This window comes from Treponema denticola, from assembly GCF_024181405.1.
GTDB classification, from domain to species: Bacteria; Spirochaetota; Spirochaetia; order Treponematales; family Treponemataceae; genus Treponema_B; species Treponema_B denticola_D.
The window spans coordinates 1,267,521-1,324,794 of sequence record NZ_CP051302.1 but is presented as its reverse complement, the minus strand read 5'-3'; the positions used below and the strand labels follow the sequence as shown (position 1 = coordinate 1,324,794).

Sequence of the window (57,274 nt, the reverse complement as noted above, 5' to 3'; positions counted from 1 at the left end):
GAAAACGGTAAATTATACGATGTAGAAATGCAGGTAAGCAATGAACTCAATATCCCTAAACGTATGCGGTTTTACCAAGCTGCCATAGATATTTCTTTTTTGGACAAAGGCAATTCCTATAATAGCTTAAACGACAGCTTTATAATTTTTATCTGTACCTTTGATGCCATAGGCAAAAATAGGCCTGTTTATACCTTTGAAAATCTTTGTATAGAGGACAAAAACACCCCTTTACAAGACGGCACACGAAAGGTTATAATAAATGCAGAGGCCTTTAATAACACTGAGGAGAAAGAATTAAAAGAATTTTTAGAATACCTTAAAACAGGTAAGCCGAATAATGAATTTACAATGGAGATTGAAAAAATGATACAAGCAATAAAACAAAATGAACAGGCAAGGCAAGAATACAGATTATTATCTACTTTTGAAATGGATATTAAAGACAAAGCGGAGTACAGAGTAAAAAGAGAAACGGCTAAACTTATGAAAAAGCGAGGCTACCCAATTTCTGAAATTTTATTAATGACAGGCCTACCTGAATCCGAAATTGAAAAGCTGTAATTTTCTATATTTAAAAAGTAAATCTCCGTATATCTAATGAAATTGGTTTATGCTTCTATAAATTACAAATTTGATTACCGTGTCAAAGTCAAGGGCTTCTTACCCCTTGATTTTTTATATAAAATGACTTAAACTTAATCTAATGCAGTTATTGCAGGATTCAACAATGTACCGGAGGACAAAATGTTACCTTTTTATTTTCTTTCAATCACAACAAATTTGATTATGGGGCTTATTCTTGTATTTTTTGACAAGACTGTTAGAGGTGATGAGCCTGCTGACCGTGAAAATAGATATCCCGTTTTAAGGGATCCAACTTTTTTGCTGTTGCTTACAATATTTTCCGGTTTTACGGCAATTTCAAAAATGCTGAGTCCTGTCGGAACCAATATAGTGATATTGGGAGATTTTTTACCCGTAGTTGCAGGACTTGCAGGTTCGATAGTATTTTTGGGAAGATATTTGGAGTCTAATTCAAATATTACCTTACCGGATTTTTTCGGCTTAGTAAAAAATTATGACGAAATAATCGGTTATGTATGTTTGGCTTCTTCCGTCTTACACCTATTATTTTCAAAGGCTATCTTTCTTTAATATTGCCGTATTTGGATTTACAGGTAATAGAGTTTTAATTTATGAAGCGGTTTGCTCTTTTTTTCTTATTTCTTATTTCTTTAAGTCTTTTGGCTTGTTCAAAAGAAGATCCTTTACAAACATTGGATTTGCCGTCGGATTCGGCTATGAACGATGCGAACCGCTTTGCCTTAATAATCGAAACCTATGTTTCTCTTTTAGATAAGCCGGGAGATGACGGCATAACTGTCTCGCATGCCAGAAAATTTGATGTCTTTTCCGTTGAAGGACTTGAGATCGTAAAAGAAGATGGAGAACAGATTCTTTGGGTAAACCTAGGAAAAGGCTGGATTCAAAGATCAAGTGTTCAGCTTTACTCTTCTAAAGAAAAAGTATTGACTGCAGCTAAAAAATTAAAATAAAGGCCTTTTTTTGCCGATATAGGAGCTATGAAGTCTTTTGCTGTTTTATCCGCCTATGATATTTCGGAATATTCGTTTAAAAAACTCGAAAGCGGCATCATCCCATTTGAAGCCTCTTTCCGTGCGGCTGCGGCCTTTCCTGATTGTAAAAAAATTATTATTTTAACCTCCGCTTCTTGTGAAGCCCCTATCGTTTCCATATTAAAAAATATAAAATCGGACGAGCTAAAAATAGAGTGGAAGGTTAAGGTTTTGGAAAAAATAAGTCCTCAAGCCATATTTTCGGAGGCTGCAAAAGAAGCCGAAACGGAATCTTCCGGTTTTGAAAATGTTTTCTTTTTGCATGGAGATGAGCCTTTTATCGATTTAAATGCAACGGAAAAACTTTTTAAGCAGCATTTGGAATACAGAGCAGAATATAGCTTTGCCGACGGATACCCTGAGGGGCTTATCCCTGAAATTCTTACCTCCGGCCTCTGTCCTATTCTTGCAAAGCTTTCCGAAAATGAAACTTCCTTTGAGCGTTCTTTTATTTTCGATACGATAAAAAAAGAAATAAACAGCTATGATATCGAAACTATGATAGCCCCCTTCGATTTAAGGCATCTAAGGCTCCGCTTTGCAGCCGACTCAAAACGGAACGCTCTTTTGTGCAGCCGCTTTACAGGCATAAATGCGGAAAACTATGCAAAACTGATTGAAGAAAAAAAGGCAGAACTTTTTACTCTTCCTGCATATTACGGTATCGAGATAAATTCTTCCTATCCTTTAAAGTCGATATATAAGCCTAATGAGGTTTTAGGACTTGAAGAAAAAAAAGAAATGGATAAGGCTGCTCTTTTTTCTCTTATCGAAAAAATTGCAGAATATTCCGATGATGCCGTAATTTCTCTTTCGGTTTTTGGTGAGCCTTCAATGTATCAGGATTGCCTTTCGGTAATCGAAAAAATTTTATCGTTTCCTAAGTTATCCGTTTTGATTGAAACTTGCGGTTTATACTGGCCTTCATCATTTATAGAGCGAGTTGAAAAAGTTATTGACGTCTCTCCCAAAAGAAAAAACAAGATGCTTCCGGTTTATTGGATTGTATGTATTGATGCGGTCAGTTCAGGAATGTATGCTAAGGTGCACGGTCTTTCCGAAGATGAGGCAAATATTAAATTAAAACAAGCTCTTACTTTTACCGACAGTTTAAAAAAAGTTTTTCCCGATGCCGTATGGGCTCAAATTATGCGGATGAAAGAAAACGAGATAGAGGTTGAACCCTTTTACCGTTTTTGGAAAAACCTGGGCGTTAATGTAATTATTCAAAAATACGATACCTTTTGTAAATTACTTGAAGATAGACGAGTTGCAGACTTATCGCCTTTTAATAGACATCCATGCTGGCATTTAAAAAGGGATATGTATATTTTGGCTGACGGCTCGGTGCCTCTTTGCAAAGAAGATGTTAAAAGAAATAATATTTTAGGAAATGCTTTTTCGGACAGCTTAGACTCAATCCGTAAAAAAGCATTCGAGGCATATAAGAAGCATTTGGAATGCAGATACGGAGATTTGTGCGGAGCCTGCGATGAATACTATACCTACAATTTTTAATGAACGGAAAATTCCTTATACGGTTTTAGGAAAAAGCTCCGGCGATTTTAAAGCTCCTGTTTCCGTTTTGGTATTAAACCGAGGTGCCCGATATTATCTTTCTTCTCTTTTTCAAAACCTGATAGATTTAGGTTTTAACTCAATAGTTTTTGTGGACAGCTCAAAGCGGGGCTTTGAGGTAGAGGCTTTGTCTTCTCAATTCCCGGAAGTAAAATTTTTACTTCCGCTTGAAAAAGTTACTGCAGGGGAGATGATTAATCTCGGTATTTCGGAAGTATCTTCGGATTATGTTATGGTTCTGTGGAACGATATGGCCTTATCATCTTCGGCCTTTCCTGAAACCGTGATAGATACCCTTACCCAATCGGATGTAATCTGTGTAGCTCCGGTTTTAATCGATGAAAAAAATGCCCTTATTCCCGTGCAAATTGTTCCTTCTCTTACTCGCAGAGATTTTTCGACGGAACAATTTTTGTGCAGAAAAGATTTAACTCATACTATTTATATGTATGATTTTGCAGGTATTTATAATCGGGAAAAATTTATCGAGATGGGAGGCTTTGATTATACTATAGAAAATCCTTATTGGCAAAATTTGGATTTTGGATTTAGAGCTCATCTATGGGGTATGGAGATTCTTATTTCAAATTTATATAAAATGAAATATGCCGGAGCTTGTCCCCTTGAAGATATTTCCGCAGATGATTCTTATATAAAATTTTACTTAAAAAATTTAGCGCCTATTGTAGGTAAAAAAGGAGGGAGCCTGCCTTGGTATTTGTTTTTTTCTTATGCGATAAGGTCAGGCTTAAATCCTTTTAAGGCCTATAAATATTTTAAGGCTGTACAAGACTGGGTGCATATAAATAAATACCGTTTTGTAAAATCACCTCAAGACTTAATTTGTAAATGGGAGCCCAGCATATGATTGGTTTATACGAAGGAACGGCCGTAATTGTTCAAGCTCGATTAAGTTCCAAGCGTTTGGTTAGAAAGGCTTTGTTGGACTTGGGCGGTATGCCTATATTATACAGGGTCTTGGATTCGGTCAGAGAATTACCTGCCGAACATTTTATTTTGGCCTGCGATACAAATTCAAAAAAAGAATTTCAGCCCATAGCCGAATCCTTGGGTTATCTCTGTATTGACGGTTCTGAAGAAGATGTTTTAAGGCGTTTTTGTGATGCCGTTGAGTTTATAAATTCCAATTTTCCGAATAGACCTTTAAAGGCCGTCATCAGGGTTACGGCCGATAATCCCTTTCTCTTTGTGCAAGCTGCCGAAGCTTCAATCCGCCGTTATTTTGAATTGGGAGAGCCCGATTATTTTACTTACACAGGTCTTCCTCACGGATCGGGAATAGAAATTATCAAGGCTTCTTCTCTTTTAAAAGCCGCTTCCGAAACCGATGACGAATATGCTCATGAGCATGTGTCTCCTGCAATTTACGGACATTCCGATAAATATAGGTGTGTCAGAGAGACGGCTCCGCCTGTGTGGTATTATCCTGAACTGCGGACTACCGTTGATACCGCCGAAGACTATGAAAAAGCAAAAGAAATTTATAAACACTTAATTTCAAATAAAAAGACGGCTCCGTTTACGCCTGCCGACATAGTTGAGGCTGTAAGTTATGCCGATAGATTAGTTGTATTTTGTCCCTCGGTTACTCCGGGTAGGGGAAGCGGACACTTGCACAGGGTTTGCGATTTAGCGAGATCTCTTTTGGGAAAGTTAAGATGTTTGATTTATATATCCGAGTCGGATTATCCTAATTTTTCAAAATCTCTTTTAAATTCCATTCCTTCCGAAATAGTCGTAAACGAGTTTCCAAAAAAAGCGGCACTAATCGTATTGGACAGATTTAGAACATCTGAAGATGAGATGGCTTTTTTTAAGAATAGGGGGCCTGTTATCGCAATTGACGATGGCGGCACCGGCCGAAGATTTGCCGATTTTATTTTGGATATACTACCTTCACTTAAAAATGTAAGCTCGTCTGACGATGATTCCGGCTCCGAATGGTTTTCTAATCTTTTTTCGCCTGAGTTGATATCCCTTCCGTTAAATAGGCGAAAGCTCCTTTCAACTCAGAGATTGGCAAAAAATAAAAAGATACACTTAACTCCTAAACAAACAAAGGTTCTTGTAGTTTGCGGAGGGGAAAATTCTTATAGGATGACCCTTCCAATTGCACAAATTCTAGCCTCCTTAAAATTCGATGTTTCTGCAATAGATATAAATTTAGGTTTTGAAGATATAAAACGGCTTGAAGGAAAGGTTAAAGCTTTTTCAAGAATCGATAACTTAAAAGAGAGACTTTATGAATGGGATTTGGTTGTAACTCATTATGGGTTCATTGCCTTTGAAGCCTTGGCTGCAGGCTGTTATGTGCTTTTGGTTTCTCCTACCGACTATCATTATAAGTTAGGTTTAGCCGCCGGTTTTACATCTCTTCCTGCCGGGATACCTTCTACTACCGACTTTGCTAATGTCTTTTCTCATGGAATTAAGATACCTAAAATTATTACACCTTATTCTGAATCCAAGGATTTATCTTCTTTGATAAAAAATTTGTCTTTCGGTTCACGGTATCTCTGTCCTATTTGCGGGGAAGCCGGTACCTCCGAAGTTACGGCCAGAACTCCCGATAGGACTATGGCACATTGTTTAAAGTGCGGAATGTATCATATTTCTTTTATAATAAGTCCTCCAAAACAATATACCAAAACTTATTTTTTTGATGAGTATAAGGCCCAATACGGTAAAACCTACTTAGAGGATTTTGAATCTATAAGAAAGCAGGGTATGCGCCGAATAGAAATTATCAATAAACTTTATATAGATATTTTTTATAAAAAAAGGGAATACAGTATTTTTGACGGTGAAAAGAAAATATTGGATATAGGCTGTGCTTACGGCCCCTTTGTTCTTGCTGCAAAGTATTCGGGTTGGTATGCCGTCGGAACCGATATTTCGGAAGCCGCCGTAAAATATGTAACGGACGAGTTAAAACTGCCGGCCTTTGTTTCGGCTTTTCCGGTTCTCCCGAAATCCTATGAGTATATTTACCAAAAACGAATGACGGGAAACGGGTTTGAATCGGTTTCAAGACCTATTGAAGACGGAGGTTTTGCTGCCGTTAGTATGTGGTTTGTTATCGAGCATTTTAGGGACTTGGATTCGGTTTTAAAAAAAGTAAACGATCTTTTAATGCCGGGCGGTATTTTTGCTTTTTCAACTCCAAACTTTTCCGGTGTTACGGGAACTTTTTCGCCTTATAAATTTTTTGCAGAAAGTCCTACCGACCATTATTCCATATGGGATTCAAGAACTGTAAGGTCTCAGCTCAGTATGTACGGCTTTAAAGTTTTAAAGATTGTTTCGATAGGTCATCATCCTGAAAGATTTAAGTGGTGTAAAAATCTTAAAAAGAACGGAATACTTTGGAACATAGTTATGGCCATAGGCATGGCTATAAGTAAACTTTTTAAACTCGGAGACAGTATGGAAGTTTATGCAATGAAGCAGGGAAGACTGGAGGATATAAAATGAAAAAATATGTTTTAGCCTTTGATCAGGGAACTACGAGCTGCAGGGCAATCTTGTTCGATAAAGACGGAAAAAAAATTGAAACTGCCCAGCAGGAGTTTTCTCAAATTTTTCCTAAGCAGGGCTGGGTCGAGCATGATGCCATGGAAATATGGGGAAAGCAAAGCGGGGTAGCCCGCGAGGTTTTGGAAAGAAGCGGAGTTTCCACCCAAGAGATTGCTGCAATCGGAATTACCAACCAGCGGGAAACAACCGTTGTCTGGAACAAAAAGACCGGCCGTCCCGTTTATAATGCCATAGTTTGGCAGTGCCGCAGAACCGCCGATATCTGCGATGCTCTTAAAGAAAAAGGCCTATCCGATTCTATCAGAAAAAAAACCGGCTTGATAATAGACGCTTATTTTTCGGGAACCAAGATAAAGTGGATTTTGGATAATGTTCCCGAAGCAAGAACTCTGGCCGAAAAAGGCGAGCTTCTTTTCGGCAACATCGACACTTGGCTTATCTGGAATTTGACCAGAGGCAAGGTACATGTAACCGATTATACAAACGCATCCCGCACCTTGCTTTTTAATATTCACACTCTGCAATGGGATAAGGAGCTTTTAAAGGCTATGGATATTCCCGAATCTATGCTGCCCGAAGTCAAACCTTCAAGTTATGTTTACGGCTATACCGAAGAGCATACATTCGGGGGAGCTAAGATTCCGATTGCCGGAGCTGCAGGTGATCAGCAGGCAGCCCTCTTCGGGCAAGCCTGTTTCGAAGAAGGTTCTGCAAAAAACACTTATGGAACCGGCTGCTTTATGTTAATGAATACCGGAGATAAGATAATAGAATCAGAAAACGGGCTTCTTACGACTATTGCCTTCGGTATAGATAATAGTGTAAAATATGCCTTGGAGGGAAGCAGTTTTATAGCGGGTGCTGCAGTTCAATGGCTGAGAGATGAGTTAAAACTTATCTATACTGCTCACGAAACGGAGTACTATGCAGGGCTTGTAAACGACACAAACGGTGTTTATTTTGTTCCCGCCTTTTCAGGTCTGGGAGCTCCCTACTGGGATATGTATGCCCGCGGTGCTCTTTTGGGCTTGACAAGGGGGGCAAAAAGAGAGCATATTGTACGTGCGGTCTTGGAAGCCATCGCCTATCAAACAAAGGATGTCCTTTATGCTATGGAAAAGGATTCCAAGATAAACTTAAAATCGCTTAAAGTAGACGGCGGAGCTTGTGCCAATAATTTTTTAATGCAGTTTCAGTCGGATATTTTAAATGTACCCGTTTTGCGCCCCTACGAAAAAGAAACGACGGCCTTGGGAGCTGCCTATCTTGCAGGTCTTGCCGTTGGCTTCTGGAAAGAACAGGGCGAAATAAAACGGATACAGGATATCGAAAGGAAATTTAGGCCGGACATGGAAGAAGAAAAAAGAAAGACTCTCTATGCCGGATGGAAAAAGGCTGTAGAACGCTCAATGAAATGGGGGTAGGTTATGTATAATTTTGAATTTGAAGTGCCGGTTAAAATTTTATTCGGTAAGGGTAGTATTGAGAACCTCGTACCTGAGATTCTTAAATACGGAAAAAGAGTTCTTCTATGTTACGGCGGCGGAAGTATTAAAAGAATGGGGCTTTATGATACAATCATTAAAAAACTGGATCAAGCCGGAATCTTTTATAAAGAGCTTTCCGGTATTTCGCCCAATCCCCGCATTGAAGAAGTTGAAGAGGGAATAAAAATAGTCCGTGAACACAAGCTGGATTTTATTCTACCTGTCGGAGGTGGAAGTACCATCGATTGCTCGAAGGCTGTTTCTGCCGGTGTAAATTATGTAGGAAGCGCATGGGATTTGATTACGGGCAAGGCCGAAATTAAAGATGTACTCCCGATAGGAACGGTACTGACCCTTTCTGCTACCGGTTCCGAGATGAACTGCGGAGCCGTTATTTCAAACCTTAAAACGAAGGAAAAGCTGGGTTTTGGAGCTCCGCCCCTTCTTCCGAAATTTTCGGTTCTTGATCCCGAATACACCTATTCCGTTCCTAAAAATCAGACAGCCGCAGGTACGGCCGATATTATGAGCCACACATTCGAGTGCTATTTTAGCCTAAATGACGGGGCCTATCTTCAAGACAGGTTTGCAGAAAGCATCTTAAAAACCTGTATCGAATACGGACCATTGGCTATTAAAAATCCCGAAAGCTATGAAGCCCGCTCCAACCTAATGTGGGCAGGTACATGGGCTATAAACGGTCTTTTAAGCGACGGTAAAAAAACGGCTTGGTCTGTTCATCCTATGGAGCATGAGCTGAGTGCTTTTTATGACATCACTCACGGAGTAGGGCTTGCTATTTTAACTCCTCATTGGCTGAGGCATTGCTTAAACGATAAAACCGTTAAAAAGATTGCAGATTACGGTATAAATGTTTGGGGCCTTTCAAAAGGAGAAGAAGTTTATAAAACTGCCGAAAAGGCAATCGAGTGTACTTCGGACTTTTTTAAATCTCTAGGTATTCCGATGACTCTGAAGGAAGCGGGAATAGGCGAGGAGCACTTAAAAGAAATGGCTGAAGCCGCTGTTGCTCACAGAGGTAAAAACGGAGTTATCTACGGCTTTCAAGAACTTCGAGCCGATGATGTTTATGCAATATATAAGGCTGCTCTTTAAGTAAACTATGAGCGATGATTTTGAGGTAGTGCGTCCCGAAGAACAGGCAGGGGACGAAAAGGACAGAGCTCTTCGTCCCCGCTCTCTTGTAGACTTTCAGGGGCAGACAAAGGCAAAAGAAAATCTTTCCGTTTTTATAAAGGCTGCCCGCGAAAGAGGAGAAAGCTTAGATCATCTTTTTTTGATAGGCCCGCCGGGCTTGGGAAAAACAACCCTTGCCCAAATTACGGCCAATGAACTCGGTGTCGATTTTAAGGTTACGGGAGCTCCCGCCCTCGATAAACCCAAGGATCTGGCCGGTATTCTTACTACCTTGACTGAACGCTCCGTCTTTTTTATAGACGAGATTCACCGTTTAAAGCCGGCCATCGAAGAGATGCTTTATATAGCAATGGAAGACTATGAACTTGACTGGATAATAGGGCAGGGGCCGGGAGCCAGAACTGTGCGTATTCCAATTCCGCCTTTTACCCTCGTCGGAGCGACCACAAGAGCCGGCATGGTTTCAAGCCCCCTTATAAGCCGCTTCGGTATTGTGCAGCGTTTTGAATTTTACAGCCATGAGGAGCTTGCCTCAATTATAAGCCGCTCCGCTTCAATCCTCGAAATCGAAATAGAAAAAAAGGCCGCCTTTGCCTTAGCCCGCTGTTCCCGCGGAACTCCAAGGGTTGCAAACCGTTTATTGCGGCGCATGAGGGACTTTGCCCAAGTTGCAGGCAAAAGCTCGATTGACGAGATGACGGTTGCCGCAGGCCTAAAGCAGCTAAACATCGACGGCCTAGGCCTTGAAACCTATGACAGGCAGATACTCCGCTCCATTATCGAAAATTATTCTGGCGGCCCCGTCGGTGCCGAAACCCTGGCAATTTCTATAGGAGAGTCTCAGGATACATTAGAGGACTATTATGAGCCCTACCTTATTCAGTCCGGCCTCCTTCAGCGCACCCCCCGCGGCCGCATGGTTACCCTTAAAGCATACGAACACCTCGGCCTAAATCCGCCTAAACTAGGGGATGGGCAAGACGGCCTCTTCGATTAGGGGAGATAACCCGCCTCAATCATCCACATCTTATGTATTTTTTGATTTCTAAAGTCTTCGGGGATTGATGCCTTTGTTATGTCTTTTACCCTTATCTTTTGTTTGGAAGAATTGATAAGCTCTGCCTTATCGAATTTTATCTTTTGGGAATTGGTAGAAAAATAAAGCTTTCCGTTTTTTGACAGCACTTTTAGGCAGAGAAGGCAGAGTTTTAGCCAATCTCTGTTTACATCAAAAATATCCGCACTTTTTGAATTTGAAAAGGTAGGAGGATCGCAGATAATTAAATCCCATTTTTTTTGTTCTTCGATTGCTTTTTTTAAAAAAACGATTACATCGCTTTTTATAAGCCGGGTTTTTTCTTCATCGAAGAGCTTATTTAATTTTAAATTTTCTTTTGCCCAATTTAGATAGGTATTTGAAAGGTCTACCGAATCAACGGAAGCGGCTCCGCCCTTTGCCGCATGAACCGAAAAACTTCCCGTGTATGAAAACAGGTTTAAAACTTTTTTATTTTTTGCTTCTTTAAAAACCATGGAACGGGCAGGGCGGTGATCCAAAAAGAGACCGGAATCAAGATAGTCTTCTATGTTTATGTAAAAAAAACATTCTCCTTCTTTTACTCTTATAAGATTTTTACTTGAGCCTGCCTTTTCGTATTGGCTTTTTCCTTTTTGCTTTTCACGCAATTTTATAAAAATTCTTTCTTTAGGTATTAAAAGGCTTGAGGATGCCGCTTCTTCAATTTCTAAAAGCCATTCTCTTTCTTCTTCCTGGGATTTTTCGTAAGGCCTCTTGTAAAGATAGATAAGCAAAAAGGCTGTGTTTTCCGGTCCGTCTGTTTCGGCAAAATAGATGTCTACTGCAAGAGGAATTTCAGGTATATCCTTGTCATACAATCTGTAAGCAAAAACGCCCTCCCGTTTTGCCCACTTTGACAAATGTTTAAATCTTTTTTGAAGGCGGTTTTTAAAAAGCTCCGCCTGATATTGATTTTTTTGCATCTTATTTTTTGATATTCATCATAACGCCGAGCATTGCATAACCTGAGCTTAAATCTTCTTTTTGGACTATAACCTTATCGGGCACGGTGATTTTGATATTTGTAAAATTCCAAATTGCCTTGATTCCGGCTTTTACAATGGCGTTTGCGGCCTCTTGAGCATATTTTGAAGGAACCGTCAAAATAGCGATTTCGGGCTTATATTCTTTAACTTTTGTTTCCAATTCATCCATTCCAAACACAGGAAGTTCATGAATTTCTTTTCCAATTTTTCTTTTGTCTGAATCAAAGGCGGCACAAATGTCCAGCCCATGTTCTTTAAAACCTTGGTAGCCTGAGAGAGCTGTACCTAAACTTCCTGCCCCTATTACAAAAGCCTTTTTTTCTTTATTCCAGCCTAAAAATTTTTCGATGGCCGTTATCAGTAATTTGACGGGATAGCCTTTTTTGGGCTTACCTACAATTCCCGTAATTGTCAGGTCCTTTCTAACCTGAATGGGTTCAAGTTCCAATTCTTCGGCAATGACCGTTCCCGATATGTATTCCAACTTATCGGCCTCTGCTTTTTTTACAAGGTGAAGATAAGAAGGCAGCCTCCGCACAGATGGGGCCGCCGGTACTTTTTGTTTTGCCATAGCATCCTTCTTAAAATAAAAGTATTTATACTATCAATATTACATTCAAATACTTGTAATGTCAAGGAAGCTAGCAGGGATGTCCCGCAGGGACTTGCAGATGATTTTAAATTATCCGGTAAAAAATTGGGCATTAGTCCTTGACAAGCTCTCTATTTTGTAATATTATTGATTCTATACTATTTTATTTAAGGAGAGCCGGAATGCCTTGCGGAAAAAAACGAAAACGAAAGAAGATGTCGACGCATAAACGAAAGAAGAAGCTTAGAAAGAATCGACATAAGAACAAGAAATAAATTAGGAGGGTATACCCCTAATTGTTCAAATATCTATAGCTTTCGGTTAAACGGAAGGGGGGCTCAGCTTTGAAGCCCCTTTTTTTTAGATTTTAGCGGAATATAATGACAAAAAACAGCTTATTAAGTAAAATAAAAGGCCCCGAGGATATAAAGCTCCTTTCCCATGATGAACTTAAAGACCTCGCTGTAGAAATACGAAAAGAAATTCTCACTGTAGTAGGCCATAACGGCGGTCATCTTGCAAGCAATTTGGGCGTAATAGAGCTTACGCTTGCGATTCACAGGGTTTTTTCAAGTCCCCATGATGCTATTGTCTGGGATGTCGGTCATCAATCCTATACGCATAAAATGATAACAGGCCGACAATCCCGCTTTTCTACCTTACGCCTTTGGGAAGGTCTTTCCGGTTTTCCAAAAAGAGAAGAAAGTGTTCACGATGCCTTTAATACCGGCCATGCTTCAACTTCAATTTCTGCAGCTCTGGGTATTCTTGAAGGAAAAAGATTAAACAAGGATTCCGGAAAGGTTATAGCCGTTATAGGTGACGGTGCTATGACAGGCGGAATGGCCTTTGAAGCTCTTTCAAATGCCGGAGAATTAAAAAAAGATTTAATCGTTATAATAAACGACAATAAAATGTCCATAAGCAAAAATACGGGGGCTTTTTCCGAGTACTTGAGCCGCCTTACAGTTCATGAAGGCTACCAGCGTTTTAAGTACCTCTTTGACAAGGCTGTGGGCTCAATACCCCTTGTAGGAAACAAACTTAATTCCATAATTTGGCGTTTAAAAAGAGGAATGAAGGGGATATTCTACAAGAATAATATCTTTGTTGATTTTGGTTTTGAATATGTCGGCCCCATAAACGGCCACAATATGAGAGAACTTGAAAAGGTTTTAAAAAACGTAAAAAAATTAAACAGCCCCGTTGTAATGCTTGTAGAAACTATCAAGGGCAAGGGCTATCCCTTGGCAGAAATAAATCCTGCTGCATTTCATGGGATCGGGCCCTTTAACATTGCAGACGGCAAGGTAGAAAAAAATGATGCGATTACCTTTACGCAAGCCTTTGGAAAGGCTTTGGTAAAAGCCGCCGAAAAAAATTCGAAAATCGCAGCCATAACGGCAGCAATGGAATCTGGGACAGGCCTTTCTCTATTTCATAATAGATTTCCTGAAAGATTTTTTGACGCAGGTATTGCCGAGGGCCATGCCGTTACCTTTGCAGCAGGACTCGCCTCAGCCGGAATTAAGCCTGTTACGGCAATTTACAGTACCTTTTTACAGCGTGCAATCGACCAGATTATACACGACACTTCAATACAAAATTTGCCCGTGATTTTTGCTATAGACCGTGCAGGTCCCGTTCCGGCAGATGGAGAAACCCATCAGGGCCTTTTTGACATAGCCTTACTGCGTCCTGTTCCCAATATGACAATTCTTTGTCCTGCATCCGAAAAAGAGCTGGAGCTGATGCTTTCTTGGGCTCTTATGCAGGATAATCCCATAGCAATAAGGTATCCCAAAGCCGATTGCCCGAAAGAAATCCCCGAGTTTTCTCAAAACATAGAAAAAGGACGCGGAGTACTTATAAAGAATTCCGATAAGAGCCGCATTTTAATAACCTGTACCGGAGGGATGTACAATGAAGTTAAAGAGGCTTCTGCAATTCTTGCTCATAAGGGCCTTTTTACTGATATCTATAATGTGAGATTTGCAAAGCCTATAGACAAAAGCTATTTTTTAAACATTGAAAAAGGCTATTCATACATTCTTTTTGTAGAAGACGGTATGAAGATAGGCAGTCTAAGCTCATATTTGGAATCACTTATTTTAAGGTACGAAAGAAACAAGACCGGGTTGCAAAATAAAAAAACTGCGGTATTGGCTTTTGAAGATATGTTCTTCCCCCATGGTACCCGCTCCGAAATTTTTAAGGGTGCAGGCGTATCGGCCGAACACATAGTACAAGCAGCAGAGCTGCTTTTTACCGAAACTCATACCGTTTCGGCTTCTACCGCTATTCCGGTAAAGGAGAATTAGGATATGGAATTTATTAGAAACATTACGGCTTTTTATTCTTCATATCTAAGGCCTATTTTTGATGTGCTTTTACTCGCTTTTTTGATGTATAAGGCTTATCAAATTTTATTAAAAACTCAGGCAATTCAGCTTATAAAGGGTGCAATGTCTATATTGGTCATTTATGCTGTTGCCATGATTTTTAATCTTAAAACTCTTTTATGGCTTTTAAATACCTTGGGACCGGGACTTGTTATAGGTGTAGCCATCGTATTTCAGCCCGAACTTCGTAAAATATTTTTAAAGATAGGGCAGAGCAACTGGCTTAGAACCGGAAAGCACTCAAACCACAGCCATATCGACTCGGTTGTTACTGCTGCCGAAATCTTATCCGACAAAAGACGGGGAATGCTGGTAGTTTTTATGCGCCGGAATAATTTAAAGGATATTATCGATACTGGAACAAAGCTTAATGCGGGTCTTTCATCCAGCCTATTGGTTACGATTTTCGGGCATGATACCCCTCTTCATGACGGAGCTGCCATTGTGCAAAACGGAATGATAGTTTCTGCCGGCTGCTTTCTTCCTCTTTCGGAACAGCAGGATATAAGAAAGAGCTTTGGAACCCGTCACAGGGCGGCAATAGGTGTTTCGGAAGAAACGGATGCAGTCGTTCTTGTCGTATCCGAAGAAACGGGAGCCTTGAGCCTTGCCTATGATTCCCATCTTTATTACGATTTAAGTGCGGATGAAGTTGTAGCCCAGCTTGAGCAGCTTTTGGAAATAAAAAAATATTTTGCTCAAGAAGAATCTTTGGATTTAGCGGAGGCCTTACAAGATGAAAATTAGAAAAATATTTGACCGCTTAGCTGAAAACTGGCTTGCAAAGGTTATAAGTTTTGCTCTTGCCATAGTTTTGGTACAGTTATATAAGGGCAGTCTTTTAGAGAAGAAGTATTTTTATGCTCCTCTTGTTATAGAAAATTCCGGAGATTTGGTTCCGGCTGTGAATATTCCGAGGCTGGTTAAAGTTTCGGTTTGGGGAGATTCAACCGTAATAGCTCCGATTATGGAAGAGCATATAACGGCCTATATGGATTTGTCTGCAATCAGCAGTCCCGGAGAGTACCGTATTCCCATACAGGCTAAACTAAAGGGCTTGGCTTCAAACATCAGTGATTTTGAAGTTGAAGTTGAACCTTCCGATATAACATTGATACTTGAGGATAGTTTATCTAAGAGGGTTAATGTCCGCTTAAATCTGGGGGGCGTTCCGGCGGAAAATTATGAAGTTTATGAAAGAGATGTGGACCCCGCCACAGTAGAAATAAAGGGACCTCACTCTGTCGTTTCACAAATTGAAGAAATGCTGACAAACAGTGTACAAATAGATAACCGAAAAACCGGATTTTCGGGCTATGTAGAGGTCTTTGCCTCTAATCCTCTCGTTTCCGTAATAGGGACTTCCAGAATTGCCTATTCGATTAAGATACGGGAAATAGTAAGTTTACAAACTTATGAGGAAATAGCTCTTTATTTTGAAAATCTAAACGAGAAATTTGAAGTTGTGACGGATTCTGTTTTGGGAAATATCACTGTAAAAGGTACTAAGTCTAATATTGCTTCATGGACTCTGCCTGAAAATGTTTTGAGAGTAAACTGCAGCAATATAACAAAGCCCGGCGTGTACAGCTTGCCGGTTCAAGCCGTTATTCCGGGAAAGCTTTCTCTTATAGATGCGAATCCTAAAAATATTCAGTTTGAAGTCAAGATAAAAGAAGCAAAGACATCCGAATAAGATGATACTCGGTCTAGGTATTGATATAGTTGAAGTTTCCCGTCTCGAAAAATGGCTGAACGATAAAAAGCTCCTTGAAAGGTTTTTTAATAAAGAAGAACTTGAATATGTGCTTTCCAAGGGAGACGGGGCCGCCCGTTCCTTGGCTGTCCGCTTTGCGGCAAAAGAGGCTTTTGGAAAGGCCCTTGGAACAGGCCTCGCCGGTATAGAGTTAAAAGATATAGCCGTTGCAAACGATAAAACGGGCCGGCCTTTTTTAAAATTTTCCGGCACAGCTCTTCAAGCCTTAAAAGAAAAGGGCGGGGCAGCTATTCATCTTTCACTAACTCACGAAAAAACTACCGCCGCCGCCGTTGTTATAATCGAAGGTTCTAGTTAAAACTCTTTTTTTTCGTATATTTTTATGCTCAAAAAAATGGAAACTGGAATAGACAAAATAATTACTCCAATGAATATCATAATATAAAAAGAATTTTCTTTAAAAGTATTAAAAAAATTTAAAACATAGATATTTAACTTTTTAATACCTGAAAATACAAAAATAGCCCCCATATATACTAATCCCTTAATAATTTGAGCCTTGGCAAAACTCAAATATTCTAAAGGAATAAATAAAATATTATATATAAATTGAATTATAAAAAAGTTTATAAAAAATATACTTGATATTTGAAAGGGGTTTTTAACTAAAAAAGATATTATAAAACTAAATCCCAAGAAGGTACTGATCATTAAAAGACCGAATAAAAGTATAATAAGGTAACGGCTGATAACTATTTCTTTTCGGCTTACAGGCAGGGAGTTCAATAAAATATCTTCTCCCTGCTTTATACCCTCCTTGCGTTCAACCTTGGTCATCCCCGAAAACAGATGCATGGATACAAGATAAGGGAAAAAAAACATCAAAGGATTATTTGTAGCCGCAATGATTATGGGGGATAGTAAAAAAAGGATTATAAAAATTTGTTTGTTATTCTTTATTTTTCTTATATGTGTTAAAAGCAATTGTCTCATAAAAATTCTCCTATAAAAAATTTTTGCAGCAAATATCAATTTGCGAAAAAAGTTTTTTCACGCAGTTTGTTTACAAACTGCATACAATAATGCGACGTTTGCCGAAAGGCAAACTCGGCAGATAAACAGTGAGGCTGAATTTCTGCCGAACTGTTTATCAAATCTCCTTATAAAAACTTAATTTGAAGCTTTTTCATAAAAAAACATAATGTCTTCTAAAGCCGGCTTTTCGATTATGAGGCTTGCAGGAAGATCTTGTTTTTCTTTTGTGAGGGCTTCAAAACCTACTCCGGTTTTGCGTATTCCGATAAGTTTACTTTCTATTCCTCCTTTTAAGTCATCAAGCCCGCCCTTGACCAAAGCATATTCCGAAAAAACGTCGTCCTTTCTCTTTGAAAAAACTATCTCTCCGTTTTTGATAAATGTGACATAGTCTGCAATACGCTCCAAGTCGCTTGTAATATGGGTAGAAAAAAAGATGCTGCATTTTCCGTCACTTATTACATCATAGAAAATATCCAAAAGTTCCCGTCTTATAATCGGATCCAAGCCGCTTGATGGTTCGTCCATAATTATAAATTGTGCATTATGGGATAGGGCGAGGGCAAGTGAATATTTGGTTTTCATTCCCTTTGACAGCTGCATTATTTTTTGTGTTTCATCCAGCTTAAATTGCGAAAGATAATTTTTGTAAGCCTTCCAATCCCAGAAATTATAAAATGAAGCGATAATCTTTGTCATGTCTTTTATTTTTAATTGCTCATAAAAACAGGGCTCATCATAAACAAAGCCTATCTTTTGTTTTAAGGAGCTGAAGTTTTTTTCGGCAGACTGACCGAAAATTTCTATGAGTCCTGAATCTTTTTTGATTAGCTGCATTATGAGCTTAATCGTTGTGGTTTTTCCTGCTCCATTTGCTCCTATAAAACCCATAACCGTTCCTTGAGGGATTTGAAAGCTTATGTTTTTAAGGCTAAAAGTTTTATAGTCCTTGTTTAAGTCTTTTATGTTTAAAATATAATCCATAATTTTCTCCCATAAAAACTTTTTGCAAGGATTATCAAATCCTGAAAAAAGTTTTTTCAACTGTGTGCTGGAAAGCACACATATAAAATAATGCGATGTTTTGTGCTTTGCACAAAACTCGAAGATAAGCAGTGAGGCTGAATTTCTGCCGAACTGTTTATCATACCTCCCGTTATTATTCTTCATCAAAAAGAAGCTTTACGATTTCTAAAAATTCTTTTTGTGTTATCTTTAGCCTTTTGGCCTCATCTATAGCCTCGGCTATCTTTTCTTCGATTGTACATATTCCGGCTTCCTTGAGCCTTTCAGGATTTTGATAGGCTACAAAGGAGCCCTTTCCTTGAACCGAGTCTATAAAGCCGTCTCTTTCCAATTCGTCGTAAGCCCTCTTGGTGGTAATAACCGAAATTTGTAAATCTTTTGCCAAGGTCCTTATAGAGGGGAGGGGAGCTCCTTCTTCTATTTCTCCGTTTAGGATTGCTTTTTTTATAGCAGAATATACCTGTTCGTATATTGGAGCTTGGGATGAATTGGATATAATTATTTTTAGAATTTCCTTTACCTCCTTAAAAAATAACGGCGCCTAATGTACATATAGTATATACTGTATATAAACACTTGTCAAGACCTAAAAAGACAGACCTAAAAAGAAATTTTATAAAATTAAGGAATTACATTTCCCTCTTCTCTTTTTTCTCAAATTTTGATACATTATAAGGCATATGTTAGATTCTATAATTAAAATTCTTTTCGGTTCAAAGCATGAGCGGGATATTAAGGCCATGCTTCCGATTTTACACAAGATAAACGAAAAAGAGGCTTGGGCTCTTTCTCTTTCCGAGGAGGAGTTTAAGGCAAAAACGAATGAGTTTAGGGAACGCTATCAAAAAGGGGAATCCTTGGATTCTTTTATCCCCGAAGCCTTTGCCCTTGCGCGGGAAGCGGCTAGGCGTATCTTGGGAGAGCGTCCCTACGATGTTCAGATTTTAGGCTCCCTTGTTCTTCATTCCGGTAAGATTGTTGAAATGAAAACGGGTGAAGGTAAGACCCTTATGAGCGTTGCCGCAGCCTACTTAAACAGCCTTACGGGGAAGGGCGTTCATATTGTAACGGTAAACGATTACCTTGCAGAACGGGATGCCGATTGGATGAGACCTGTTTATTCTTATCTGGGTGTAAGTGTCGGCGTTATTCTTTCCAATATGGAAAACGATGCCCGCCGTATAGAATATAACTGTGATATAACCTACGGTACCAATAACGAGTTCGGCTTTGATTACCTCCGCGACAATATGCAGATGAGGCTCAAGGACAAGACCCAAAGAGAATTTTCTTTTGCAATCGTAGACGAAATCGACTCTATCTTGATAGACGAGGCTAGAACTCCCTTGATTATTTCGGGAGCTGCCGAAGACGATACTCAGCGCTTTTTTGAAGTTGACCGCCTCATAGGTCAATTAAAAGAAGTCGAAAAAAATCCCGAGACGGGCGAGTATCCGAATGAGCTTGAGGGAGAAGAGGTTATCGGGGATTATACGATAGACGAAAAAAGTAAGAGGGTTTCTTTTACCGATTCAGGTATGCTCCACATTCAGGATATCCTTCAAAGGCAGGGACTTATCAAAAGCGGAAACCTCTTTGATGAAGAAAACTTTGAATATATTCACTACTTTACCCAATCGGTAAGGGCTCATGTTCTTTTCCATATTGATGTGGACTATGTTATTCAAGACGGTCAGGTACAGATAGTAGACGAGTTCACGGGCCGTGTTTTAGAGGGGCGCCGTTATTCGGACGGGCTCCATCAGGCTATTGAAGCTAAGGAGCATATTAAAATCGCTCAAAGGAACAGAACCCTTGCGACCATTACCTTCCAAAACTTTTTTAGAATGTACGATAAACTTTCCGGCATGACCGGTACGGCAGATACGGAAGCCGTAGAGTTTACAAAGATTTATAACTTGGATGTTGTCGTTATCCCGACAAACCTCCCCGTTGCCCGAAAAGACGAACACGATGTAATCTACTTAAACGAAAACGATAAATTTGAAGCTCTTTGTACCGAAATAAGCGAGGCTTATAAGAAGGGGCAGCCCGTCCTCGTAGGTACGGTTTCTATCGAAAAATCCGAGCTTATTTCAAAACTCTTAACAAAGAGGGGTGTAAGACACGAGGTTTTAAACGCCAAAAATCACGAGAGGGAAGCTCTTATAATTGCAGAAGCCGGAGCAAAGGGTTCCGTTACCATAGCCACCAACATGGCGGGACGAGGTACGGATATTAAGCTGGGCGGAAGCCCCGAAATGAGGGCTAAAAAACGCACGGGCACAAATCCCAATCCCGATTATTATGAAAAAGTTCTTGCCGAAGAATATGCAAAATGGCAAAGCGACTATAATGAGGTAAAAGAACTCGGAGGCCTTTATGTAATAGGTACGGAGCGTCATGAAAGCCGCCGAATCGATAATCAGCTTCGAGGCCGTTCGGGCCGTCAAGGAGACCCGGGACGCTCCAAATTCTTTCTTTCCCTCGATGATGACCTGATGAGGCTTTTCGGAGGCGAAAACTTAAAAAATGTTATGTCCAAGATAGGAATGAGGGCAGGGGAACCAATCGAGCATCCTTGGATAAACAAGAGCATCGAAAAAGCTCAGACGAAGGTAGAAAACCGCAACTTCGATATTCGAAAACATTTGTTGGAATATGACGATGTACTGAACGAACAGCGCTCCTTTATCTATGAGCAGCGAAATGCAATCCTTGCAGACGAAAATCTTATCGAGCGTATTTACGCAACCCTCGAAGAATTTATAAGCGAAAAATTCGATGAGTATAGTTCAAGCTCAAAGGCCGAAAAAGAAGAAAAAGCCCGTCTTATAAAAGATATCTTTAGAGAAAAGTTTGCCTATACTCTGACCGAAGAAGATTTTGCAAACATCGACAAAAAAAATCATGAAGAAGAGATAAACGAATTCGTAGAGCATTTTACAAAGGAGCTTAAAGAAAAAGAAGCTCTTGCAGGTAAAGAAAACCTGAACATGTTTATCCGCTACCAATACTTGCAGGCCATCGATAAAAAATGGCTAGACCATCTTGAAAATTTGGAATCCTTGCGTGAGGCAGTTTATCTTCGCTCCTACGGACAAAAAAATCCTTTAACCGAGTACAAACTTGAAGGCTTCGATATTTTTTATTCCATGCTTGACGACATAAGAATCGAAATAGCCTCCCGTCTTGTCAGGGTTCAAATCAGCACGGAAGAAGAAGCCCATGCTTCACGCCAAATGCGATCCATTCAGGGAAATGCCCAGCACAATTCGATGGGAAGTTTTTCAGGTTCAGGTCATGGAATGGGGCCCACAGCCCTTTCTTCACGAAGCCGTCCTGAAAATGCTCAGGTTGTGCGTACTGTTCCCAAGGTCGGAAGAAACGATCCATGTCCATGCGGCAGCGGAAAAAAATACAAACACTGCTGCGGAAAAAACGGTTAATTACTGTTGGTAGTTGGCAATGAGTAATTGATAACGGGTAATGGGAATTTGGAATGAAAAAAAAACTTGCGGTGCTGGTTTCGGGAAACGGGTCCAATCTTCAAGCCGTAATTGACGGAATAAAAAACGGCTCCATTGATTATAAGATTGAGGCTGTGGTCTCAAACAAAAAAGAAGCCTTTGCCCTCAGCCGTGCCGAAAGGGAGGGAATAAAGACTATTTATCTTCCTTTTAAAAAAGGCTCATCTCGAAATGAATATGATGCCCTCCTTGCCGAAAAGGTTAAGGAGTTTAAGCCCGATTATGTTTTATTGTTAGGCTGGATGAGAATTTTAACTGACAGCTTTATAGCTTCGTTTAAGGACAGGCTTATAAATCTTCATCCGGCCCTGCCCGGAACATTTCCTGGGACGGAGGCTATCGAAAGGCAGTACGAGGCCTTTATGAAGGGGGAAATCTCACGCTGCGGGATTATGACCCACTTTGTCCCTGATGAAGGAGTCGATTCGGGGCCTGTAATTTTTACTGAGGAAGTTTCGGTTTTCCGGGGAGACAGGCTTGACGATTTTGAAAAAAGAGTGCATGAGGCGGAACATGCTCTTGTAATAAAAACGCTAAAATTTTTATCGAAAGTTTGATAAGCATGGAGAGAAGATTATGGGATTGGTATTGGCATCGGTTTCCGATAAGACAGGTTTAAAGGATTTTGCATCCCGCTTAAAAGCGGCAGGTTATGATTTTATTGCTTCAGGAGGAACGGCAAAGGCCTTACAAGAGGCCGGTATTAAAGTAAAAGAAGTTTCGGAATACACCTCTTCTCCTGAAATTTTAGGCGGGAGGGTTAAAACTCTTCACCCTATGATTCACGGCGGGATTTTAGCCCGCGATACCGAAGAGGATAGGGCAGAGCTAAAAGCTCTCGGCTTTAGCGGCATAGACATTGTAATAGCCAACCTATACCCCTTTGAAAAAACTATTAATTCCCCCGATTCAACTGAAAGCGATTGTATCGAAAACATAGACATAGGGGGTGTAGCTCTTTTAAGGGCCGCTGCAAAAAACTATTCCCGTGTTACAATTATCTGCGACCCTGCCGACTATGACGAAGTTTCTTCCGAAATTGAAAAGACGGGAGAGATTACTCTTTCCTTACGCAAAAGATTGGCAATAAAGGCCTTTGACCTTTGTACCCGCTACGATGCTGCAATAACTTCTTGGCTTAGCGGGGGTATGGAAGAAAAAACCTCTCTTACCCTGTGTGCTCATCACGGGCAGGATTTGCGTTACGGGGAAAACCCTCATCAAAAGGCTTGGCTCTATACAAGCGAGCCTAAGGCTGGCCCCTTGGGAGGTAAAGTCTTACAGGGAAAGGCTCTTTCCTATAACAATATCCTCGATGCCGACGCTGCATGGAGGGCCGTTTCTATGTTTACAAAACCTGCCGCCGTTGTGGTAAAACACCTTACTCCCTGCGGCCTTGCCGAAATAAATGAAGAACCTTTAAAAAACTCTTCCTCCGCTCCCCCTGATTCGGAAGTGTCTATTGCTTTAAGGGCAGCAATCGACTGCGATCCCGTTTCGGCCTTTGGAAGTATAATAGCTTTAAACCGTCCCTTCGATAAGGCTTCCGTTGAAACCCTTGGAACCTTATTTGTTGAGTGCATCATAGCTCCTCTTTTTACCGAAGAAGCAAAAGAACTTTTATCCGGCAAAAAAAACTTACGCTTAATCGAGGCTCCCATCCTTCAAGAAAAAGAAGCTTATGAATATAAGTCTGTCTTGGGCGGCTTTTTAAAGCAAGAAAAAGACTTGGGAGACCCTGAAGGTACTGAATATAAAGACGCAGCGGAAAGAAAAGCTGAGCCTTTAGAAAGGTCTCTATTGCAATTTGCTATGAAGGCTTGTACTATGGTTAAGTCCAATGCCATTTTGCTCGCTGCCCCGATAGATTTGTCAAATCCCCAAAAAGGTTTTTGTTCCGTCGGCATAGGCTGCGGTCAGCCTAACAGGGTAGATGCAGCCCGCCAAGCCATCGAAAGAGCCGGCGAAAGAGTTAAAAACTCTGTCCTAGCCTCCGATGCTTTTTTCCCCTTTCCCGACACAATCGAAGAAGCGGCTAAGGCCGGCATAAAAGCCGTAATCCAGCCCGGCGGCTCAATCCGCGATGACTTAAGCATCGAAGAATGTAACAAACACGGAATGGCCATGCTGATAACGGGTGTAAGGCATTTTAAGCATTAGAAATTTTTAATACGAGATTTTTTTTATTATATTATCTTTTTGCCGCCAGTTTTTGTTTACGCGGACTTGAAGATCCAATTGAACCTTGTAGGGAAAAATTTTACGCAGTTCGGCCATGGATTTTATCCTTATGCTCTTGATTACGGCGGCTCCCTTGCCTATGAGCATAGCCTTTTGGCTTTCTTTTTCGACATAGAGGAAGGCTCGAACCCAGAGTTCTTTGCCGTTTTTACGCATTTCGGCATCTTCTACGCCTGCATAGAGGGCGTGAGGAATTTCTTCCCTTGTGTGAAGGATGGCCTGTTCCCTTATAATCTCCGTAATCCTAAAAACTACATCCTGATCGGTGTAGATGTCTTCGGGATAGAGGGCTTCCCCTTCGGGAAGGAGCTCTATGAGGAGGGAAAGAATTTCGTTTATGCCCTTATCCTTTAGGGCGGAAATTTCAAAGATTCTTTCTTGCGGAATATCGGGCAAGAGGCTTAAAAGCTCTTTTTTTACAAGTTCAGTCTCTGCGGATGCAAGGTCGGCTTTGTTTAGGCCGATTACTGTTTTGTTTTGCAGGGGGATAAGAAGAGAGCAAATGTTTTTTTCTTCTTCTCCGAATTCCCGTGAAATGTCTATCAGATATAAGACAGCGTCCCCTTCCTCTAAGCGGGTTTTCGCGATTTCTTGAAGTTTTAGGTTTAATTTTTTTTCGGATTTGTGGTAGCCGGGGGTATCTATAAAAACTATTTGTCCCTTGGTAGTGTTTACGATACCCCTGATTGCGTTTCGGGTGGTTTGCGGAATTGATGAGACAATCGAAACCTTTTCGCCTGAAGCCGTATTTAAAAAGGTTGACTTTCCGGCTGAAGGACGGCCTATTATCGTTACAACTCCGCTGTTCATTTTATGCGCTTTGGCATCCTTCGCAAGATGTGCAAGAGTTAAACTTTACCTTGTTTTCGGTAAGCACAAGTACCTTTGTCGGGCAGCCTTCAACACACTTATTGCAGGAATCGCAAAGAGTATAATCTACCTTGGGTATTCCGTCTATTACCTTGATAGCTCCCGTAGGACAATTCTTTTCGCACTTCATGCACTTTATGCAGCCTCTTTTACAGTTTTTCATAATTTGAGGCTTACGCGGGTTTCTGCATGAACAGAGGGCTATAGCTCCTTTTTGATCTTTAGGAACTGTTGTTAGGACATGCTGCGGACACAGGGCAACACAGACAGCGCAGCCCGTACACTTATCATAGTCTACTTCAGGAAGTCCGTTTTCTTTGATATGAATGGCATCAAAGGGGCATGCACGTTCACAGTCTCCAAGGCCTATACAACCCCAGTCACATTCCTTTGTTCCGTTAATTGAAATTTTTGCGGCCTTACAGGTTTTTACGCCTACATAGTCGCACTTGTCTCGGCAAACATCGTGAGAGCCTTGGCATGTCAAAACCGCTACTCTTGCGGAAGCCGAAGCATTAACTCCCATTATCTTTCCTATGGCCTCGGCAACAGGGGCTGCTCCTACAGGGCATCCGTTTACGGGTGCATCTCCTGCAGCAACTGCTGCTGCAAATCCGTCACAGCCGGGATAACCGCAGGCACCGCAGTTTGCTCCCGGAAGAACCTCTCTTACGGCTGCAGCCGTTTTATCCGGTTCTACATAAAAGATTTTTTTAAAAAAGCCCAGCAAAAGGCCCAACAAAAGAGACAATACCAGCGATACGGCCAAGGTCAATAAAATAATATTCATGCATACTCCAATAAAACTTTATTTCCCTTGTATAATGCCATATTTTTACATTTTGTGCAAGTAATGGGTTTTAAAAATACTTTAAGAAAAATGGAAATAAAATTTGAAAATTGACATAATCTTATTTTTTCATTATAATGAGCCCTATGTTAAATCCTGAAAATATACGCAATTTTTGTATTGTAGCTCACATAGACCACGGTAAGTCTACCTTATCCGATAGGCTTATCGAAAAGACTAAGATAATAGATGAGCGCTATCACCGCAATCAGATGACCGATGATATGGACATAGAGCGGGAGCGGGGCATTACCATAAAAAGCCATGCTGTCCGAATTCCTTATACGGCAAAGGACGGTAAAAACTATGTTTTAAACTTTGTAGATACGCCCGGGCACGTAGACTTTTCCTATGAGGTTTCGCGTGCCATTGCCTCTTGCGAGGGGGCCATCTTAATTGTAGATGCCACTCAGGGTGTTGAGTCTCAAACCCTTTCAAATATGTATCTTGCCCTTGAGCATGACTTGGAAATTCTTCCCGTCATAAACAAGATAGATCTGCCTGCGGCCGATATAGATGCTGCAAAACATCAGATAGACCATGACCTGGGGCTTGATTCCGATGCGGCTGTAGCCGTTTCTGCAAAGACAGGCGAAAATATCGATGCTCTTTTTGAAGCGATTATAACAACCTTTCCTCCGCCCAAGGGCTCAAAGGATAATCCCTTACAGGCCCTTATATTCGACTGTCACTACGACCCTTATCGGGGAGTTGTAGTTCATGTGCGTGTTTTTGAAGGAATGATAAAACCCGGAATGACTATCCGCTTTATGAATACAGGCGGCGAATACAAGGTAGAAGAAACGGGAACCTTTGTCCTAGATCTTGTAAAGCAGGATTCCTTGCAGGCCGGAGAAGTAGGCTATATAATTGCGGGAATTAAAACCGTTTCGGACGTAGGTGTAGGAGATACCATTACCGATGCCGCAGCTCCTTGCAAGGCTCCATTATCCGGCTTTAAAGAAGTAAAGCCCGTAGTTTTTTCTTCCGTCTATCCTACGGATACAAACGATTATGAGGAGCTCCGCGAATCATTTGAAAAATTAAAGCTGAACGATGCAAGTTTAACATGGGAAAAGGATTCTTCCCTTGCCCTAGGGCACGGTTTTAGGTGCGGCTTTTTGGGCCTTCTTCATCTTGAAATCGTACAAGAAAGGTTGGAAAGAGAATTCGATCAGTCGGTTATTTTTACGGCTCCCTCGGTACGCTATAAACTTACCATGCGTACGGGAGAAGAGATTATTTGCGATAACCCGGCCGATTATCCCGATGAGGTACTTATAGCTTCAGCTGAAGAGCCCTATATAAAGGCAACGCTTATAACGCCTACAAATTATCTCGGAAACGTTATGTCCCTCTGTATGGAAAAGAGGGGAGTGCAGACCAATATGACTTACTTGGACGAAAAAAGAGTTGAAATGACCTACGAGATGCCCTTAGCCGAGGTCTTGTTCGATTTTTATGACAGGCTTAAAAGTATAAGCCGAGGTTATGCTTCCTTTGACTACGAGGTTATAGAAACCCGTCCTACCGATTTGGCAAAGATAGATATTTTAATTAACGGAAAGCCTGTTGATGCCCTTGCCCAGCTTGCCTATAAACCGAGTGCCTATGACAAGGCCCGTCTTGTCTGCGAAAAGCTTAAAGACGAAATTCCGCGTCAACAGTTTAAGATACCGATTCAGGGAGCTATCGGAAGTCAGATAATAGCCAGAGAAACGATTTCGGCCTTGCGTAAGGATGTTCTTGCCAAATGCTACGGAGGCGACATCACCCGAAAGCGAAAACTTCTCGAAAAGCAAAAGGAAGGAAAAAAGCGCATGAAGATGATAGGCGATGTAGAGCTCCCGCAGTCCGCATTCTTAGCAGTATTGAAGACTAAGGAAGATTAAATTATTAGGGGGAGAGAACACCCCGTTCAGAGCAGGGTTTTCTCTCCCCCTATAACTCCCTCTTTTTCCCGCACTGCCAAAGGGGTATCCCCTTTGGAAACCCCGCTTTATTACAAATTTTATGGTTTATTTTTTGGTTGAGATGAATACAAAGGAGGTTGGGTGAAATTACAGTTTTTCGATTTCGGATTCGGTAAGACCTGTAACTTGCATAATTTTTTGCAACGAGTCCCCCAGCTGTTTTAAGATTTTTGCTGTTTCTATGCTTTTGTCATAAGCCCCTTTCTCCCTAGCGTCCATTTCAAAAGTAGACATTAACCTGTATTCTTGCCTTGCTTGTTCGTTTTGTTTTACTGTTTGTATCATTTCTTCTATCCTCCTTGTAAATTCACTTTTTGCCTTACCTGTTTTAAGGTATTCTAAAAATTTCTTTAATTCTTTGTCTTTGGCGTCCTTAAAAGCCTCTGAATTTATTATAACCTTTTTTGTTCCATCTTGTAAAGGCGTGTTTTTCTCTTCAAGACAGATGTTTTCAAAAGTATAAACAGGTCTATTTTTGCCTATAACATCAAATAAACAAATAAAAATTACAAAGCTGTCATTTAAATCGCTATAGAAATTCCCTTTATCCAAGAACGAAATATCAATGGCTGCTTGGTAGAACCTCATTCTTTTAGGTATATTCTTCTCGTTGCTTACCTGCATTTCCACATCATAAAATTTACCGTTTTCTGTCTGCACTAAAACATCAAACCTTACGGATTTTGCCTGTTCATAGGTGGTAATATTATGCTGTATAGAGATATATGCAATTTTACCTATTTTGTCAGACAATATCATTTCAATAAGTCTCTTACACAAATACGGATTTTGCATAACCTTACAAAACATAAAGTCATCCGTAAATGTTAAATCTTCAAATTTTTTTACCATTTTTTTCTCCTATTTTTTCACATTTCCCCTCCCCATTATATTTATAGAAAATATTTGAAAAAAATAGTAAATTATAAAAAGATTTTTATAAATTGCATGTTTGAAAGTTTTGCGCTTGCCGCAAACTCTAAGATTAAAAATGTGCATGGATGCACATTTTTAATCCACCCCCTTTTTCTTTTCCCAAAAGAATGATATAATCGCTTGTTGTTTTAATAAATACTTTTTTAAGGATGGGAACAATTTATGAGCAAAAAGACCACCGATATTATTGTTATAGGTTTTGCTTTATTTGCTATGTTTTTAGGAGCCGGAAACTTGATATTTCCGCCTACTTTGGGACACTTATCGGGAAAGGATTGGATTTTTTCTCTTTTAGGTTTTTTGGTAACGGGAGTCGGAATGCCTGTTTTGGGTATCATATCCATGGGAAAATGCGACGGACATCTTTCCAATTTTACTAAAAATATAAATCAGTTATTCGGAACTTTTTTTATAATCTTTGTTATGCTTATAATAGGGCCGCTTTTTGCCATTCCCAGAACTGCAGCTACTACTTATGAAATAGCTATCAGACCCAACTTCGGGATAAGCTCTGTTCTATCGTCCTTTATATTCTTTGCGATTACTCTTTTCTTTGTTTTAACCCCTAATAATGTTATAGATAGGGTAGGAAAGTTTTTAACGCCTGCCTTGATAGCCGTTTTAGGCCTCTTGGTTATAAAAGGCCTTATTACTCCCATCGGTAGGCCTTCAGATCCTTCAGTCGATAAGATATTTTTAAGAGGCTTTAAAGAAGGCTATCAAACTATGGACGCTCTAGGCTCTATGATATTGGCCACAATAGTTATTTCAAGTATCAGTGCAAAAGGCTACACGGAAAAAAAATCTCTTTTAAAGATGACTATCTGGACGGGGCTTATTGCATGTATAGGCTTAGGACTTGTTTACGGAGGCCTTGTATATGTAGGAGCAACAGGAAGTGCCGTCTTACCCGATAATCTTTCACGAACCGAAATTGTAGTTCAATCCAGCGAGATATTATGGGGAAGGGGAGGCCGAATAGTTTTAGGTTTGGCAATAGGCTTGGCATGTTTGACTACCTCAATAGGTCTTACCGCAACTGCAGGGGAGTATTTTTCTCAAAGATTTAAAGACGATATAAGCTACCGTGCCACCGTTATCATTATCTGTGTCGTAAGTTTTTTCCTTTCAAACTTCGGTGTAGATAATATTATCTCTATTGCAGGTCCTATTTTGGAAATTATTTATCCTGTAGCGATTGTGTTGATAGTTTTAAATTTGTTTGCAGAATTTATACCGAACAAGTACTTTTTTCATGGTGCAGTAATAGGCACTCTTTCGATAAGTATACTCCAAGGCTGGGTTGCGGCTCAAGAGCTTATCAACAACTTACTTATTAAACTTGAAGCCTTTCCGGCAATGGATCAAGTGGGTATGAGTTTTAATACTACCATCAATGTATTAAAGACCCTCCCCTTTGAAGGTATAGGATTCCCATGGCTCCTTCCTGCTTTGGGTCTTTCTCTCTTATTCGGATTTGGTTATATTATTATGCAAAAGACAGAAAAAGCACCCTCAATGAAGAGGGAATCTCAAAAAAAGGATGAATAATGGCTGAGATAGAAAAAGTTAATTTATTGGATTTGGATGAAGAAGATTACGATACGGTTTTAGCTCCTGATATTCAGTTTAGCGGTAAGATAGAGTGTAAAAAACCGTTTATGATTAAGGGGCATGTGGAGGGCTTTTTGGTTTCCACAAGCGATGTAACCGTCGATGAAAATTCTGTTGTTAAGGCCAATATCAGGGCTGACAGGGTTGTGATCAAGGGGGCGGTTGAAGGTAATGTTTTGGCCGATACTATGGTGCATGTTTTTTCTTGCGGAAAACTGATAGGCGATGTTACGGCTCCGGAAGTCGTTCTTGAAAGCGGCTGCGTATTTAACGGTATTTGTACCATGACAAAGGATAAGCAATTTGGAAGATAAAAAAACAAAAATTAATTTTATCTTTAAATTTACTCTTGTTTTTTTTATGCTGTGCTGGGCTCCTGTTTTTTCTCAAAATAAGCCAGATGCTCTGGTCTTGTATAAGAACGGACGTTATGCCGAAGCTATTGCCGTCTGTGAGGCCGAAATTAAGCAGTCTCCCAATAATTTGGACAGTTATGTTGTAATGACATGGGCTCTCTTGGCTGACGGCCAATACCAAAAAACCTATGATATGGCCTTAGCCGGACGTAAAATTGCACAAACCGATCCCCGTCTTATAGCAACTCAGGCTGAGGCCTGTTATTATTTGGGTAAAAATTCCGAAGCCCTTAAACTTTTTCAAGATTATATTTCTTATGCTCCCAATGGAGTGCGTATTTCTTCTTCCTATTATTTTATGGGAGAAATATATTTGAGAATGGCAAAGTACAGGCATGCCGACATTTCTTTTTCCGTAGCCGTAACCCTTGATTCCTTTAACAGTCTTTGGTGGGTTCGTTTAGGCTATGCCAGAGAGCAGATAAAAGAATACCGTTATTCCCTTGAAGCCTACAATAAGGCCTTGAGCTTAAACAAAAACCTTGTTGATGCTCAGAAAGGGCGTGAAAGGGTTCTGCAGCGTTTTTAATCATGAGTAATTTTTTTTCGGTTAGAATAGAAACGCTCGGCTGCCGCTTAAATCAGGTGGAATCCGAGGCTCTTGCCGTCCGTTTTGCCGAATGCGGTTTTGATGTGTTTTCAAAAGAAGCAGAGACTTCAATTTTGCCTGTAAAACTGTGTATTGTAAATACCTGTACGGTTACGGGAAAGGCGGAACAAAAAGCCCGCCGTCTTATCCGCCTTTTACTAAAGGAGCATGAAGAGTCTGTCATCCTTGTTACAGGCTGCTATGCAGAACTTGAAGCCGATTCTATCGAAAAAATAAATAAAAGAATTATAGCCTTTTCGGGCAAAAAAAAAGATGAGCTTGATGGACTTCCTCAGTTTTTAAAAGATTCCTGCCTTAAAAATAAAGATTTAAAAGAAGATACCGTTAATCTTAAAAAAAATCTTCTTATTTTTCGAAATAAAATATATTCAAAAGAAGACCGGCTGGATAAATCTTTTTTGCTAAAGGAAACGGAAAGAAGAAAATCAATGTTTAAGCTGAGCTCTCCCGTTTTTGTTTTTCATTCCAGAGCCAGTTTAAAAATACAAGACGGATGTAATAATGCTTGCGCCTATTGCAGAATAAGGCTTGCACGCGGTACTTCCGTTTCCCTGCCTGCTGAAGAAGCCGTAAGGCGGATAATTCAAATAGAAAAAAACGGAGCCGCAGAGGTTGTTTTGTCGGGTGTAAATTTATCCCAATATAGGGACGAAACCTATGGAGGCTTTGCGAATCTTTTGGCCATGCTTTTGGAAAACACAAAAAAAATAAGGCTCCGCATTTCGAGCATGTATCCCGAATGTGTAGATGACGGCATTTTAGAAATTGTAGCAAATAAAAGGATTTGCCCTCATTTTCATCTTTCGATACAGTCGGGAAGCGATAAAATTTTAAAGGCTATGAATAGGCCCTATAGGGAGGCCGACATCAGAAGGGCGATAAATAATTTGCGCAAGGCAAAGGATAATCCTTTTATCGGATGCGATATTATTACCGGTTTTCCTTCCGAGACAGAAGAGGATTTTTTACAAACATTTAAGATGTGTGAGGAATTAAAAATTCCCGGTATCCATGTTTTTCCTTTTTCGGCCCGCCCGGGAACAAAGGCTTTTTCGATGAGACCTAAGGTTCCTGAAAGAGAAGCAGGTAGAAGGGCTTCGCTTCTTTCGGAATTGAGCGGAAAAAACTATCAAAGTTATTTGGCCTCCTGTAACGGAAAGTTGTTTTTTGGCGTTATCGAAAAACCTCAAAACAATGAGGATTTGAGGATTGTAACCGAAAATTATCTAAGTCTTCCTTTAGTAGTGAACAAGAAAGCCGAAAACTATAAGGGCGGAGAGGGTCTTTTTGTTGTCATAAAGGATGGAAATGCATATCTTGCGGATTAATGTATTTTATGATAAAATTATTTGGAAGCTTAATAAAGATAGGGAATTTGAGCGGAGGTAAAAATGAAGAAAGTAATTGCGTTTTTGTTTTTGTGTATAATTGTTGGTTCGGCGTGTTTTGCACAGATCTCTATGCCTGAACCGGTTACTCCCTCATATGTTTCTCCCCGCATAAGCGGATTGGGGGCACCTTTTACAACATATCAGGCCGGAACCGAGACATTGTTTACAAACCCGGCTATATTTCCTTTTTTGACCAAACGTTGGTCGGCAGGAAAGATTGCTCTCCATGCAAATGAAGATAGTTTTGGAGGTTTTGGTTCTATCTTTGCCTCTGAAAAACTAAAGACCCTTGCGGAATATCTTTACAAAGGTGACAGTAAGTATTTTGACTTTTCTGCTACGGGCCCTTTAGCCCTCAGCTTAGCCGATAGGAATTTTGCGGTAGGCCTTTTTAATAGAACCGTTTTTCATGCTGATGTACAAAATACTGTAATGAAAAAACTTTTAATAGGAGAAGAGCTTTTAGTAACCGGAGGCTACGGTATTTGTCTTTATGACGATGATGTTAATAAGGTATCGCTGGGCTTTCAGATGAAGGGCTTTTTTCAAACATTTTCTTATGCTTTGAATAAGAGCAAGGCAGATATGGCCTTGGTTGTGAATTCAGGTTTACAGGACTTAAATATTGTTTTAGCCAGCGGTATCGGTTTGGATGCAGGTTTTTTATATAAGTATGACAACTACTTTTTTTTAGGTATTACATGTAAAGATGCTTATACTCCGGTCTTTTTAACCCCTTATAATAATTTTTCCGATTATAAAAAGGCAATTACGGCAGGTAAAACACAATATAAAACTCTTTTGCCTAATTTGAGTGCAGGCATAGGCTCAATGCCTGTTTTTGACGATGTATGGACTACCGTTTCTTCATGGTCATTTTATCTTGATTATCAGAATATTCTCGAGCCGATTTTTAACAAAAATAGGAGTCCTCTGCTCAACCTATCCTTTGGAACCGAAATAGTTTTTCACAAGGTTTTGAGTTTTAGGTTGGGTATGTATGAGCTGTACCCGCATTTGGGAGTCGGTCTTGATTTTACCTATTTTCAGATAGATTTTTCTGCCTTTTTGAAGGAGCTGGGTAATAAACCTTGGGAAAAACAAAAACTAGGCTTGGATTTTGCTTTTTCATTTGAATATTGATTTTTAACGTAATTTATTTTTAGGAATTCTTATGTCTCTTAAATTAAAATCAGGCAGCCGTATTAGAATTCTCTCACGGCTTGCCCTTTTTTCAGCCACCCTCTTATGGGGAAGTACCTTTGTTGCAGTAAGCAGCACAAACGATTTTTTTAAGCCCAACTTCTTATTGGCTTGCCGTTTTTTGCCTGCCTGTCTGATTCTTTGTGCCGTGTTCTTTAAGCGTTTAAAACAGCTTGATAAGCGTTATGTAAAGGCCGGGATGATTTTAGGGCTGATTATGTTCGCCGGTTATTCTTTGCAAGCCATTGCAATTACTACTGCAGGGGGGCTTCCCGGCCGAAGCTCTTTTTTGGTGGCTACCTATTGTGTTTTGGTTCCCTTTGTAAATGCTGTGGTTTTAAAAAAAAGGCCGGACAAATTCAATCTTTTTGCTGCCTTTCTTTGTTTTGCGGGAATCCTTGCAATTTCGATGCCGGATTTGATTTTGGAAAGCCAAAAGGGGATAAACTGGGGAGACGTTCTTTCCCTTATAAGCAGTTTTATATTTGCCGTATACATAGTTCTTCTTCCTAAATTTATGGAAGAACTCGATGTTCCCCTTATAACGCTAACTCAATTTGCCTTTGCAGGAACTTATGCCCTTATTTTTTCTCTTTTGTTCGAGGATAATTCCAATACCGTTTGGAATTATCAGTCTGTTTTTACGCTTGTTTATTTAACCGTTCTTTGTACGGCCCTCTGCGTCCTGCTTCAAGCTGTGGGGCAAAAGAATACGCCTCCGACTACGGCAGCTCTTATTTTTTCTCTTGAATCCGTATTCAGTATTTTTCTTTCGATAATTCTAACAGATGAAAAATTTACGCCTGCTTTAGCCCTCGGTTGTTCCTGTATCTTTATTGCAATTATAATCTCCGAGACAAAGCTTTCGTTTTTAAAAAAGAAATCGGTAGAAGTAAACTGCTAAGCGCTCCAAGAACGCAAAGGCTTTTGATAAATTTACTTTACGTTATACTTACAAGGTTCAACATATTTTTCTACCATCGATTTATCGACACCTCTTTTCTTGATCATTTTGCTGTAGAATTCCCCGCTTTTTTTGATGGTCCTTTCTTGAGTTTCGTAATTACAGTGCACAAGGCCGAAACGGGCGGATTCTCCTTCTTTCCACTCGAAGTTGTCGATAAAGCACCAATGATAATAGGCTTCAAAGGGGAGGGGAGATTCGCTTATAAGCTTTAGGTGATCATAAATATAGCGGCATCTAAACTCATCCTTATTGTCGCAGGTTCCGTTTTCGCTTATGACTATCGGAAGGGGAAGGCAGTTATAGCAGGTTTGAGCGCACTCGATTAGGCCCAAGGGATAAATATCCCAGCCTAAATCGTTTTTAGGTGTGTTTTCAAAGGCCTTGTAAGAAAGTCCCCTTACTGCCTGCCTTGAATAATAGTTGATAGCTATAAAATCTACATAGTTTTTCTTTTTTATGTTTAGGATATTTTTAAATGGGAATGAAAACTCTCCTTTAAAACAGGCTTCCATAATTCCGTCTTGGAAAATTTTGCTTATTCTTTTTGCCGCCCTTTGATCGGCTTTTCTATTTTTATCCTTTGGATGGAAGGCCTGCATGTGGTGGGCAAAGCTTACCCTTGTGTCCGTAAGGCCTTTTTCTTTGCGTATTTCATGGATTAAATCGTAGGCTTTGCAGTGTGCTGCTATGAGGATATTCATTACCTTTAAAGTTTTTGCAATCGATTTTTTTTCGGGCGGCCAAAGACCTAAAAAGAAGGACTGAACTGCATAAACATTCGGTTCATTTATTGTAACATAGTCGCTGCAAAGATTTCCAAGCGCGCTTATGCAGGTCTTTACATAATTTAAAAAAACTTCGACATTTTCTTTTTTTGTAAAGCCTCCCGAATTCTCAAACCACATGGGATGGCTGAAGTGGTAAAGGCTTATTAAGGGTCTTATACCTGCTTTTTTTAAAAGGCTTAATTCTTCCTTGTAGTGGTCAATGGCTTTAGTGTCAAACTTTCCTTTTTCAGGCTCAATGCGTGCCCATTCTAAGGACATGCGGTAAGTTTGAATCCCCATCTTTTTTAAAAGTTTGGTGTCTTCTTTAACCTTTTCATAGTGCATATTTGCACGGGCGACATCGGAGCCGTCATTTGTCATTTTGCGGTCACAAAAATCGTTCCAGTTGGAGTTTACCCTTCCTCCCTCAATCTGGGTAGAAGCCGTAGCAACCCCAAGTAAAAAATTTTCTTTTAACTTAAACATCATTTCCTCCCAGAATTTTTTTACGATAAAAGTCCACGATAGATCTTCCATATACTCTTTCATCGCTTTTTGTCAAAGAGCCTATTGTTTGAGGCATAGCCTTTTCGGATGGCCTGTGCATCATCACAAGGCCTCCTTCTTTTAATATTTTTGATTCTGCTATTTTTTCGAGAAGTTCTATGTGAAATTTATAGGGGAAAGGAGGGTCGAGGTAGATAATATCAAAGGATTCCTTAGCTCTTTTTATAAATGTTTCTGCAGGCATCCTTTTACATTCAAGCTTTTTATCTGCCATTGAAACATTTTTTAATAAAACGGGGAATTTATCGGCATCTTTTTCTACAAGGTAGACAGGGTAGGCTCCGCGCGAGTAGGCTTCCAAACCGCAGACTCCTGAGCCCGTAAAAAGGTCTAAAAAAGAAAGACCTGAAAGGTCTCCAAGTATGGAAAAAACAGACTCCCTCATTCTGTCCATTGCGGGGCGTATTATCCCCTTGGGGCATTCTACCTGCCTGTTTTTTAAACTGCCGCCGGTTATTCTCATGGGAATAATTATAGCACAGACCTATCCTAAGTTCAATAACTCTGAAAGTTCATTTTGAGAAACTATGTTGTAGGTTTCATTTTCAACATTCGTATAGGAAATATCTATATTTATTTTGCCGAGAAAATCCTGATGCTTTTTGTAGATACCTTCAATACGGGTTTTTTCCGTGTTAAAAATAGATTCGCTTCCAAGTTTTTCGGTTAGGATGAGTTTTAAAACGCTCATATATTTTTTGATGCAAAAATAAAGACAGTTCATTGTATCTATATAATCAGGCAAGTGGGATTGAGGCTCTATCTGATTGAAGAGTTTTTGAAGAGCCGCATCAAAAAATAAAATATCTCTCATCATCTTATCTGCAAAAATACTTTCGGAAAGGTCTAAATTAAGACCGTCCTTTATTACGTCCAACATTCTGGTTATTTGAAACAAATTATCCTGAAAAACAATCTTATGAAGCATCTTATTTCCCCTTTTAAAATAAACTAAAAAAAACTACAGCTCTATTTTATTTTCGGAAGATAAATTTATCGGCTTTAATTCTTACCTTCCTTTTTCTCTTCCCCTTGCTTTTTTAGCGGTTCTTTGATAGACTGACACCATGGCAAAGACAGTAGACGATAAAAAGATTATTTACACGATGGATAGGGTTTCAAGAACCCATGGAACAAAACAGGTTTTAAAGGATATAAGCCTTTCTTATTTTTACGGTGCAAAAATAGGTGTTATAGGTTCTAACGGATCCGGTAAGTCAAGTCTCTTGCGTATTATGGCAGGGATTGACGGGGATTATACGGGCGAAGTTTCTTCGGCGCCAGGCTATACTATAGGCTATCTTGAACAGGAGCCCCAGCTTCAAAGCGGCAAGACCGTTCGCGAGGTTGTTTCGGAGGGGGTTCAGGAATTGGTAGACCTTCTTGCGGAATTCGACAAGATAAACGAGGCATTCGGCGATCCCGATGCCGATATGGATAAACTGATGGAAAAACAGGCCAAGGTGCAGGAAAAGCTGGATGCAACAGATGCTTGGAATTTGGACAGCCGTCTTGACCTTGCTATGGAAGCCTTGCGATGTCCGCCCGCCGATCAGGTAATCGATGTGCTTTCAGGGGGAGAAAAAAGACGGGTTGCCCTTTGCAGGCTCCTTCTTCAAAAGCCTGACATTCTTTTATTGGACGAACCTACCAACCACTTGGATGCAGAAACGGTAGCATGGCTTGAGAGGCATCTTCATCAATATGCAGGAACAATTATCTGCGTAACCCACGACCGCTATTTTTTGGATAATGTTGCAGGCTGGATATTGGAACTTGACCGCGGAGAGGGCATTCCGTGGAAGGGCAATTATTCAAGCTGGCTAGATCAAAAACAAAAAAGACTTGCCCTTGAAGAAAAGGGAGAAACGGAACGCCAAAAGGCTTTAAAACGGGAGCTTGAATGGATTGGTATGAGCCCCAAGGGAAGACATGCCAAAAGCAAGGCCCGTATCAACGAGTACGAAAAACTTTTAGCCCAAGGCTCAAAGGAAAAAATAAAGGATTCTCAGATTACCATTCCGCCGGGACCGAGGCTGGGGAACTTGGTTATAGATGTTAAAAATGCCGCAAAGCATTACGGCGACAGAATCCTCTTTGATAAACTTAATTTTTCGGTTCCTGCGGGAGCAATAGTCGGTATTATAGGTCCGAACGGTGCCGGTAAGACAACCCTCTTTAAGATGATAGTCGGGGCTGCAGGTTTTGAAACCCCGGAAGGAGCCGATCAAAAAAGGCAGATCGTAAAACCCGATGAGGGTGAAATCAAAATAGGGGATTCGGTAAAACTTTGCTATGTAGATCAGACAAGAGAAAAACTCGATCCTAACAAGACCGTTTGGGAGCAGCTTTCAGACGGGCTTGATATTATAAAGCTGGGAGCCTCGGACGGTTCTTCCGGTGTACGCGAGGTAAACTCAAGGGCTTATTGTTCTTGGTTTAACTTTTCGGGGCAAGACCAGTCCCGCAAGGTAGGTGTACTTTCAGGCGGAGAGAGGAACAGACTCAATTTGGCTATGATGCTAAAAGAAGGCGGAAATGTTTTAATGCTAGACGAGCCTACAAACGATTTGGATGTTACCACCCTTCGAGCTTTGGAAGAAGCCCTTGAAAGTTTTGCAGGTTCAGTCCTCGTCATAAGCCATGACCGCTGGTTTTTGGACAGAGTTTGCTCCCATATCTTGGCCTTCGAAGCTGACGGAGAAGTTGTATGGTTTGACGGCAACTGGACGGAATACGCCGAATGGAGACGCGAAAAATACGGTAAGGATGCCGATACTCCCCACAGAGGCGTTTACAGAAAGCTTGAAAGGTAGACGGCTTAACCCTATGAAAAGCCCTGCGATGATTATATTCGATTACGGGAATACTCTTATTTATGAAAAAGAGCTTGATTTGGAAAGAGCCTATAAGGCTCTTTATGCTCAAATTCATAAAAATCCCGATAAAATAGATTTTATTACCTTTTATGAAAAGGGAATGGCTATTTTTGAGAAGGTAAAATCGCGGGCTTTACAAAACGATGTAGAAATACACACTCATAATTTTTATAATTGTCTTTTTCAAATCCTTAATGTAGAATTTAACCTATCCTACACGGAGCTGGAAATCCTTTTTTGGGAAGCTCTGGCACCATGCAGGGCAATGCCCAATATCGAAAAACTTCTGCTCTTTTTGGAAGCCAAAAATATCAGAACTGCCGTCATAAGCAATATTGCTTTTTCGGAAAAAGCCCTGACTGCAAGAATAAATAAATATCTTCCGCGAAACAAATTCGAATTTATAATAGCTTCGAGTGAGTACGGGTTTAGAAAGCCCGATTGCCTTCTTTTTGAAGCAGCCTTAAAAAAAGCCTGCCTTTCCGCCGATGAGGTGTGGTATTGCGGAGACAACCCGCGAGCCGATGTTATAGGCTCAGCTGCTCTCGGAATAAAACCTGTCTTATATACAAGCAGTTTTGCCTGTCCCTATGACAACGAAAACCATATTTCTCCCGATTTTGAATTTACCAAAATAAGCGATTGGGACGAGCTGATAGAACTGATCAAAGGTTAAAATTCTTTACCCTATTGACAAATTTACAATATAGTTCAAAATAGAAAGATGAATAAAAGAATAACTTGGATAAATACTATTATCTTTTTAACTCTTCTGTTGGCGGCTATTTTTTTTATGCCGCAGAGGGCTCCTGCAACATCTAATTCAGAATCCGATGCAGGTAATGCCGATGTAAATTTACGATATCTTGAATCCGTGTACAAACTTCTTCAAGAAAATTATGTAGATGAAATAGATCCTGCCGTTTTATATAAGGGGGCTATGGAAGGGATGCTTAATTCTCTTCAAGACCCTTATACCTCTTATATTTTTAAGGATACGACGGCGGGTCATGATTTGGAGGATACTACAACCGGTGTTTTTGGAGGTATAGGTGTTCATATTACAAAACCGAATGTATCTACCCCTGAGCGTCCTGCCTATGTTGAAGTTGCAAGCCCTATTGAGGGGACTCCGGGTTGGAAGGCCGGACTTCAACCGGGAGACTATATTATCGAAATCGACGGAGTAAAAACCGAAGAGATTACCCAGGAGGATGTTTTAAATATGCTTCGGGGGAAAGAAGGTACTCAGGTTACAATAAAAGTTCTTAGAGGAAAAAACCTAAAGTTTGATCTTACACTGACACGAGCAATAATTGAAGTTCCTACCATAAAGTATACAAAAATCGGAAAGGATATTGCCTATATCCGTTTAATAGAGTTTAATCCTAATTCGGCAAAACGAATAACCGAGGCTATAGAAAAATTACAAGAAGAAGGCTGTACAAAGCTGATCTTTGATTTAAAGAATAATCCCGGAGGTTTGATTACAAGCTCTATTGATGTAGCGAGTATCTTTTTAGAATCGGGTGTTGTGGTTTCGACAAAGGGAAGAGCCCGCAACACAAGCGAAACTTATAATGTCCGCCGATTCGTAAAAAAACTTCCTAAAGATATGCCCATAGTTGTTCTCATAAATGAAGGTTCTGCAAGCGCTTCCGAAATTGTGGCAGGTGCCTTAAAGGATCATAAGAGAGCCTATCTTGTAGGAACCCGCTCTTACGGCAAGGGCTTGGTGCAAAGCGTTGTTCATTTGAGCGAAAAGGAGCTTGTGAAGCTTACCATAGCAAGATACTATTCTCCTAGCGGGGCAAATATAAATAAGCAGGGAATCCTTCCCGACTTGGAAGTTAAAAGGCCTAGTTTTACACCCGATGAAGAAAAGAGCGTGCTTGAGCTTTTAAAGACTTCTAAGATTGCAAACTTTACAAGGGGCAAGCCTTCTATTTCAAAAAATGAAATGGTAGATTTTTCTAAAAAGCTTGGTAAAGAATACAATGTAAGACATGAGCTGATTTTAAGTCTTGTAAAAGTTGAATACTACCGCTCTCACGAAAGTCCCGTTATAGATGAAGATGATGAGCAGCTGCAGGCAGCAATAAATCTTTTAAGAACAAAGGATGTAAATGCTCTTTGTAAAACTACGAAGACTCTTTTTGAGATGCAGGAGGAAGAAAAAGCTCGAACTGAAGAAAAGGCAAAAACCGAAGATAAAAAATAATGAAGCAGCTGATTGTTTCCGCAGGGCCGGATAAGGATATAATCCGGCTCGATAAAAAAGATTATAACTATCTTGTTTCCGTGCGGAGAATTAAAGAAGGGCAGGTTTTAAAGATTTCTTTAAATGGAGTTAAGCCTGCCTCGGCTGAAGTTTTTAAAATTAATACCGAAAAAAAATATATAGAGCTTAGGCTCTTAAAGGAAGAATTTGCCTTTGATGCGGAACCTTATAAACCCCGTGCAGAAATTATTTTAATGCAATGGCTTATAAAGGGGAATCACATGGATATTGCAGTGAGGCAGGCTGCAGAAGCCGGCTGTTCGCTTATTGTTCCTGTTTTGGGAGAATTCTCTGTTGTAAAAAAAGAAAACATAAATCAAACCGAAAGGTGCGAGCGTATTATCAGAGAGGCAAGACAGCAGTCAGGTTCCGTTGTAAATACTAAAATTCTTCCTGCCCAAGAATTGAAAGCGGCTTTGGATTCGGTTTTGGACTATACGGCGAACAGGAAAACCGCTTTTATAATGCTGAGTGAAAAAAAGGTAGGCTCGTTTAGTTTTTTTGACTGCTTATCGGCCGAGACCGAGGTGATAGTGCTTGCTATAGGCTGCGAGGGCGGCATAGGTTCTAAAGAAATTGAATTTTTAAAAGAACATAAATTTGAAGAAGTGCATTTTAATACAAATGTGCTCCGTGCCGAAACGGCTGCAATTTATTCGATTGCGGCCGCTCAGGTTATAATGGAGGAAAAAGGTGGCTGTAAAAAGAATTAATTTTTTAAATGTTCCGCTTGATGTTTTACATGAAGAAGATATAGAAGAAACCGTGATGTCTCTTTTAAATAAAGAAGGGCCGCAGCAGATTATCTTTATGACTATCTGGGATGTTCTTAGAGCACGCCGCAACGGAGAGTTTAGAAATATGGTTAAAGAAGCGGCTCTTTGTTTGCCTGTTTCAAAAAGCCTGATACGCGGTGCCCGTTTTTTAAAAAAAGATGTCCCCGTAAGAAGACAGCAGTTTTCGGTAGTTATAGATTTTCTAAACGTAATAGATTCCCACTATAAGAGCCTCTATCTTTTCGGAGGCCGGCAGGAAAGTCTTCTCGTCGCCGAAAAAAACGTTAGAAGCACATTTCCCGGGCTGCGCTTGGTTGGCCGCTTTGCCGGTTACTATCATAAATCGATGGAGCCCCATATTATTTCGGCTATTTCAAAAGCAGCTCCTTCCGTAGTCATTATAGGAAAGGGAGTCCCCGGCGGAAGAAAATGGATTTACCGCAACAAGGAGCATTTTAATTCCGGAATCTTTATCCGCTATGCAAACCTAATCGATATTTTTTCCAAATTTAAAAAACGCCCCTCCGAAAAACTTTTTAATTCCGGATGGGATTTTATAATTCCCGTGCTTAAAAATCCTTTTAGAATATTTACTTTTTTCGGTTATATTTGGTATAATATTTTGCTCTTATTTTATAGACTGTTTAGAAAAGGGTAAACTTTATGGAAAACTTTTTAATGAGTGTATCGATGTTTTTTTATAGGGTGCAGGATAAGGTCAGCATGACTATGTCTTTTTTTGTCATGGCTGCATGTATCATCGGCATTGTTCTTGTGCTCTTTTTTGCAAGTACAAAATTAAGAAAAATAAATGCTGTGCTTGCAATAGTATTGTCAACAGCTTTATCCTGTATTCTAATGATTCCGCTTATGACGGCATTTAATTCTTTTGTAAATAAAAAGGTAGTTAACGAGGTAACTGACAGCCAGCTTGCCGAAATTGAGGCACGCAAAGCTCAGATAAAACTTCTTGCAGCAAATCAAGAATTAAAAGAAAAGGAAAAAGAAATTCTTGACAATAAAATAAACATGCAAAAGCAGTCAATCGAAATAAGCGGTTTAGAAGACAGTTTAAGAGTTTTACAAAATACTCAATTGAATATGCAGAGTTTTAAGGAAATATTGGAACTCGGATTATTGGAAGCGAATTTAAAACAGACTACCTTATATCGAAAAAATTTAAGCGGTATTTCGACCGGAATGGGTTTAAAGGCCGATCAATACTATGATGAAGGGCTTGTTATTTTAAGCCACGATATCGATGCAAAATTCGGTGTCGATTTAAAAAAAATTAAAATTACCGTATCAAAGGATTTTCCGAATATTCTTTGGATAAAGGATATTCAGCCTAAATTTTTAGGAGCAAGTAAAAACAAGCATGTAAAAGAAGTTGCCGAAATAAGGCGGGTTGATATAAAAAACAATATTAAAACCTATAATATCTTAAACGGCCAATCCGAGGTAAAAAAGGCAAATCAATATGCAGATCTATGTGAACAAGAATACCAAACCCGTTTAAGTCAGGGCCTTGAAACGAATTTTATGAATGATGCCGTTTTAAAACTGGCCGAAAATTTTATAAAACTTATTTTAAGCCCTTTAAAAAAAGAAATCAGGTTCGATTCCGGTCTTGGCGGAGATACTATGTCATTGGAAGACTATATCGAAACCGAATTAAAAGAAATCCAAGCAAAACGCTTAGAGCTTGAAGATAGCAATAAAACCCTTGATGCCGAGACTAAAACAAAAGAAAAAGAACTTGAAAATTTAAAATCGAAGATAGGTGACTGAAACCTAGGGATCGGCGAAACTTTGTAATTATTGAGAACAGCTAGATTATGCCTTGACATATGCTTTTTAAGGAGGTAAAATACAATCAAGGGTAGAGCATGACAGAATCTTCAGGCCGTTTCGAATGGGATAACGAAAAAAACAATATAAATATAAAAAAGTACGGTATTGATTTTGCGGAAATTTTACCTGTTTTTGATGATCCGTATTTTTACGAAATATATGATATAAATCATTCTGTCGAAGAAGAACGCTTTGTGGGAATTGGTACAGTTGACGGAATTCTTGTAGTTGTTGTATGTTATACCGAACGCGGTAAAATACGGCTTATTTCAGCTCGTAGAGCAACAAGATTGGAAAAAGAGGTGTATTATGAAAAAAGAAAAACTATTAACGGCTGAGCGGATTGCAGAAATAACGGCACATGAAATTGATTTATCGGATATACCTGAAATCACAAAAGAACAATGGGAAAAAGGTCATTTTAAAAATCAATCGGCTTTATCGGTTTCAATAGATATTGATAATGCTTCATGGTTAAAAAAAATAGGAAGCTCTGCAAACGAATATACGGTAAACAGAATTTTGAGATGGGCCAGACAAAACGGCTATCCGGTTGCAGCACAGGGCTGAAATTCGGGTATACTTTACAATTTCTACTTTTTTTCTTAAAATAAGGCTGATATTAAATCTAAACTTAGGAAGACCTTATGAGCGACCTTATTCACGGCTTTGAAATTATAAGCAAAAATCCCTTACCCGAATTTAATGCTGTAGGCGTTTATGCGAGACATAAAAAGACGGGGCTTGAACTTTATCATATTTTAAACGATGACGATGAAAATCTTTTTTCATATAATTTTATGACGAGTTCTCCCAATTCGACGGGGGTGGCTCATATTATCGAGCACACGGTTTTATGCGGCTCTAAAAACTACCCGCTTAAAGACCCCTTTATGGTTTTGGCAAAGCAGAGCGTTAATACCTTTTTAAATGCCATGACCTATCCCGATAAGACAGTCTATCCCGCAAGCTCCTTGGTTGAGGCCGATTATTTTAACCTAATGTCGGTTTACGGGGATGCTGTCTTCTTTCCCAACCTTGACGAATGGGCTTTTAAGCAGGAAGGACATCGCTTTGAGCTGGACGAAAACGGAAATATGAGCGTTCAGGGAGTTGTCTTAAACGAGATGAGGGCTAATTATTCCGACTTTGACGGGGTAATGTATGATTGGGTAGCAGCTTCTATTTGTCAGGGAAGCATCTATGCCAAGGATTCGGGCGGCTCTCCCTTGGAGATTCCCGATTTAACTTATGAAGAATACAAGACCTTTCACAAAAAATATTATCATCCCGTAAACTGTCGAATTTTTTTAATGGGAAATATTCCGACCGAAAAGCAGATGAAATTTTTAGAAGAAAAATTTCTTTCTAAATTTGAAGCTGCCGAAAAGCCTCCCTTTGTGCCGCCGATTGAGCCCTATGCCGAGCCCCGTTTCTTTTCGGTACCTGCCCCCGCCGGCGGCCCTGCTCCGGCAGGTGATACTGCTTCCGCCGAGGAGATGACTAAGGATTCCGTAATGCTTAACTGGCTTCTCCCCGAAACTTCGGATACCGAAAAACTTATGCAGGCCTATCTTATAGGAGAGGTTTTAATCGGGCACAGCGGAGCCTGCTTAAATAAGGTCTTATTGGAATCGGGAATAGGGGAAGACCTTTATCCTTATAACGGCATAGGAAAAAGCCTTAGAAACATTACCCTAACAATAGGAATGAAGGGAATTAAAAAGGGAACGCATGAGGATTTTAAAAAGCTGATTCTTAATGCTCTTGAAGAGCTTGTAAAAAAAGGAATCGACCCTAAGGAGATTGAAACGGCCGTTCATTCTATAGATTTTAGCAATAGAGAAATAAGAAGAAACTACGGGCCCTTCGGCATTAACCTGATGGAGCGTGCTATGGCAGGCTGGACATACGGGGTAAGTCCCGAAAAAACTCTTCAATACACTCCTGTTTTTGAAAAGGTAAAAAAAGACCTTGCCTCAGATAAAAGATACATCGAAAAACTGATTGAAAAGTATTTAATAAAGAATAAACATCATGCTCTTGTAAGAGTTTACCCCGATGCGGATTTTTGCAAACGCTTGGACGAAAGTCTGGAAAAAAGGGCTGAAAATTTTAATGCAGGTTTAACTGAGGATGCTCGCAGGGCAATGCTCAAAGAGCAGGAGAGGATGAACGAGTTTAAACAAAAAAGCGATTCCCCTGAAATGCTCGCCCTTATTCCCCATCTTTCAAAGAAAGACCTGCCTCCTCTTCCGCCTCCGATAGATGAAGAAATAGCCTTTATCGGAAATGTTCCCCTTGTTATGCATGAGCAGCCTACAAATGGGATAGGTTATTTTCAATTGGCTTTTCCTGTAGACGGTTTAAGCGAAGAAGATTATAAATATCTGCCCCTTCTTTCAAGTTGTCTTACGGGAATGGGAACCGAAAACCTTGTATGGAGCGAGGTTTCTTCCAGGCTTGCAAATTTACTTGGAAGCTTTTCGGCAAGTGCCGGTGTTTTTACGGCAAACAAGAATCTTTCTTTATGTAAAAATGCGGATAAGATAAGGCTCTCCGATATAGCCGGAAGGGATTGGCTTTTTGTTTCAGGGAAGATACTCGGCGAATTGATTCCTGAAGCTGTCTGCTTTGTTTTGCAGTTTTTAAACGAAATTTCTTTTGACGATAAAAAACGCTTAAACGATTTGGTAACCCAGAGGAAAAACGATTTTGAAAGCCTCCTCGCCCTTGACGGAAACAGCCTCGCTCTTCTTAGGGCTAGTGCACCCCTGTCCGAAAAAAATGCACGGAGAGAGATGCTTTCGGGATTAAGTCAGCTTAAATTTTTGAGGGAGCTTTATTTAAAAGTTAAGGAAGATAATTCTAAAAAAGCCGACTCTGAAAGCGCTGATTCCGAATTGAATAAATTATCAAACAAATTGAGTGCCGTATATAAATCGATTATAAAATCAGGTTTGATTATTGAAGTTACCGGTACAAAAGAAAATCTGGCCGCTTTAAAAACTGCCTTTGAAAAAAACTTAAGAGGTTTTAAGGCTCCCGATAAAACCGATAAGATTGTCTTTGAAAATCCATTTAAATTTAAGCCTTCCGAAAAAAAGAGGTTGGAACTTATTCCGGCTTCTCTTCAAGTAGGTTTTGCAGTTTCGGTTTTTAAGGCTGCAGCTTTCGGTTCAAAGGAGCAAGCCTCACAGTTAATCCTGTGTAAATGGCTTTCAAGTGGCCCGATGTGGGAAAAGATAAGAAGCATAGGAGGAGCCTACGGTGCCTTTACCGTTCCTATGTCCTTGGAAGAACTTTTAGCCTTTGTTTCCTACAGGGATCCGAACCCGATAAATTCTCTTTCCGAATTTTTAAACTCAATAGACGAGACATTTACCCAAGACTTTTCGGAAGAGATGATAGAAAAGCTTATTACGGGAAGATACAGCAAGGAGATCATTCCTATGACTCCTGCAGGACGAGGGGCGGCAGCCTTTAGGGATCTTCTTTCGGGTATTTCATATTCCGAAAAAAAAGAAGTTGTTGAAAAGATGTTGGAAACTACGGCTGAGGACTTGCGTAATTGTGCAAAAAAATTATCGGTTCAACGGGATTCCCTTTCTTCCGTAGTCTTGGCTTCCGATTCGGCTCTTGCCCAAAAAGAAACTATAAAAGAACTTTATCCCGAGCCCCTTCTTTCGGAGAGGGTTTGAGAAAGTCTAAACAGGGCTTTAAGGAATTTTAAATGGGTATTTTAAAAGCAGCTTCAGGCAAAAAAAATCTCCGCCCCTGCGTTATCGGGATTGATCCTGGCTTGGCAAATACGGGCTATGGAATTATAAGTTTTTCAAATAACCGCTTTGAGTGTATAGAATACGGCTCAATAAGTACCGAGCCCCATTTAGTCCAAGGGGAAAGGCTTTTAAAAATTTTCGATAGGGTTTCGGCTCTTATTGAAAAATACAGGCCTAAGGAGGCCGGAATCGAAACCTTATATTTTGCAAAAAATGCAACGAGTGCAATGTCCGTTTCGGAAGCCCGCGGCGTAGTTCTTTTGGCTCTGGCTCAAGGGCGGGTGAGGGTAGGAGAGTATGCTCCCAATTCCATTAAAAAAGCCGTAACGGGTATTGCTCAAGCCGAAAAAAGGCAGATACAGGAAGCCGTAAAATTGATTTTAGGTCTAAAGGAAATTCCTAGACCTGACCATGCGGCCGATGCCTTGGCTGCTGCCATTACAAAAATAAATTTAGGAGATGTAGGGGAGGTACGGGCTTATGTTTAACAGCATTTCAGGAATTTTAAGCGGTAAAACAACCGATTCCGTCTATGTTGAAAATTCAGGTATTGAGTGGGAAATCTTTGTTTCGGCCTTGGCCCTCGATGCCTTAGGCACTGTCGGAAAAGAGGTAAAGGTTTATACATGGCTTTATCACAGGGAAGATCAGATGAGGCTTTTCGGTTTTCCCAATCAGGCAGAACGCTCCTTGTTTTTGGATCTTACAAAGGTTGAGGGGGTAGGGCCCCGTCAAGCCTTAAAGATAATGTCGGGGCTTAATTCCTCTTCCCTTGAAAAAGCCTTGGAGGAGGGCGACATTGACACCCTTCAAAAAGCTCCCGGAGTAGGCAAAAAGACTGCCCAAAAAATGATTCTTGTCCTAAAAGGAAAACTTACCAATCTAAACGAGGTTTCCTCAAAGGGGCAGGCTTCCGTTTCTTGCGAATATGAAGACATCGTTACAGCCTTAACCGAAATGGGCTTTGAAAGAAAATCCGTAATCGTCCAAGTCGAAAAAATAGCCGAAGAAATGAAGGCCGCAGGTTCCGATCCTCTTAAAAACGAAGAAGAACTTTTTAGACGCTCAATCGTAGCTTTGAGCTGAAAAAGACAATAGTTTTATAGTGTTGCTATGGCTTTCAAAATCCTTTAATATATGGTATAATAAAATTATCTAAGGGGGCGTTATGAGTACGGCAAACAGAAAATACAAGGACTCAGTCTTTGTCGATCTTTTCAGTGAAGACGAAAAGGCTAAAGAGAATTTTTTGTCTCTTTATAATGCCTTGCACGGCACAAATCTACAACTGTCTTGCCCTGTAGAAAATATAAGGCTTGACAATGTTATGTATATGAACATAATAAACGATGTTTCCTGCCTTGTCGACAATAAGATTATTGTTCTTGCCGAACACCAATCCACTATAAACGAGAATATGCCTTTGCGTTTTTTAGAATACATAGCAAGGCTCTATGAAAAGTTGCAAGCTCCGACCGATAGATATTTAAGAAAGCTGTCTAAAATACCTACGCCGGAATTCTATGTTTTCTATAACGGCAAGGAAGATTACCCTGAAACTACAGTTCTAAAGTTATCTGATGCGTTTATAATAAAACCGGAAAAAGTGCCGCTGGAGCTTACAGTGCAAGTTTTAAACATTAACACTGATAAGGCAAACAAAATCCTAACAGTGTGCAAGCCGCTTGAAGAATACAGCCTCTTTGTTGAAGAGGTAAGAAAGCAAACACAACTAGACCCGGAAAACGGCTTTACCAATGCGGTAAAGATATGTATAGAAAAAGACATCTTAAAAGAATATTTACAGAGAAAATCACGGGAGGTAATCAATATGTTAGTAGCCGAATACGATTATGATACGGATATTGCAGTACAAAGAGAAGAAAGTCTAAGGATTGGCATACAACAAGGAATACAGCAAGGAATACAACGAGGAATACAGCAAGGTTTCTCCGATGGGGCATACCAAAAAGCCATCGAAACAGCAAAGAATTTGTTCCGCTTAGGACTGTCAATTGAGAATATAGCAGAAGCTACAGGCCTTACCAAAGAGGAAATCGAAAGCATTTGAAACCACCGCCATCCGTGCGACGCAGTAGATACCCGTATATTTGTAAAAGAGGAGGTAATCAATAGTGTTAGTAGCCGAATATGATTATAAAACAGATATAGCTGTACAGCGTGAAATAGCCTTTGCTGAAGGAATTGAGAACCTCTAAAAATTCAGCTTTTTAGAGGTTCTTTAATACGAACAAAGTTTTAAACAAAAGCGAAGTGTAACCACAGCACAGCTTCGAACGAAAAGCAATATACGGTTTAATCCTTAAACCTGATTCTTACCGAACCTATTCCGCCTTTGACGGTAATTGAGTTTTGGGCGATTGAACCGCTTTTTTGCCTATCGGCTAAAAAGGTTTTTGATTTTTTACCGTTTATTATAACCTCTCCTAAACCTGCACTTACATCAAAATCATAATCTTTTTCGGAACCATTTATTTTAAGATCTACTTCGCCTATTCCTCCCTTGACTGAAGTCTTACCCAGGGCCGTACCCGAAAAGCTAAATGAGCCGACACCGGATTTTATATCCATATTGGTTACTGTCGAATCCTTAAAGCTTACTTCGCCGACTCCGGCTTTGATTTCGGCATCCTTTGAAATCTTTGCATCATAAATATTTACTTCTCCGACTCCTGCTGAAAGATTAAATTTTTCTACATTGATATCGTGAATATCGAGTTCTCCGACCCCGCTCTTTATTTCAAAATTATTAAATACGATATTCCGCGGCAGGCTGATATATATTTTAGGCGAATTGTTTTTAAAATTAAAACCAAGATTCTTAAAAAACTTTGAAGGAGTGTTGTCTTCAAAACTGATTGTGTCTCCTTTTTTTTCTACATCGAAATACTTGGGATTAATCCGTTGAATTTTATATGAGGCTTCATCCGCGCGATCGCTTATTTCTATTCTTACCTCTCCGACTTCTGCCTTAAGAAAAAAATTCTTAATTCCATCCAAGCTGATTGTTTCATCTTTTTCGTATTCATCTCCAAAATACTCGTCCATATCATCCTCCCAAGATTCTATATTTTCTGCCATATCTTCTATGCCGTCTTCCATACTCTTGCCCGCCGACATAATTTTATTATATGCTCTGTCAATAAAATTCCGTTCACGAATTCTACGCTTAGATCTATAAAAAAATCTTCCGCCTAAACTATAACCTATGCCGACAAGCATAAGTCCCAAAAGAATAATTAAAATTGTCTTTCCTATTTTTTTCATATAAATCCCCTTAACGATATTTTGTGTGAACCGTTTATCGGTTATCTTAATAATTTAATAATCGCAAGTATTATTAAAGTCGGAATACCCAGAACGATTGCACCTGCAAATAAAACCGGTATCAGCCAAAAGACCAGTTTAAAAGCAAGAGCTAAAATTCCCCCTACAATCCCGAAGACTGCAGCAATAATCCCGAAAACAAAAACAATAATTAAAAAAGCAATTAACATTTTTCCCTCCATAAAGTATGTTTTGTGCTTTGCACAAAACTCGAAGATAAACATGAAGGCTTGTATTTCAAGCCGGAATGTTTATCGCCCCTCCATAAATTAAATTTTTTTTACCAGCTGCGATATTTTTCTTATAATCGCAGTAACAAAAAGGTATAAAAGTCTGGTAAAACCTATGGCTATTAAAATAGCTCCTATTAAAAGAATGCCCGTACCGAAGTCTACAAAAAGCATACCGAAAGCGAATACTGCCAATATACCGCCGCCGAAAACAAGGGCAATAGAGGCAACGCAAAGTCCTACACATAGAAGAACTATTACTACGGTAAGAATTACAGCCAGCGGTATTGCAATCGGAGCTGCAAAGATTCCGAGGATTGTAAACCATAAGGCTCTTAAACCTCCCCTTGCAGATTTTCTTGCTCCTTCGGCTTCTTTTATTGCATAGTCCGAAAGAATTTTTGAAGCAATGTGGGCAGGGCTTCTAAGCTCGTCTATGACATTTTGCTCATTTTCACTTCCTGCCTCATCAAAATATTCTTCATAGAATTTAATTGCTTCCTTTCTATCCTTATAGGGCAGATGCCGAAGCCTGTCCTCAAGCTCTTCAATGAATTCTCTTCTTTTCATTTTATTCTCCTTCCCGAGTACTTATTTTAATTTTTCCGAAAGTAGTGCTGATCTTTATATTGGTATCTGAAGTTTTACTTCCGAGGTTAAGCCTGTCTCCTCGTCCTTCAATATTTTTCCCATTTAGTTTTACACTGCCTTGTTTAGAAAAAATATTTATATCGTAATTTTCTACTTTATCAGGCAAATTAAGATCTACCGAACCTATGGCAGAATTGATTTTAGCATAACTGTGTAAATTTCCTTGGAATATTATGCTTCCTGCTCCGGTGTTTAATATGGCTTCATTAAAATCACATTTTTGGAATTTATTCGTTCCTGCCCCCGTATTGAATTTTCCTCTATCCGATTTTAATTCGTTTCCCGTTATATTTCCGGCTCCCGAATTTGCATTGATGTAGGAGCTTTCGGTTTTTATAAAGTCAATTGTTCCTGCCCCTGTCGATGCGGAAATATTACCGGCTTTTATGTTTTCGAATTTTATAGCACCTGCCGAAGAAGAAAGCTTCATAGTTTCAATATCCATATCGCTTATATTTATGGAACCTGCAGAAGTATTAAAATCTATTTTTTTGTGTAGACCGCTTTTTACCGAAAAATTCCCGCATGTTGTGTAGCCTTCAATGATTTCGACATTTACTTCTTCTATTTTTAAAGAACCCATCTGGGAATTAAATTCGAGTTTTTCAAGATGAGTATCTTTGGGAATGTTTATGAGGATTTCTCTTTTGCCTGCATTAAAAGAGGTGTTTATGTTAAAATTTTCCAAAAAGGAAACAAAGCCTTTTTTGCTGAAAAAGAAAACGGGCTTTTCCTTTATTATAAGCTTTCCGTTTTCAATCTTTGCCGAAAAATCATCATCCGCAATATTTTGAGTAGTATACTCAATTTTTTCTTCTTGAGAAGCATTTATTAAAACTTTTGCGGCTGTTATGTTTAAAATAATTTCCGAAATGCTTTCATCGGGCGAAAACTGCTGGGAGACTTGAGTGTTTTCACCCTTATATGAGGTTTTATGAAAATCTATAATCTCCTCTGCAAGTTTTTTAGGTGCTCCAAGTTCTTCAATTGCCGCTTCTTCGTTTTCGGCATCTTCAAAGTATTCTTCATAAAACTCGATAGTATTTTTTCTGTCTTCAGGTTTTAAAACCGAAAGATAAGAATTAAGTTCAGTTAAAAATTGGTCCTTTGTCATCTTTAATCTCCTAAAGGGCTGTGCCCTTAAAAATCTTGTCTATTAGTTCCTTATAGGACTTCCATTCTCCAATGTAGAGTTCATGCTGCCTTAATCCCGCAGGCGTTATTTTATAGTACTTACGGTTCCGCCCGTCGATAGGCTGGTCGTAGGTTTCCAAATATCCGCTTGTTTGCAGTCTTTTTAGAACAGGGTATAAGGTAGATTCCGATATTGGAAGAAGGCTTTTGACATCCTGCGTTAGTTTGTAGCCGTAAGAATCCGAGTCTTTTAAAAGGGCTAGAACGCAGGCTTCAAGCAAGCCCGTATTTATCGAAAAAATCATCCCGTTAACCTCCTTGCTATATCCGATATTATATAATACTATTTAGTATATTATTTATATTTATATATTATATAAAATATAATATTATGTCAAGTATAAATATGAATTTTTTTATAAAAAGTCTATAAAAAAGTTTTGACAAGTTTAGAAATTTATGTTAGTATAGGTACATAATTACTTATATGGAGTTTGATTAATGATAAATCCTTTGATCCTTTCTGTTGTTGCTATGATTGTCTTATGTTTATTCCAAGTAAATATTTTAGTCTCGATTATTATTTCTGCCGTATTGGGCGGATTTTTAGGCGGTTTGAGCCCTTCCGAGATAATGAATGCTATGGTTTTAGGAATGGGAGATAATGCCGAGATAGTACTTTCCTATGCCTTACTTGGTATTATTGCTGCTGCAATTAATGAGACCTTTCTTGTTGACTTTATTGCCTTAAAATTTTATAGGAATTTAAAAGGTAAAAAGTTTTTGCTTTTATTTTTGATAACCCTAATCGGTATTGTGTCTGAATCATTAATTCCGATACATATTTCTTGGATACCCCTGGTCCTTCCTCTCCTTTTGGTTATTATGAACAGTATGAGGCTTGACAGACGTGCCGTAGCATGCAGTTTGACTTTTTCTTTAATATGGCCGTATTTGATTTTTCCTATAGGTTTCGGTCTGGTCTTTCATACGATTATAGCTAATGCGATGGTGCAAAACGGCCTTAATTTTAAGGTAAACGATGTTTGGAAGGCTATGCTCTTACCGGCATTCTTCCTTATAGTAGGCTGGCTTGTTTCTATTTTTATTTCTTACCGTAAACCCCGTAACTATGATCAGCAAGGCTTTGAATTTGATATGGAAGTTGAAGTAAAATTTGGAAGAAAAGAATGGTTATCTCTTGCTTCGATTATTATTTTATGTGTAGTTCAGGTAATTACGGGTTCAATGGTATGGGGCTGCATAGCAAGTATAACGGTTTTGCTTGGAACAGCTACAGCAGATGTACGCCGATCAAATGAAAGAATGCACTATAGTATGAGAATTATGGGCGGTGTTGCTTTTATAATGCTTGCTGCAGGAGGTTTTTCAAAGATTATGATTGCAACTGGCAGTATAGAAACACTTGTTTCCGATACTGTTGCCGTATTCGGAACCGGTAAATTTATTATGGCTCTTTTAATGCTTTTGATAGGCTTACTCATTACGATGGGTATAGGAACCTGTTTCGGCAGTGTTCCGATAATTGCAGCCCTATATGTTCCTTTAGGAATAAAATTAGGTTTCAGTCCTCTTGCTATTGTCTGTCTTGTCGGAACAGCCGCTGCTCTGGGCGATGCCGGTTCTCCATCCTCTGATGTTACATTGGGCCCGACAAGCGGTTTGATTACAGACCGTCAGCATAATCATATTTGGGATACATGTATTCCTACATTTTTACACTTTAATATTCCATTATTGATTGGCGGCTTAATAGGTGCCTTGATCCTATAAAAATTGAATATATTTGGAGGCAAAATATGAAAAAAATAATTTTGATTGCTTTATTTTTTATGTGTATTTTGGCTATGGGCTTTTCCGAAGATCCGGTTATCGGTTTATGGAAAAGCGTTGATGAAAAAACCAATGAGGTTACCGGAGTCTGGAATATCTATGAAAAAGACGGAAAATTGTTTGGGGAAATGCTTGTTACCGTAGGACATGATCCTAAGGAGCTTGCGTCTTCCTGTAAAGAATCCTATAAAGATTTTCCGAAAGCCGGAAAGGTAAACGAAATGCCGCTCGTAGGCACGCCTTTTATTTACAATCTTGTAAAAAAAGAAGCCGGTTCATGGCATAAGGGCTATATCATTGATCCGGGTGACGGCAAGTATTACTATTGCAAAATAAAATTTCACAAGGCTGACGGTAAAAAATTTAAAACCGATACCCTTGAAATGCGCGGAGAGATCGGTCTCGGCATAGGACGCAGTCAGTATTGGCTTAGAACCGATAAGGCAGAAACCGACGAATTGATCAAAAATAATGTAGTTAAGAATTAGTATCAGCGTAATTCGGTATCGGTGATAAGGCTTTTTGCAATGGCTGTAAGGGCTTGAGCTTGAGAGAGTGGATAGGGTTCTACCGAGTTCCACTCAGGGTTTAAACAAGTTCCCGGTACAAATTGGGCTAGCCTCCATCTTGCGTTTTTAGGCAGGAGGGAGGCTATTTTGTTTATTTCGTCTTCAGATACGAGGTACGGAGCCAAAACCGTTCTATATTCTACTTCCGTTTTTTCGGTATTTGATTTTAGAATATCGAGGGTTTTTAAGAGTGCGGTTTTTGCTTTTTTTGCGGCTGAATCGGTTTTTGAGGCTAAAAGTTCCCCGTACCTTTCAGGCGAAGTCTTTACATCTATGGCTATCATATCAGGTTTAAGATTGGAAGAGCCTAAAACCTCTTCTATGCGTTCCGGAAAAAGGCCGTTTGTGTCTATTTTGACTGCAAGGTTTAAGGACTTTGCTCTTTCAATGAGCTCGAACAAGGCCGGAGACATAAAGGGTTCTCCCCCTGAAATAACAAAGCCTGAAATAAGGTTTTTCCTACTTTCTAAAAATGTATAGATTTCGCTAAGCTCATAATAATCATTGGTGTTTTCCTGATTTGCAGTAAAGGAAGAAGGAGAGGCTAGGGCGAGCTCTGCATTGTGGCAGTAGGGGCATCGCATATTACAGCCGGGTAAAAAAACCGCCGCTGCTACGCGGCGGGGAAAATTAACTAAGGTAGTTTTTTGTAAACCTGCAAGCATTAGGCTATTTGTTCTTTTTTTTCTGAAAGGTTTTCCGAACTTGAAAAATTTAAGGAGCCGCTGATGGGCAGGCAATCACAGTCGGACAGAGTTTTTCCAATCCTTTCGTTTTCGGAAGAGAACATAAGCCTATGGTTATATTCTTCCCGTTTTCCTTTGTTCCAGTTGCGGACCGATCGGTAGTAGCCTACAATTCTGGCATAAACCTCGGTTCCCGTGCCATGAACATTTTCAAGTTCTTTTTTTACCTCTTCAATTTCTGCATTGACTTTTTCAATGTTTCTCATTTTTTTCCTCCCGGCTTTCGGAATAAACCGTTATTTAGCGTTCTATTCCTTATATCGGCTATTCTAACACTATATATAGTGTTTGTCAAGTAAAAAGTTAAAAAAAATGATAATTTTTACAATTTTTTTCTCTTGATGTATATAAAAATGTGTGGTATATTAAACGAGGAGGGATAAATTATGAAAGCAATTAATGTAACACAGGCTCATACCGATCTTTTTAAAATACTTGCCTTTGTTAATGATAATTCTCAACCTCTTACACTTACAAATAGTAAGGGAAAAAATGCAGTTATCATTGGTGAAGATGATTGGAACGCTATACAGGAAACAATATATCTAAACTCTATTTCAGGTTTGCCGGAATCGCTTATTTCGGGAAAAAACGCAGCTTTGGAAGACTGCCTATCCGAAAATGAAGTTAAATGGTAGTTAATTTATATATGGCAGCTAATGTACAGAATTGTTTATGAAAAACAAGCCGTAAAGGATATTCAGAATTTAAAATCATCAGGCTTGGATATAAAAGCAAAAAAATTGATAGAAATTGTACGCAATGACCCTTTTCAAAAAAATCCTCCATTTGAAGCCCTGCTTGGAAATCTTTCCGGTTTATATTCCCGTAGAATAAATATTCATCATCGATTTGTTTATCAAGTCTATCCTGAAAAGATAGTGATTGATAATATTGAGTATGAAGGAACAGTAAAAATTATCAGAATGTGGTCGCATTATGAGAAAATAAAGTTAAACTAAACAAATCAATTGTCCT

At 39.6% G+C, this 57,274-nt stretch carries 57 protein-coding genes (1 of these 57 running past the window's edge); 39 read left to right on the top strand and 18 right to left on the bottom strand.

Annotated elements, in window-relative coordinates; all coding sequences use genetic code 11:
• From HGJ18_RS06405 to ruvB, 9 genes are all read left to right on the top strand, one after another.
• Positions 1–564, top strand: partial view of an Rpn family recombination-promoting nuclease/putative transposase gene (locus HGJ18_RS06405; RefSeq protein ID WP_253698261.1) — the 3' portion only. The gene continues 201 nt to the left of window position 1, outside the view; 564 of the gene's 765 nt are visible here — the last part of the coding sequence; the start codon falls outside the window, past its left edge; its stop codon occupies positions 562–564.
• Between the two features lie 183 nt (positions 565–747).
• A complete protein-coding gene (locus HGJ18_RS06400; protein WP_253698259.1) occupies positions 748–1,158 on the top strand; it encodes a hypothetical protein in 411 nt (136 codons plus the stop codon).
• A 41-nt stretch (positions 1,159–1,199) separates the two neighbouring features.
• Positions 1,200–1,559, top strand: a complete 360-nt coding sequence (locus HGJ18_RS06395) for a hypothetical protein (protein WP_253698258.1) — start codon at positions 1,200–1,202, stop codon at positions 1,557–1,559.
• A 27-nt stretch (positions 1,560–1,586) separates the two neighbouring features.
• The gene (locus HGJ18_RS06390; protein ID WP_253698256.1) at positions 1,587–3,158 is read left to right on the top strand and encodes a spiro-SPASM protein; all 1,572 of its coding nucleotides are present in this window, start codon (positions 1,587–1,589) and stop codon (positions 3,156–3,158) included.
• Entirely contained in the window at positions 3,133–4,086 is a 954-nt protein-coding gene (locus tag HGJ18_RS06385; RefSeq protein ID WP_253698254.1) for a glycosyltransferase family protein, read from the top strand. The genes HGJ18_RS06390 and HGJ18_RS06385 overlap by 26 nt, the downstream gene beginning before the upstream one ends.
• Positions 4,083–6,713 carry a cytidylyltransferase domain-containing protein gene (locus tag HGJ18_RS06380; RefSeq protein WP_253698253.1) on the top strand — a complete coding sequence of 877 codons (2,631 nt, stop codon included), beginning with the start codon at positions 4,083–4,085 and terminating at the stop codon, positions 6,711–6,713. Before HGJ18_RS06385 ends, HGJ18_RS06380 begins: the two co-directional genes overlap by 4 nt.
• A complete protein-coding gene (glpK, locus tag HGJ18_RS06375; protein ID WP_253698252.1) occupies positions 6,710–8,200 on the top strand; it encodes a glycerol kinase GlpK in 1,491 nt (496 codons plus the stop codon). Before HGJ18_RS06380 ends, glpK begins: the two co-directional genes overlap by 4 nt.
• Positions 8,201–8,203: 3 nt before the next feature.
• Positions 8,204–9,379 (top strand): iron-containing alcohol dehydrogenase, encoded by a 1,176-nt coding sequence (locus tag HGJ18_RS06370; RefSeq protein ID WP_253698251.1) that lies wholly within the window; start codon positions 8,204–8,206, stop codon positions 9,377–9,379.
• A gap of 7 nt (positions 9,380–9,386) precedes the next feature.
• Complete coding sequence (ruvB, locus tag HGJ18_RS06365) at positions 9,387–10,418, top strand: Holliday junction branch migration DNA helicase RuvB (RefSeq protein WP_253698249.1); 1,032 nt, start codon at positions 9,387–9,389, stop codon at positions 10,416–10,418.
• On the opposite strand, the gene HGJ18_RS06360 is transcribed toward ruvB, so the two are convergent.
• Both HGJ18_RS06360 and HGJ18_RS06355 read right to left on the bottom strand, forming a co-directional pair.
• Complete coding sequence (locus tag HGJ18_RS06360) at positions 10,415–11,422, bottom strand: class I SAM-dependent methyltransferase (protein ID WP_253698247.1); 1,008 nt, start codon at positions 11,420–11,422, stop codon at positions 10,415–10,417. The two genes, ruvB and HGJ18_RS06360, sit on opposite strands and share 4 nt — an antisense overlap.
• A 1-nt stretch (position 11,423) precedes the next feature.
• Positions 11,424–12,056 carry a redox-sensing transcriptional repressor Rex gene (locus tag HGJ18_RS06355; RefSeq protein ID WP_253698245.1) on the bottom strand — a complete coding sequence of 211 codons (633 nt, stop codon included), beginning with the start codon at positions 12,054–12,056 and terminating at the stop codon, positions 11,424–11,426.
• A 401-nt stretch (positions 12,057–12,457) separates the two neighbouring features.
• Between HGJ18_RS06355 and dxs the strand changes: the two genes are divergently transcribed.
• Genes dxs through HGJ18_RS06335 form a run of 4 tightly spaced genes read left to right on the top strand, consistent with a single transcriptional unit; the run spans position 12,458 to position 16,554 of the window.
• Complete coding sequence (gene dxs, locus HGJ18_RS06350; RefSeq protein ID WP_253698244.1) at positions 12,458–14,398, top strand: 1-deoxy-D-xylulose-5-phosphate synthase; 1,941 nt, start codon at positions 12,458–12,460, stop codon at positions 14,396–14,398.
• A gap of 3 nt (positions 14,399–14,401) precedes the next feature.
• The gene (cdaA, locus tag HGJ18_RS06345) at positions 14,402–15,226 is read left to right on the top strand and encodes a diadenylate cyclase CdaA (RefSeq protein ID WP_253698242.1); all 825 of its coding nucleotides are present in this window, start codon (positions 14,402–14,404) and stop codon (positions 15,224–15,226) included.
• Positions 15,216–16,175 (top strand): CdaR family protein, encoded by a 960-nt coding sequence (locus HGJ18_RS06340; protein WP_253698241.1) that lies wholly within the window; start codon positions 15,216–15,218, stop codon positions 16,173–16,175. Before cdaA ends, HGJ18_RS06340 begins: the two co-directional genes overlap by 11 nt.
• A 1-nt stretch (position 16,176) precedes the next feature.
• Positions 16,177–16,554 carry a holo-ACP synthase gene (locus HGJ18_RS06335; protein ID WP_002675022.1) on the top strand — a complete coding sequence of 126 codons (378 nt, stop codon included), beginning with the start codon at positions 16,177–16,179 and terminating at the stop codon, positions 16,552–16,554.
• Here the strand turns inward: HGJ18_RS06335 and HGJ18_RS06330 are convergent.
• The 3 genes from HGJ18_RS06330 to HGJ18_RS06320 all read right to left on the bottom strand — a co-directional run bounded on the left by HGJ18_RS06330 (position 16,551) and on the right by HGJ18_RS06320 (position 18,729).
• The gene (locus HGJ18_RS06330; protein ID WP_044977570.1) at positions 16,551–17,189 is read right to left on the bottom strand and encodes an ABC-2 transporter permease; all 639 of its coding nucleotides are present in this window, start codon (positions 17,187–17,189) and stop codon (positions 16,551–16,553) included. The two genes, HGJ18_RS06335 and HGJ18_RS06330, sit on opposite strands and share 4 nt — an antisense overlap.
• Before the next feature lie 177 nt (positions 17,190–17,366).
• A complete protein-coding gene (locus HGJ18_RS06325; RefSeq protein ID WP_253698240.1) occupies positions 17,367–18,215 on the bottom strand; it encodes an ABC transporter ATP-binding protein in 849 nt (282 codons plus the stop codon).
• A gap of 175 nt (positions 18,216–18,390) precedes the next feature.
• Positions 18,391–18,729 (bottom strand): GntR family transcriptional regulator, encoded by a 339-nt coding sequence (locus HGJ18_RS06320; protein WP_080612133.1) that lies wholly within the window; start codon positions 18,727–18,729, stop codon positions 18,391–18,393.
• Positions 18,730–18,937: 208 nt separating this feature from the next.
• On the opposite strand from HGJ18_RS06320, the gene secA reads away from it, so the two are divergent.
• Genes secA through purH form a run of 3 tightly spaced genes read left to right on the top strand, consistent with a single transcriptional unit; the run spans position 18,938 to position 23,947 of the window.
• Positions 18,938–21,706 (top strand): preprotein translocase subunit SecA, encoded by a 2,769-nt coding sequence (secA, locus tag HGJ18_RS06315; RefSeq protein WP_253698238.1) that lies wholly within the window; start codon positions 18,938–18,940, stop codon positions 21,704–21,706.
• A gap of 53 nt (positions 21,707–21,759) precedes the next feature.
• Complete coding sequence (gene purN / locus HGJ18_RS06310) at positions 21,760–22,344, top strand: phosphoribosylglycinamide formyltransferase (protein WP_253698236.1); 585 nt, start codon at positions 21,760–21,762, stop codon at positions 22,342–22,344.
• Positions 22,345–22,363: 19 nt separating this feature from the next.
• Complete coding sequence (gene purH / locus HGJ18_RS06305; RefSeq protein ID WP_253698234.1) at positions 22,364–23,947, top strand: bifunctional phosphoribosylaminoimidazolecarboxamide formyltransferase/IMP cyclohydrolase; 1,584 nt, start codon at positions 22,364–22,366, stop codon at positions 23,945–23,947.
• 6 nt (positions 23,948–23,953) lie between these two features.
• On the opposite strand, the gene era is transcribed toward purH, so the two are convergent.
• Positions 23,954–24,838: a GTPase Era gene (gene era, locus HGJ18_RS06300; protein WP_253698232.1), complete on the bottom strand. Its 885-nt coding sequence runs from the start codon at positions 24,836–24,838 to the stop codon at positions 23,954–23,956.
• 1 nt (position 24,839) lies between these two features.
• On the bottom strand, positions 24,840–25,688 hold the full coding sequence (locus tag HGJ18_RS06295; RefSeq protein ID WP_002669703.1) for an RnfABCDGE type electron transport complex subunit B: 849 nt from the start codon (positions 25,686–25,688) through the stop codon (positions 24,840–24,842).
• 146 nt (positions 25,689–25,834) lie between these two features.
• Here HGJ18_RS06295 and lepA point away from each other — a divergent pair, with 146 nt between their 5' ends.
• Positions 25,835–27,640, top strand: a complete 1,806-nt coding sequence (gene lepA / locus HGJ18_RS06290) for a translation elongation factor 4 (RefSeq protein ID WP_253698231.1) — start codon at positions 25,835–25,837, stop codon at positions 27,638–27,640.
• 168 nt (positions 27,641–27,808) lie between these two features.
• On the opposite strand, the gene HGJ18_RS06285 is transcribed toward lepA, so the two are convergent.
• The gene (locus HGJ18_RS06285; RefSeq protein ID WP_253698230.1) at positions 27,809–28,573 is read right to left on the bottom strand and encodes an Rpn family recombination-promoting nuclease/putative transposase; all 765 of its coding nucleotides are present in this window, start codon (positions 28,571–28,573) and stop codon (positions 27,809–27,811) included.
• 246 nt (positions 28,574–28,819) lie between these two features.
• Here HGJ18_RS06285 and brnQ point away from each other — a divergent pair, with 246 nt between their 5' ends.
• From brnQ to HGJ18_RS06255, 6 genes are all read left to right on the top strand, one after another.
• Positions 28,820–30,208 (top strand): branched-chain amino acid transport system II carrier protein, encoded by a 1,389-nt coding sequence (gene brnQ / locus HGJ18_RS06280; protein WP_253698229.1) that lies wholly within the window; start codon positions 28,820–28,822, stop codon positions 30,206–30,208.
• A complete protein-coding gene (locus tag HGJ18_RS06275; protein ID WP_002669698.1) occupies positions 30,208–30,585 on the top strand; it encodes a bactofilin family protein in 378 nt (125 codons plus the stop codon). The genes brnQ and HGJ18_RS06275 overlap by 1 nt, the downstream gene beginning before the upstream one ends.
• On the top strand, positions 30,575–31,216 hold the full coding sequence (locus HGJ18_RS06270) for a tetratricopeptide repeat protein (RefSeq protein ID WP_002675261.1): 642 nt from the start codon (positions 30,575–30,577) through the stop codon (positions 31,214–31,216). The genes HGJ18_RS06275 and HGJ18_RS06270 overlap by 11 nt, the downstream gene beginning before the upstream one ends.
• A gap of 2 nt (positions 31,217–31,218) precedes the next feature.
• On the top strand, positions 31,219–32,625 hold the full coding sequence (gene mtaB, locus HGJ18_RS06265; protein ID WP_253698228.1) for a tRNA (N(6)-L-threonylcarbamoyladenosine(37)-C(2))-methylthiotransferase MtaB: 1,407 nt from the start codon (positions 31,219–31,221) through the stop codon (positions 32,623–32,625).
• A 63-nt stretch (positions 32,626–32,688) separates the two neighbouring features.
• On the top strand, positions 32,689–33,831 hold the full coding sequence (locus HGJ18_RS06260; RefSeq protein ID WP_253698227.1) for a hypothetical protein: 1,143 nt from the start codon (positions 32,689–32,691) through the stop codon (positions 33,829–33,831).
• Between the two features lie 31 nt (positions 33,832–33,862).
• Complete coding sequence (locus HGJ18_RS06255; RefSeq protein WP_253698225.1) at positions 33,863–34,795, top strand: DMT family transporter; 933 nt, start codon at positions 33,863–33,865, stop codon at positions 34,793–34,795.
• A 32-nt stretch (positions 34,796–34,827) separates the two neighbouring features.
• Here the strand turns inward: HGJ18_RS06255 and HGJ18_RS06250 are convergent, their stop codons facing one another.
• Genes HGJ18_RS06250 through HGJ18_RS06240 form a run of 3 tightly spaced genes read right to left on the bottom strand, consistent with a single transcriptional unit; the run spans position 34,828 to position 37,120 of the window.
• On the bottom strand, positions 34,828–36,111 hold the full coding sequence (locus tag HGJ18_RS06250) for a glycoside hydrolase family 1 protein (RefSeq protein WP_253698224.1): 1,284 nt from the start codon (positions 36,109–36,111) through the stop codon (positions 34,828–34,830).
• Positions 36,104–36,655 carry a 16S rRNA (guanine(966)-N(2))-methyltransferase RsmD gene (gene rsmD / locus HGJ18_RS06245; RefSeq protein ID WP_253698223.1) on the bottom strand — a complete coding sequence of 184 codons (552 nt, stop codon included), beginning with the start codon at positions 36,653–36,655 and terminating at the stop codon, positions 36,104–36,106. The genes HGJ18_RS06250 and rsmD overlap by 8 nt, the downstream gene beginning before the upstream one ends.
• A gap of 21 nt (positions 36,656–36,676) precedes the next feature.
• Positions 36,677–37,120, bottom strand: a complete 444-nt coding sequence (locus HGJ18_RS06240) for a hypothetical protein (protein WP_253698222.1) — start codon at positions 37,118–37,120, stop codon at positions 36,677–36,679.
• A gap of 139 nt (positions 37,121–37,259) precedes the next feature.
• Here HGJ18_RS06240 and ettA point away from each other — a divergent pair, with 139 nt between their 5' ends.
• From ettA to HGJ18_RS06180, 12 genes are all read left to right on the top strand, one after another.
• Positions 37,260–39,008 carry an energy-dependent translational throttle protein EttA gene (gene ettA / locus HGJ18_RS06235; RefSeq protein WP_002669676.1) on the top strand — a complete coding sequence of 583 codons (1,749 nt, stop codon included), beginning with the start codon at positions 37,260–37,262 and terminating at the stop codon, positions 39,006–39,008.
• Between the two features lie 13 nt (positions 39,009–39,021).
• Entirely contained in the window at positions 39,022–39,747 is a 726-nt protein-coding gene (locus HGJ18_RS06230) for an HAD family hydrolase (protein WP_366793591.1), read from the top strand.
• Between the two features lie 48 nt (positions 39,748–39,795).
• Positions 39,796–41,292 carry a S41 family peptidase gene (locus tag HGJ18_RS06225; RefSeq protein ID WP_253698219.1) on the top strand — a complete coding sequence of 499 codons (1,497 nt, stop codon included), beginning with the start codon at positions 39,796–39,798 and terminating at the stop codon, positions 41,290–41,292.
• A complete protein-coding gene (locus HGJ18_RS06220) occupies positions 41,292–42,065 on the top strand; it encodes a 16S rRNA (uracil(1498)-N(3))-methyltransferase (protein WP_253698218.1) in 774 nt (257 codons plus the stop codon). The genes HGJ18_RS06225 and HGJ18_RS06220 overlap by 1 nt, the downstream gene beginning before the upstream one ends.
• Complete coding sequence (locus HGJ18_RS06215; RefSeq protein ID WP_002675248.1) at positions 42,046–42,786, top strand: WecB/TagA/CpsF family glycosyltransferase; 741 nt, start codon at positions 42,046–42,048, stop codon at positions 42,784–42,786. Before HGJ18_RS06220 ends, HGJ18_RS06215 begins: the two co-directional genes overlap by 20 nt.
• Positions 42,787–42,791: 5 nt before the next feature.
• Positions 42,792–43,919, top strand: a complete 1,128-nt coding sequence (locus HGJ18_RS06210; protein ID WP_253698217.1) for a hypothetical protein — start codon at positions 42,792–42,794, stop codon at positions 43,917–43,919.
• A 98-nt stretch (positions 43,920–44,017) separates the two neighbouring features.
• Positions 44,018–44,320, top strand: coding sequence for a BrnT family toxin (locus tag HGJ18_RS06205; protein ID WP_253698216.1), 303 nt, complete (start codon positions 44,018–44,020; stop codon positions 44,318–44,320).
• A complete protein-coding gene (locus tag HGJ18_RS06200; protein ID WP_253698215.1) occupies positions 44,292–44,552 on the top strand; it encodes a hypothetical protein in 261 nt (86 codons plus the stop codon). Before HGJ18_RS06205 ends, HGJ18_RS06200 begins: the two co-directional genes overlap by 29 nt.
• A 77-nt stretch (positions 44,553–44,629) precedes the next feature.
• On the top strand, positions 44,630–47,683 hold the full coding sequence (locus HGJ18_RS06195; protein ID WP_253698214.1) for an insulinase family protein: 3,054 nt from the start codon (positions 44,630–44,632) through the stop codon (positions 47,681–47,683).
• Positions 47,684–47,715: 32 nt separating this feature from the next.
• Positions 47,716–48,252: a crossover junction endodeoxyribonuclease RuvC gene (ruvC, locus tag HGJ18_RS06190; protein ID WP_253698212.1), complete on the top strand. Its 537-nt coding sequence runs from the start codon at positions 47,716–47,718 to the stop codon at positions 48,250–48,252.
• A complete protein-coding gene (gene ruvA, locus HGJ18_RS06185) occupies positions 48,245–48,850 on the top strand; it encodes a Holliday junction branch migration protein RuvA (RefSeq protein WP_253698210.1) in 606 nt (201 codons plus the stop codon). The genes ruvC and ruvA overlap by 8 nt, the downstream gene beginning before the upstream one ends.
• An 82-nt stretch (positions 48,851–48,932) precedes the next feature.
• Positions 48,933–49,835 (top strand): Rpn family recombination-promoting nuclease/putative transposase, encoded by a 903-nt coding sequence (locus tag HGJ18_RS06180; RefSeq protein WP_253698209.1) that lies wholly within the window; start codon positions 48,933–48,935, stop codon positions 49,833–49,835.
• A 245-nt stretch (positions 49,836–50,080) separates the two neighbouring features.
• Here HGJ18_RS06180 and HGJ18_RS06175 read toward each other — a convergent pair whose 3' ends face one another.
• From HGJ18_RS06175 to HGJ18_RS06155, 5 genes are all read right to left on the bottom strand, one after another.
• Positions 50,081–51,052, bottom strand: coding sequence for a toast rack family protein (locus tag HGJ18_RS06175; protein ID WP_253698207.1), 972 nt, complete (start codon positions 51,050–51,052; stop codon positions 50,081–50,083).
• A 41-nt stretch (positions 51,053–51,093) separates the two neighbouring features.
• Positions 51,094–51,282 carry a hypothetical protein gene (locus HGJ18_RS06170; RefSeq protein WP_253698205.1) on the bottom strand — a complete coding sequence of 63 codons (189 nt, stop codon included), beginning with the start codon at positions 51,280–51,282 and terminating at the stop codon, positions 51,094–51,096.
• Between the two features lie 99 nt (positions 51,283–51,381).
• Positions 51,382–51,912 (bottom strand): DUF1700 domain-containing protein, encoded by a 531-nt coding sequence (locus HGJ18_RS06165; protein ID WP_253698204.1) that lies wholly within the window; start codon positions 51,910–51,912, stop codon positions 51,382–51,384.
• Position 51,913: 1 nt separating this feature from the next.
• Complete coding sequence (locus HGJ18_RS06160; protein ID WP_253698202.1) at positions 51,914–53,107, bottom strand: DUF4097 family beta strand repeat-containing protein; 1,194 nt, start codon at positions 53,105–53,107, stop codon at positions 51,914–51,916.
• A 10-nt stretch (positions 53,108–53,117) separates the two neighbouring features.
• Positions 53,118–53,432, bottom strand: coding sequence for a PadR family transcriptional regulator (locus tag HGJ18_RS06155; RefSeq protein ID WP_002669619.1), 315 nt, complete (start codon positions 53,430–53,432; stop codon positions 53,118–53,120).
• A 196-nt stretch (positions 53,433–53,628) separates the two neighbouring features.
• On the opposite strand from HGJ18_RS06155, the gene HGJ18_RS06150 reads away from it, so the two are divergent.
• Both HGJ18_RS06150 and HGJ18_RS06145 read left to right on the top strand, forming a co-directional pair.
• A complete protein-coding gene (locus HGJ18_RS06150) occupies positions 53,629–54,921 on the top strand; it encodes a Na+/H+ antiporter NhaC family protein (RefSeq protein WP_253698201.1) in 1,293 nt (430 codons plus the stop codon).
• A 26-nt stretch (positions 54,922–54,947) separates the two neighbouring features.
• Positions 54,948–55,469, top strand: a complete 522-nt coding sequence (locus HGJ18_RS06145) for a DUF2147 domain-containing protein (RefSeq protein WP_253698199.1) — start codon at positions 54,948–54,950, stop codon at positions 55,467–55,469.
• Between the two features lie 2 nt (positions 55,470–55,471).
• Here the strand turns inward: HGJ18_RS06145 and HGJ18_RS06140 are convergent, their stop codons facing one another.
• The gene (locus HGJ18_RS06140; RefSeq protein WP_253698198.1) at positions 55,472–56,215 is read right to left on the bottom strand and encodes an anaerobic ribonucleoside-triphosphate reductase activating protein; all 744 of its coding nucleotides are present in this window, start codon (positions 56,213–56,215) and stop codon (positions 55,472–55,474) included.
• On the bottom strand, positions 56,215–56,502 hold the full coding sequence (nrdD, locus tag HGJ18_RS06135) for an anaerobic ribonucleoside-triphosphate reductase (protein WP_253698196.1): 288 nt from the start codon (positions 56,500–56,502) through the stop codon (positions 56,215–56,217). Before nrdD ends, HGJ18_RS06140 begins: the two co-directional genes overlap by 1 nt.
• A gap of 180 nt (positions 56,503–56,682) precedes the next feature.
• Here nrdD and HGJ18_RS06130 point away from each other — a divergent pair, with 180 nt between their 5' ends.
• Together HGJ18_RS06130 and HGJ18_RS06125 are read left to right on the top strand one after the other, a co-directional pair.
• Positions 56,683–56,934, top strand: coding sequence for a type II toxin-antitoxin system Phd/YefM family antitoxin (locus HGJ18_RS06130; RefSeq protein ID WP_253698195.1), 252 nt, complete (start codon positions 56,683–56,685; stop codon positions 56,932–56,934).
• Positions 56,935–56,955: 21 nt separating this feature from the next.
• Entirely contained in the window at positions 56,956–57,258 is a 303-nt protein-coding gene (locus tag HGJ18_RS06125) for a Txe/YoeB family addiction module toxin (protein WP_253698194.1), read from the top strand.
• The last annotated feature ends 16 nt before the right edge of the window (positions 57,259–57,274 follow it).

Coding starts and splice junctions, on each gene's coding strand:
- HGJ18_RS06400 (WP_253698259.1), top strand. CDS start 748: ATGTTACCTTTTTATTTTCTTTCAATCACAACAAATTTGATTATGGGG.
- HGJ18_RS06395 (WP_253698258.1), top strand. CDS start 1,200: ATGAAGCGGTTTGCTCTTTTTTTCTTATTTCTTATTTCTTTAAGTCTT.
- HGJ18_RS06390 (WP_253698256.1), top strand. CDS start 1,587: ATGAAGTCTTTTGCTGTTTTATCCGCCTATGATATTTCGGAATATTCG.
- HGJ18_RS06385 (WP_253698254.1), top strand. CDS start 3,133: ATGAATACTATACCTACAATTTTTAATGAACGGAAAATTCCTTATACG.
- HGJ18_RS06380 (WP_253698253.1), top strand. CDS start 4,083: ATGATTGGTTTATACGAAGGAACGGCCGTAATTGTTCAAGCTCGATTA.
- glpK (WP_253698252.1), top strand. CDS start 6,710: ATGAAAAAATATGTTTTAGCCTTTGATCAGGGAACTACGAGCTGCAGG.
- HGJ18_RS06370 (WP_253698251.1), top strand. CDS start 8,204: ATGTATAATTTTGAATTTGAAGTGCCGGTTAAAATTTTATTCGGTAAG.
- ruvB (WP_253698249.1), top strand. CDS start 9,387: ATGAGCGATGATTTTGAGGTAGTGCGTCCCGAAGAACAGGCAGGGGAC.
- HGJ18_RS06360 (WP_253698247.1), bottom strand. CDS start 11,422: ATGCAAAAAAATCAATATCAGGCGGAGCTTTTTAAAAACCGCCTTCAA.
- HGJ18_RS06355 (WP_253698245.1), bottom strand. CDS start 12,056: ATGGCAAAACAAAAAGTACCGGCGGCCCCATCTGTGCGGAGGCTGCCT.
- dxs (WP_253698244.1), top strand. CDS start 12,458: ATGACAAAAAACAGCTTATTAAGTAAAATAAAAGGCCCCGAGGATATA.
- cdaA (WP_253698242.1), top strand. CDS start 14,402: ATGGAATTTATTAGAAACATTACGGCTTTTTATTCTTCATATCTAAGG.
- HGJ18_RS06340 (WP_253698241.1), top strand. CDS start 15,216: ATGAAAATTAGAAAAATATTTGACCGCTTAGCTGAAAACTGGCTTGCA.
- HGJ18_RS06335 (WP_002675022.1), top strand. CDS start 16,177: ATGATACTCGGTCTAGGTATTGATATAGTTGAAGTTTCCCGTCTCGAA.
- HGJ18_RS06330 (WP_044977570.1), bottom strand. CDS start 17,189: ATGAGACAATTGCTTTTAACACATATAAGAAAAATAAAGAATAACAAA.
- HGJ18_RS06325 (WP_253698240.1), bottom strand. CDS start 18,215: ATGGATTATATTTTAAACATAAAAGACTTAAACAAGGACTATAAAACT.
- secA (WP_253698238.1), top strand. CDS start 18,938: ATGTTAGATTCTATAATTAAAATTCTTTTCGGTTCAAAGCATGAGCGG.
- purN (WP_253698236.1), top strand. CDS start 21,760: ATGAAAAAAAAACTTGCGGTGCTGGTTTCGGGAAACGGGTCCAATCTT.
- purH (WP_253698234.1), top strand. CDS start 22,364: ATGGGATTGGTATTGGCATCGGTTTCCGATAAGACAGGTTTAAAGGAT.
- era (WP_253698232.1), bottom strand. CDS start 24,838: ATGAACAGCGGAGTTGTAACGATAATAGGCCGTCCTTCAGCCGGAAAG.
- HGJ18_RS06295 (WP_002669703.1), bottom strand. CDS start 25,688: ATGAATATTATTTTATTGACCTTGGCCGTATCGCTGGTATTGTCTCTT.
- lepA (WP_253698231.1), top strand. CDS start 25,835: ATGTTAAATCCTGAAAATATACGCAATTTTTGTATTGTAGCTCACATA.
- HGJ18_RS06285 (WP_253698230.1), bottom strand. CDS start 28,573: ATGGTAAAAAAATTTGAAGATTTAACATTTACGGATGACTTTATGTTT.
- brnQ (WP_253698229.1), top strand. CDS start 28,820: ATGAGCAAAAAGACCACCGATATTATTGTTATAGGTTTTGCTTTATTT.
- HGJ18_RS06275 (WP_002669698.1), top strand. CDS start 30,208: ATGGCTGAGATAGAAAAAGTTAATTTATTGGATTTGGATGAAGAAGAT.
- mtaB (WP_253698228.1), top strand. CDS start 31,219: ATGAGTAATTTTTTTTCGGTTAGAATAGAAACGCTCGGCTGCCGCTTA.
- HGJ18_RS06260 (WP_253698227.1), top strand. CDS start 32,689: ATGAAGAAAGTAATTGCGTTTTTGTTTTTGTGTATAATTGTTGGTTCG.
- HGJ18_RS06255 (WP_253698225.1), top strand. CDS start 33,863: ATGTCTCTTAAATTAAAATCAGGCAGCCGTATTAGAATTCTCTCACGG.
- HGJ18_RS06250 (WP_253698224.1), bottom strand. CDS start 36,111: ATGTTTAAGTTAAAAGAAAATTTTTTACTTGGGGTTGCTACGGCTTCT.
- rsmD (WP_253698223.1), bottom strand. CDS start 36,655: ATGAGAATAACCGGCGGCAGTTTAAAAAACAGGCAGGTAGAATGCCCC.
- HGJ18_RS06240 (WP_253698222.1), bottom strand. CDS start 37,120: ATGCTTCATAAGATTGTTTTTCAGGATAATTTGTTTCAAATAACCAGA.
- ettA (WP_002669676.1), top strand. CDS start 37,260: ATGGCAAAGACAGTAGACGATAAAAAGATTATTTACACGATGGATAGG.
- HGJ18_RS06230 (WP_366793591.1), top strand. CDS start 39,022: ATGAAAAGCCCTGCGATGATTATATTCGATTACGGGAATACTCTTATT.
- HGJ18_RS06225 (WP_253698219.1), top strand. CDS start 39,796: ATGAATAAAAGAATAACTTGGATAAATACTATTATCTTTTTAACTCTT.
- HGJ18_RS06220 (WP_253698218.1), top strand. CDS start 41,292: ATGAAGCAGCTGATTGTTTCCGCAGGGCCGGATAAGGATATAATCCGG.
- HGJ18_RS06210 (WP_253698217.1), top strand. CDS start 42,792: ATGGAAAACTTTTTAATGAGTGTATCGATGTTTTTTTATAGGGTGCAG.
- HGJ18_RS06205 (WP_253698216.1), top strand. CDS start 44,018: ATGACAGAATCTTCAGGCCGTTTCGAATGGGATAACGAAAAAAACAAT.
- HGJ18_RS06200 (WP_253698215.1), top strand. CDS start 44,292: ATGAAAAAAGAAAAACTATTAACGGCTGAGCGGATTGCAGAAATAACG.
- HGJ18_RS06195 (WP_253698214.1), top strand. CDS start 44,630: ATGAGCGACCTTATTCACGGCTTTGAAATTATAAGCAAAAATCCCTTA.
- ruvC (WP_253698212.1), top strand. CDS start 47,716: ATGGGTATTTTAAAAGCAGCTTCAGGCAAAAAAAATCTCCGCCCCTGC.
- ruvA (WP_253698210.1), top strand. CDS start 48,245: ATGTTTAACAGCATTTCAGGAATTTTAAGCGGTAAAACAACCGATTCC.
- HGJ18_RS06180 (WP_253698209.1), top strand. CDS start 48,933: ATGAGTACGGCAAACAGAAAATACAAGGACTCAGTCTTTGTCGATCTT.
- HGJ18_RS06175 (WP_253698207.1), bottom strand. CDS start 51,052: ATGAAAAAAATAGGAAAGACAATTTTAATTATTCTTTTGGGACTTATG.
- HGJ18_RS06170 (WP_253698205.1), bottom strand. CDS start 51,282: ATGTTAATTGCTTTTTTAATTATTGTTTTTGTTTTCGGGATTATTGCT.
- HGJ18_RS06165 (WP_253698204.1), bottom strand. CDS start 51,912: ATGAAAAGAAGAGAATTCATTGAAGAGCTTGAGGACAGGCTTCGGCAT.
- HGJ18_RS06160 (WP_253698202.1), bottom strand. CDS start 53,107: ATGACAAAGGACCAATTTTTAACTGAACTTAATTCTTATCTTTCGGTT.
- HGJ18_RS06155 (WP_002669619.1), bottom strand. CDS start 53,432: ATGATTTTTTCGATAAATACGGGCTTGCTTGAAGCCTGCGTTCTAGCC.
- HGJ18_RS06150 (WP_253698201.1), top strand. CDS start 53,629: ATGATAAATCCTTTGATCCTTTCTGTTGTTGCTATGATTGTCTTATGT.
- HGJ18_RS06145 (WP_253698199.1), top strand. CDS start 54,948: ATGAAAAAAATAATTTTGATTGCTTTATTTTTTATGTGTATTTTGGCT.
- HGJ18_RS06140 (WP_253698198.1), bottom strand. CDS start 56,215: ATGCTTGCAGGTTTACAAAAAACTACCTTAGTTAATTTTCCCCGCCGC.
- nrdD (WP_253698196.1), bottom strand. CDS start 56,502: ATGAGAAACATTGAAAAAGTCAATGCAGAAATTGAAGAGGTAAAAAAA.
- HGJ18_RS06130 (WP_253698195.1), top strand. CDS start 56,683: ATGAAAGCAATTAATGTAACACAGGCTCATACCGATCTTTTTAAAATA.
- HGJ18_RS06125 (WP_253698194.1), top strand. CDS start 56,956: ATGTACAGAATTGTTTATGAAAAACAAGCCGTAAAGGATATTCAGAAT.